The sequence below is a fragment of the Bradyrhizobium sp. AUGA SZCCT0222 genome (genome assembly GCF_018130205.1).
GTDB lineage: Bacteria > Pseudomonadota > Alphaproteobacteria > Rhizobiales > Xanthobacteraceae > Bradyrhizobium.
Genome location: NZ_JAFCLX010000050.1, coordinates 1 through 51,477, shown reverse-complemented (window position 1 = coordinate 51,477; position 51,477 = coordinate 1). Strand labels below are relative to the sequence as shown.

General features: G+C 59.2%; 40 protein-coding genes and 1 tRNA gene. 21 read left to right on the top strand and 20 right to left on the bottom strand.

Annotation, left to right across the window (positions count from 1 at the left end; all coding sequences use genetic code 11):
• Positions 1-368 precede the first annotated feature (368 nt).
• Both JQ629_RS30465 and JQ629_RS30460 read right to left on the bottom strand, forming a co-directional pair.
• Positions 369-1,730, bottom strand: coding sequence for an HlyD family type I secretion periplasmic adaptor subunit (locus JQ629_RS30465; RefSeq protein ID WP_212415750.1), 1,362 nt, complete (start codon positions 1,728-1,730; stop codon positions 369-371).
• A gap of 10 nt (positions 1,731-1,740) precedes the next feature.
• A complete protein-coding gene (locus tag JQ629_RS30460) occupies positions 1,741-3,456 on the bottom strand; it encodes a type I secretion system permease/ATPase (protein ID WP_283815967.1) in 1,716 nt (571 codons plus the stop codon).
• 414 nt (positions 3,457-3,870) lie between these two features.
• On the opposite strand from JQ629_RS30460, the gene JQ629_RS30455 reads away from it, so the two are divergent.
• The 9 genes from JQ629_RS30455 to JQ629_RS30415 all read left to right on the top strand — a co-directional run bounded on the left by JQ629_RS30455 (position 3,871) and on the right by JQ629_RS30415 (position 15,881).
• Positions 3,871-4,959, top strand: a complete 1,089-nt coding sequence (locus JQ629_RS30455; protein ID WP_212415748.1) for a glycosyltransferase family 4 protein — start codon at positions 3,871-3,873, stop codon at positions 4,957-4,959.
• Between the two features lie 142 nt (positions 4,960-5,101).
• Complete coding sequence (locus JQ629_RS30450; protein ID WP_212415747.1) at positions 5,102-6,250, top strand: glycosyltransferase; 1,149 nt, start codon at positions 5,102-5,104, stop codon at positions 6,248-6,250.
• A gap of 533 nt (positions 6,251-6,783) precedes the next feature.
• Positions 6,784-7,062 carry a hypothetical protein gene (locus JQ629_RS30445; protein ID WP_212415746.1) on the top strand — a complete coding sequence of 93 codons (279 nt, stop codon included), beginning with the start codon at positions 6,784-6,786 and terminating at the stop codon, positions 7,060-7,062.
• A 501-nt stretch (positions 7,063-7,563) separates the two neighbouring features.
• A complete protein-coding gene (locus JQ629_RS30440; RefSeq protein WP_249135385.1) occupies positions 7,564-8,814 on the top strand; it encodes a polysaccharide biosynthesis/export family protein in 1,251 nt (416 codons plus the stop codon).
• Positions 8,815-9,171: 357 nt separating this feature from the next.
• On the top strand, positions 9,172-10,359 hold the full coding sequence (locus tag JQ629_RS30435) for a glycosyltransferase family 4 protein (protein WP_212415745.1): 1,188 nt from the start codon (positions 9,172-9,174) through the stop codon (positions 10,357-10,359).
• A gap of 74 nt (positions 10,360-10,433) precedes the next feature.
• On the top strand, positions 10,434-11,633 hold the full coding sequence (locus JQ629_RS30430; RefSeq protein ID WP_212415744.1) for a glycosyltransferase family 4 protein: 1,200 nt from the start codon (positions 10,434-10,436) through the stop codon (positions 11,631-11,633).
• A gap of 275 nt (positions 11,634-11,908) precedes the next feature.
• A complete protein-coding gene (locus JQ629_RS30425) occupies positions 11,909-13,105 on the top strand; it encodes a glycosyltransferase family 4 protein (protein ID WP_212415743.1) in 1,197 nt (398 codons plus the stop codon).
• Between the two features lie 57 nt (positions 13,106-13,162).
• Entirely contained in the window at positions 13,163-14,374 is a 1,212-nt protein-coding gene (locus JQ629_RS30420; RefSeq protein WP_212415742.1) for a glycosyltransferase family 4 protein, read from the top strand.
• Positions 14,375-14,450: 76 nt separating this feature from the next.
• Positions 14,451-15,881 carry a hypothetical protein gene (locus tag JQ629_RS30415; RefSeq protein WP_212415741.1) on the top strand — a complete coding sequence of 477 codons (1,431 nt, stop codon included), beginning with the start codon at positions 14,451-14,453 and terminating at the stop codon, positions 15,879-15,881.
• A 30-nt stretch (positions 15,882-15,911) separates the two neighbouring features.
• Here JQ629_RS30415 and JQ629_RS30410 read toward each other — a convergent pair whose 3' ends face one another.
• Together JQ629_RS30410 and JQ629_RS30405 are read right to left on the bottom strand one after the other, a co-directional pair.
• Positions 15,912-17,117 (bottom strand): glycosyltransferase family 4 protein, encoded by a 1,206-nt coding sequence (locus JQ629_RS30410; RefSeq protein ID WP_212415740.1) that lies wholly within the window; start codon positions 17,115-17,117, stop codon positions 15,912-15,914.
• A 204-nt stretch (positions 17,118-17,321) separates the two neighbouring features.
• On the bottom strand, positions 17,322-18,689 hold the full coding sequence (locus JQ629_RS30405; protein WP_249135384.1) for a glycoside hydrolase family protein: 1,368 nt from the start codon (positions 18,687-18,689) through the stop codon (positions 17,322-17,324).
• A 391-nt stretch (positions 18,690-19,080) separates the two neighbouring features.
• Between JQ629_RS30405 and JQ629_RS30400 the strand changes: the two genes are divergently transcribed.
• Positions 19,081-23,454, top strand: coding sequence for a toxin-antitoxin system YwqK family antitoxin (locus tag JQ629_RS30400; protein WP_212415739.1), 4,374 nt, complete (start codon positions 19,081-19,083; stop codon positions 23,452-23,454).
• 105 nt (positions 23,455-23,559) lie between these two features.
• Here JQ629_RS30400 and JQ629_RS30395 read toward each other — a convergent pair whose 3' ends face one another.
• The 6 genes from JQ629_RS30395 to JQ629_RS30370 all read right to left on the bottom strand — a co-directional run bounded on the left by JQ629_RS30395 (position 23,560) and on the right by JQ629_RS30370 (position 30,315).
• Positions 23,560-24,294, bottom strand: a complete 735-nt coding sequence (locus JQ629_RS30395; protein ID WP_212267238.1) for a methyltransferase domain-containing protein — start codon at positions 24,292-24,294, stop codon at positions 23,560-23,562.
• 168 nt (positions 24,295-24,462) lie between these two features.
• Positions 24,463-25,032, bottom strand: coding sequence for a serine O-acetyltransferase (locus JQ629_RS30390; protein WP_249135383.1), 570 nt, complete (start codon positions 25,030-25,032; stop codon positions 24,463-24,465).
• Positions 25,033-25,044: 12 nt separating this feature from the next.
• Positions 25,045-26,499, bottom strand: a complete 1,455-nt coding sequence (locus JQ629_RS30385) for a lipopolysaccharide biosynthesis protein (RefSeq protein WP_212415738.1) — start codon at positions 26,497-26,499, stop codon at positions 25,045-25,047.
• 123 nt (positions 26,500-26,622) lie between these two features.
• Positions 26,623-27,765 (bottom strand): acyltransferase family protein, encoded by a 1,143-nt coding sequence (locus JQ629_RS30380; protein ID WP_502753483.1) that lies wholly within the window; start codon positions 27,763-27,765, stop codon positions 26,623-26,625.
• Between the two features lie 10 nt (positions 27,766-27,775).
• A complete protein-coding gene (locus JQ629_RS30375) occupies positions 27,776-29,128 on the bottom strand; it encodes a hypothetical protein (protein ID WP_212415737.1) in 1,353 nt (450 codons plus the stop codon).
• Positions 29,125-30,315, bottom strand: a complete 1,191-nt coding sequence (locus JQ629_RS30370) for an acyltransferase family protein (protein WP_212415736.1) — start codon at positions 30,313-30,315, stop codon at positions 29,125-29,127. Before JQ629_RS30370 ends, JQ629_RS30375 begins: the two co-directional genes overlap by 4 nt.
• 555 nt (positions 30,316-30,870) lie before the next feature.
• On the opposite strand from JQ629_RS30370, the gene JQ629_RS30365 reads away from it, so the two are divergent.
• From JQ629_RS30365 to JQ629_RS30340, 6 genes are all read left to right on the top strand, one after another.
• Positions 30,871-32,154, top strand: coding sequence for an O-antigen ligase family protein (locus JQ629_RS30365; protein ID WP_249135382.1), 1,284 nt, complete (start codon positions 30,871-30,873; stop codon positions 32,152-32,154).
• 75 nt (positions 32,155-32,229) lie between these two features.
• Positions 32,230-32,835 carry a hypothetical protein gene (locus JQ629_RS30360; protein WP_249135381.1) on the top strand — a complete coding sequence of 202 codons (606 nt, stop codon included), beginning with the start codon at positions 32,230-32,232 and terminating at the stop codon, positions 32,833-32,835.
• Positions 32,836-32,995: 160 nt separating this feature from the next.
• Complete coding sequence (locus JQ629_RS30355) at positions 32,996-33,643, top strand: transglutaminase-like cysteine peptidase (protein ID WP_212267226.1); 648 nt, start codon at positions 32,996-32,998, stop codon at positions 33,641-33,643.
• 440 nt (positions 33,644-34,083) lie between these two features.
• Positions 34,084-34,650 (top strand): hypothetical protein, encoded by a 567-nt coding sequence (locus tag JQ629_RS30350; RefSeq protein ID WP_249135380.1) that lies wholly within the window; start codon positions 34,084-34,086, stop codon positions 34,648-34,650.
• 8 nt (positions 34,651-34,658) lie between these two features.
• Positions 34,659-36,914, top strand: coding sequence for a polysaccharide biosynthesis tyrosine autokinase (locus JQ629_RS30345; protein WP_212415734.1), 2,256 nt, complete (start codon positions 34,659-34,661; stop codon positions 36,912-36,914).
• Positions 36,898-37,701, top strand: coding sequence for a hypothetical protein (locus JQ629_RS30340; RefSeq protein ID WP_212415733.1), 804 nt, complete (start codon positions 36,898-36,900; stop codon positions 37,699-37,701). The genes JQ629_RS30345 and JQ629_RS30340 overlap by 17 nt, the downstream gene beginning before the upstream one ends.
• A 7-nt stretch (positions 37,702-37,708) precedes the next feature.
• On the opposite strand, the gene JQ629_RS30335 is transcribed toward JQ629_RS30340, so the two are convergent.
• The 4 genes from JQ629_RS30335 to JQ629_RS30320 form a co-directional block, all read right to left on the bottom strand.
• Positions 37,709-38,098 (bottom strand): hypothetical protein, encoded by a 390-nt coding sequence (locus tag JQ629_RS30335; RefSeq protein ID WP_212415732.1) that lies wholly within the window; start codon positions 38,096-38,098, stop codon positions 37,709-37,711.
• Positions 38,099-38,174: 76 nt separating this feature from the next.
• Entirely contained in the window at positions 38,175-39,608 is a 1,434-nt protein-coding gene (locus JQ629_RS30330; protein ID WP_212415731.1) for an undecaprenyl-phosphate glucose phosphotransferase, read from the bottom strand.
• A 374-nt stretch (positions 39,609-39,982) separates the two neighbouring features.
• Positions 39,983-40,996 carry a UDP-glucose 4-epimerase GalE gene (galE, locus tag JQ629_RS30325; protein WP_212415730.1) on the bottom strand — a complete coding sequence of 338 codons (1,014 nt, stop codon included), beginning with the start codon at positions 40,994-40,996 and terminating at the stop codon, positions 39,983-39,985.
• Between the two features lie 76 nt (positions 40,997-41,072).
• Positions 41,073-42,392 carry a UDP-glucose dehydrogenase family protein gene (locus JQ629_RS30320; RefSeq protein WP_212415729.1) on the bottom strand — a complete coding sequence of 440 codons (1,320 nt, stop codon included), beginning with the start codon at positions 42,390-42,392 and terminating at the stop codon, positions 41,073-41,075.
• Positions 42,393-42,592: 200 nt separating this feature from the next.
• Between JQ629_RS30320 and JQ629_RS37610 the strand changes: the two genes are divergently transcribed.
• The 3 genes from JQ629_RS37610 to JQ629_RS30310 all read left to right on the top strand — a co-directional run bounded on the left by JQ629_RS37610 (position 42,593) and on the right by JQ629_RS30310 (position 44,441).
• On the top strand, positions 42,593-42,727 hold the full coding sequence (locus JQ629_RS37610; protein WP_283814775.1) for a hypothetical protein: 135 nt from the start codon (positions 42,593-42,595) through the stop codon (positions 42,725-42,727).
• 571 nt (positions 42,728-43,298) lie between these two features.
• Complete coding sequence (locus JQ629_RS30315) at positions 43,299-44,039, top strand: metallophosphoesterase family protein (RefSeq protein ID WP_212415728.1); 741 nt, start codon at positions 43,299-43,301, stop codon at positions 44,037-44,039.
• 42 nt (positions 44,040-44,081) lie between these two features.
• Entirely contained in the window at positions 44,082-44,441 is a 360-nt protein-coding gene (locus JQ629_RS30310; protein WP_212415727.1) for a hypothetical protein, read from the top strand.
• 66 nt (positions 44,442-44,507) lie between these two features.
• On the opposite strand, the gene JQ629_RS30305 is transcribed toward JQ629_RS30310, so the two are convergent.
• The 3 genes from JQ629_RS30305 to JQ629_RS30295 form a co-directional block, all read right to left on the bottom strand.
• On the bottom strand, positions 44,508-44,888 hold the full coding sequence (locus JQ629_RS30305) for a hypothetical protein (RefSeq protein ID WP_212415726.1): 381 nt from the start codon (positions 44,886-44,888) through the stop codon (positions 44,508-44,510).
• A gap of 291 nt (positions 44,889-45,179) precedes the next feature.
• A complete protein-coding gene (locus JQ629_RS30300; RefSeq protein WP_212415725.1) occupies positions 45,180-45,596 on the bottom strand; it encodes a hypothetical protein in 417 nt (138 codons plus the stop codon).
• Between the two features lie 115 nt (positions 45,597-45,711).
• The gene (locus JQ629_RS30295; protein WP_212415724.1) at positions 45,712-45,999 is read right to left on the bottom strand and encodes a hypothetical protein; all 288 of its coding nucleotides are present in this window, start codon (positions 45,997-45,999) and stop codon (positions 45,712-45,714) included.
• Positions 46,000-46,585: 586 nt separating this feature from the next.
• On the opposite strand from JQ629_RS30295, the gene JQ629_RS30290 reads away from it, so the two are divergent.
• Positions 46,586-46,738, top strand: coding sequence for a hypothetical protein (locus tag JQ629_RS30290; protein ID WP_212267189.1), 153 nt, complete (start codon positions 46,586-46,588; stop codon positions 46,736-46,738).
• A 165-nt stretch (positions 46,739-46,903) separates the two neighbouring features.
• Here the strand turns inward: JQ629_RS30290 and JQ629_RS30285 are convergent, their stop codons facing one another.
• From JQ629_RS30285 to JQ629_RS30275, 3 genes are all read right to left on the bottom strand, one after another.
• Positions 46,904-47,275 (bottom strand): H-NS histone family protein, encoded by a 372-nt coding sequence (locus JQ629_RS30285; protein WP_212267186.1) that lies wholly within the window; start codon positions 47,273-47,275, stop codon positions 46,904-46,906.
• Between the two features lie 442 nt (positions 47,276-47,717).
• Positions 47,718-48,059: a hypothetical protein gene (locus JQ629_RS30280; RefSeq protein ID WP_212415723.1), complete on the bottom strand. Its 342-nt coding sequence runs from the start codon at positions 48,057-48,059 to the stop codon at positions 47,718-47,720.
• 825 nt (positions 48,060-48,884) lie between these two features.
• Positions 48,885-48,961, bottom strand: a tRNA-Met gene (locus JQ629_RS30275).
• Between the two features lie 302 nt (positions 48,962-49,263).
• On the opposite strand from JQ629_RS30275, the gene JQ629_RS30270 reads away from it, so the two are divergent.
• Complete coding sequence (locus JQ629_RS30270; RefSeq protein WP_212415722.1) at positions 49,264-50,871, top strand: GMC family oxidoreductase; 1,608 nt, start codon at positions 49,264-49,266, stop codon at positions 50,869-50,871.
• The last annotated feature ends 606 nt before the right edge of the window (positions 50,872-51,477 follow it).

Sequence of the window (51,477 nt, the reverse complement as noted above, 5' to 3'; positions counted from 1 at the left end):
TGCGGCGCTCCGAGGTTCCAGCGAACCTCTTTGAGTTTCTTTAAACCGAATTTATCGGCGCCAAAGGCACCGTTACGCACGCCTGTTTCTTGCACGAAGGATCTCCCGTCAATCACCGCACGACCTAGCCGTCGATCACGAAATGCGAATGACAATGAAACGCAAGAATAGTGCCACGATCTGGGGCTTACCTATTCAAGACGACGGGCAGGCATGCGACAGCATCATGCCGGACAGATTGCCCAAATTGCAACCGCTGGAGGTGTGAGTTCGCCGGTCAATTGAGCTCGGCCGCTGTTTTCTCATCTGGGTGAGTGGCGCCAGTTACCCGCCACGCCATGGCAAGATTTAAATCGCTGTTTGCGCGCTCAATCCCTGAAAGACGTATGCAGGGCGTCCGTCAGCGGCGACACGATATATTCCAGCGCCGTGCGCTCGCCGGTCGCGACCACGACGTCGGCCTGCATGCCCGCGATCAGCTTGTCGCGGTAGCGTGCATCGAGCTTGGCATCGGAGAGATCGATGAGGCCGAGAAAATAGGGCTGCTTAGTAACGTCGTCCACCAGCCTGTCATGCGAAATGGATGCCAGCTTTCCGGTCATCATTTGAATGCCGCGCGCGCGGAGCCCCGGGAAACGAATTTCGGCAGTCTGCCCCACGCTGAGATGCTCGATCGAATTGACGGGAAGCTGGGCGTGGACGACGAGCTTTTGGTTACTGGGAACGATTTCCATCAGCGACTCGCCGGCACGAACGACCTGTCCGACCGTGAACACCTTCAAATTCTGTACGGTGCCTGCCCGTGGCGCACGAATATCGAGGCGGGTGAACAAGTCCCGCGCCACGATCAGCTTTTCCTTCGCGGTGTTGATCTTCTGGCGCGTTTCCAGCAGCTGGGCCGAGACCTCCTCCTGGAATTTCTGCTCCAGCTGCATGACCTGCAGGCGAGCTTCGCTGATTCCGTTGGTCGCTTTCGCCGTATCCGCGATGGCACGGCCGATGATGCCTTCGAGGCGCGTGCGCTCCCTTTCCATGGCAAGCACGCGCGTGATCGGGATCAATCCCCGCTCTTTCAGCGAGCGCAGGCCCGTCAACTCCTCGTCGAGGAAACCGATCTGCTTCTCGGTCGATGACTTCTCGACGGCGATGCCTTCCATTTCCGACCTCAGCTGCTGAATCTTGGATTCGATCAGCGTGATCTGGGTCGCGCGCGAGCGCTTGCGCTCTTCGAATTGCAGCGTTTGGTCCTGGACGATCCTGGCCAGGACCGGGGACGCGGCCTGCCGCTCGAGCAGTTCCGGAGGAAAGGTGATGCGATCGCGGCGATCGATTTCGGCAACCAGCGACGCTTCGAACGCGAGCGCGCCGTCGAGTTGGCTACGCACCGTATCGAGCCCCGAGCTCGCCTGCAGCGGCGACAGGTTGACCAGCAATTGACCCTCGACGACGGACTGGCCTTCTCTGACCGAAATCTCGCTCACCATGCCGCCTTCGAGGTGCTGCACCACCTTGCGGCTGTCCTCGATCATGACGACGCCCTGCGCAACGACGCCGCGGTCGAGCGGTGCGACAGCCGCCCATCCCCCCATGACGCCGAAGGTGAAAATGATGAGCGTGTATCCGGCGATCGCCGTTTTGCCTTGCGCATGCACGAATGGCAGCGAATTGGGGACGCGGCGGGGAATACCGGCCTTGAAGCGCGCAGGAATTGAAAAGGGAAGCTTGAACATGATGACGTCCTCAGCCTGCCGCAGCCCGAACGGGCGCGGGAGGAGCGATCAAATGCTTGAGCACGTCGTGGCGGGGCCCAAACACCTGCGCCATGCCGCCCTCCAGCACGAGGATCTTGTCGGCGACGGTCAGTACGCTGATCTTGTGGGTAATCAGAATGATTGTGGTGCCGAACGAGCGAAATCGCCTGACAGCCTGGACCAGCGCTTCCTCGCCGCCCTGGTCAAGACTTGCATTGGGTTCATCGAGCACGACCAGGGCCGGACGATCAAAGAACGCCCGCGCAAGCCCGATGCGTTGGCGCTGACCGCCCGACAGCGTCGCGCCCCCCTCGCCGACCGCCGTGTTGTAGCCGTCCGGCAAGAGCTGGATCATCTCGTGACATCCGCAAAGTCGGGCGGTTTCGATCACCGCTTCGCTGTCGACCTCTTGAAAGCGCGCGATGTTCTGCGCGACGGTTCCGGAAAACAGCTCGATGTCCTGCGGCAGATAACCGATGTAGCGACCGCGTTCGCGCGGATTCCAGTGCGAAAAATCGAAGCCGTCGAGACGCACATTGCCTGACGACGGTCGCCACACGCCCGTAATCACCCGAGCCAGGCTGGATTTTCCGGCGGCGCTCGGGCCGACAATGCCCACGACTTCGCCCGGTCGTGCTTCGAACGAGATATTCCGCAAGGTGCTGCGAGACTGTTCCGGAGGCCCTGCGGTGACCGCCTCGAGCGTCAGATGGCCGACCGGTCGTGGCAGGCTCACCCGCTTCGGCTCCGCGCCGGCGACGGCGAACAGTTTGACAAGTCTGCTCCAGCTGTTGCGCGCGTTGGTCAGTCCCTTCCAGTTTCCGACGACGCCTTCGACGGGAGCAAGAGCCCGCCCGACAAAGATCGAGGCGGCGATGATCATGCCCGCGGAAATCTGATTGTGGATTGCAAGATAGGCGCCAAGCCCCAGTACCATCGTTTGCAGGAACATGCGGACGAACTTGGACGCGGCCGCCATCAACCCTGACCGCGTGCCTGCGATTGCCTGAAGATTGAGCACATGGGCGTGTTGCGCAATCCAGGTCTCGCGCAGGACATCGAGCATGCCCATGGCGTGAATGACTTCGGCGTTGCGCAGCGCAGATACGGCCTTCTGGTTGGCCGCGATCGACGACTTGGACGCCAGGCTCATCGGGCCCGTGGTGGCGAGCTCACTGGCAAGCGTCAACAGGAAGATAAGGGCTGAACCGACCAGCGCGATAGCCCCGAACCAGGGGTGAAGAAAGAAGCAGGTCACGATGAAGATCGGCATCCACAGCAAGTCGCACAGCGCAATCAGCGCGGGACCGGCGATGAACTCGCGAACAGAATCGAGGTCCCGCAGCGTTTGTCCCTGGGCAAGACGGGGGAAATGCAGGCCGGCGGAATGCGTTGCATCAAAGACCGAGCCGGCCAGCTTGCTGTCGACGGCGAGGCTGGCCTGAACCATCAGGCGCGAGCGCAGCATCTCAAGCAGCGCATTGATGATCAGGAGATAACCGACCAGCAGCGTGATGCCGAGCAGCGTGGTCTCGTTGCGGCTGCCGATCACCCGGTCATAGATCTGCAGCATATAAAGCGGGCTGGTGAATGCGAGCAGATTAATGAAGAAGCTGAAAACCACCGTCGTCATGACTGCCGGAACGCACGACCTCACGCCGTTGACGAGAACGGCGCTTGCCTTAATTGGACCAGACCCAGCCATTGCGAAAATCCCGCTCCACCATTTCGCGCTGATCCAACAAGGAAACATGCCCGCACACGTCCCATGCGCGCAGAATGTGTGCTTTTTGTTGCGCGGTGAGTTCCATCCCACCAATTAAATCCAGCCGAGCGCGCGCCTGATCACATCAAACCAAATTCGTTCCTAAACAATTAGCACGCTGCAAGATTCATGAGGCCGACATGCTCGTTTGGTTTGCTTTTGATTGAGCCTCTCTTGCCAGCACGGCATGTGCTGATTTAACGGAGGCAGCATGCGTGCGGAACGGTTCCCACGGATGGTTCGCCATGCCAGACTTCGCCATGCCAGACTTGGCACAACTCGAACTCACTCCCTCGTGCCCACTAACAAGGCAGCAGCCAACACTGCGTGCGTGAAAGCTGAAGAAGATCGTCTTTGAAAATTTGCATCAACGGTAGATTCCTGTCGCAATCGCTCACGGGCGTTCAGCGCTATGCCGCCGAAATGGTTAAGGCCATGGATCGCTTGCTGGCGTCCGGGCAAGCCGCGCAGCCCCTGCTCGCGGCGGAATGGCAGCTCCTCACCCCGCCCAACGCGAAGGCCGAGCTCGACCTCGCTGTCATCAGGACCAGACAGGTAGGCCGGCGGACCGGGCATGCCTGGGATCAGATCGACCTTGCGCGGGCGTCGGCGGATGGCCGGCTGATCAGCCTCGCCAACTCCGGGCCGGTTCTTCACCGTAATCACCTCGTCGTCCTGCATGACGCACAGGTGTTTCGCCGGCCGGATTTCTTCAGCCGGAGCTATCTGATGCTGCACCGGACGCTGGGCCATCTGCTGGCCCGAACCGCGACAATTGCCACGGTTTCCGAGTTCTCGCGGCGCGAACTCGCCGCCGCCTTGCGGTTGGCACCGTCGGCCATTCCGGTGTTTTCCAACAGCGCGGAGCATTTTGCGGCAACAGTGCCGGATTTTCGCGTAATCGACCGGTTGGGCCTCGTGCCCAACAGGTATTTTCTCTTCGTCGGGTCGATGACGAAGAACAAGAACGTTTCGCTGGCCATTCAGGCGTCGGAGCGGCTGGGCCGCGCGGATATTCCGCTCGTCGTGGTCGGCGGCGACAACAGCAAGGTGTTTTCGGACGGCCCCACCGCCGCAAAGGCCGGGGTTGTGATGGCGGGCCGGCTCAGCGACGAAGAGATCGCGGCGCTGTTTTCGCGTGCAAATGCATTTATTTTCCCCAGCCTTTATGAAGGCTTCGGTGTGCCCCCGCTGGAGGCAATGTTCTTCGCCTGTCCGGTGATAGCGAGTACGGCAGACGCGGTACGCGAAACCTGCGGCGACGCCGCTGCCTATTTCGACCCGCTCAACGTGGACGAGCTGCATCAACGCATGCTCGAAAGAATTGCAGCAGGAGGCATATCCGGCCCCGAGCGGCAGAAACAGGAAGCGCGCCTGGCAGCCTATTCGTGGGCTAAATCCGCTACCGCGATGTTGCGTTTTCTCGAAAAATCCCCAGTTTAAAATTTAAATAAACGTATTAAACCTGAACAAAGGCAGGAGCCCACCACATCGCGGCCCAATTATTGCTGCGTATGGGAATTAATTATCGTATCAGCGTGAAGAAAATGAAGGATTAAGGGTGCCCAGCAGTCAGGTTAGAACCATGAGAGTTCTGCATGTCGCCGAAACGATCCGGGGCGGCATCGCGACTTATCTCAACGAGCTGCACCCCCACCAGCGGACCAGCCTCGGCGCCGGCAACGTGCACTACGTGATACCATCCGGTCATCGGGCCGATTTGGTTGGGATCGAAGACGCGGAAATCACGGAATTCGGCCGTTCGGACCGGGGTATTTCGGGCCTGTTCCGGATGCTGGTGGCGACCCTGCGCGCTGTTCACCGCCAGCAACCGGATGTCGTTCACCTGCACTCCTCGTTTGCCGGACTGGTTCTCCGCCCGTTCCTGTTGCTGAGGCGCAAGCGGCCGCGGGTCGTCTACTGTCCGCACGGCTGGGCTTTCTCTCGCGAGACGGGCCGGCTGAGCCATCAGGTCACCAAAATCACGGAAGGTATCCTGGCCAGGATCACGGATCGGATCATCTGCATTTCGAGGGATGAGTACAAAGAGGGGGTTCAGGCCGGAATTGAAGCCGATCGCCTGGTTCTTGTGCACAACGGTATTTCGAAGCACCGTCCGCTGCTCGATACCGTCTCGGCGATATGGCCTTCGGAAAAGACCAGGGTTCTGTTCATCGGCCGCCTCGACCGCCAGAAGGGGTACGATCTCCTGACCGAAGCCGCCCGCGCGCTCGAGGGCCAGGTGGACGTCCGGATCGTCGGGGCTTCGGTGATCGGCAAATACAAGGATGAGGGGCGTGCGCTTCCCTCCAACGTCTCGTTGCTGGGCTGGCAGGATCGACACCAGATCGAGGCCCAGCTCGAAAAGGCCGATCTCGTCGTCATCCCCTCACGCTGGGAGGCCTTCGGCCTCGTCGCCCTCGAGGCGATGCGGGCGGCCAAACCGATCATTGCCTTTCGCATCGGCGCGTTGCCGGAAATCGTCGAAGATGGCGTGACGGGTGTGCTTTGTGAGCCGGCTTCCGCCGCCCAACTCGTTGAAGGGTTTCGGCGCGCGCTGAAGCTCGATCTGCCTGCGGTCGGTCTGCGAGGCTACGAGCGCTTCAGACAGCTTTATGACATCGAGAAGACGCATCGCGTCCTCAGCCAGGTCTATGCCGACCTCGGTCGAGGCGATCACATCCGATCCCGGCAACAGGCCGAACTGCAATCGGATTTGCCGAACAATTTCTGATCGTCGCCGCCGCCTTGCTGCGCCGACCTAATTTTTCAAAGACATTAAATTTTCAAAGGCATTAATTTTCAAACGCCTGGACGCCTCGTCGAACGACTGGCGGCCGGGCTTCGTCAAATCACCTGCCCAGCCACAGAAAGTCGACTGCGCCCGGCGGCTTATGGTCATTGCTCGCGGCGGGCTCGTTCCCGCGCTCGCGCCTGTCGGAGAACGACCACCGTATCAGGGCAGCGACGAGCAACGCGCAGGTCAAAAATCCCGCGGTGAACGCCAACAATGCCATCGGTAGGGCATCCATTTCGCCTGCCTCCCTTTTTCTCGTTTGGAGCGAGTATAGCTAGGGGGCCCGGATTAGTAAGTAGTTACGTCAATCCAGGAGACTCGTGCTTAACGGCTGAAATCCCTAACAAATATTGGACAACCGGCTATCGGTGCGCCGCGCGAAATATTGTTGCGCTGCAGGATCGATTTGCGGGGAGTTCCCCATGCCAACTCATGTATAAGTGGCGGACGCCCCTTAAGGAGGCTTCCATTTGGAAACGCTGCTGTACGTTCTGGCAGGCTGGTTCGTGTTTAATATCCTTTTCGCCCTGGCAATGTACTTCCGACCGATCCGGCCAAATCCTGCCTCAGCCGATAACCCGGCCAAATCTCACGCTGCGGATCCATCCGATGCCGCGAGCGGGCGTCCATCGCTGTTTAAATCGCCCGGTGGACCTGGCCATTCCATCGTCACCAGGGTTCTGTTCTTTGGCCACTGGCTAAGCGACCGCGTTCGTTCATCGATCGCCGCGAAGCAAGAACCCACCTAGCCGTTCAAATCCTGCGTCCGCCCGCCGTAGCCGATCCGGGACGGCTGTCCTGGGCGCCTGTACCACCCCGGGGCGGGCGCTCGGCAGTGCGCCGAGCGGCGTTCCGCGCCTGGTATTTCCGCAGTTTTAAGCTCGGCGTCCCAGGGATCGTTCGGCTGATCCCCCGGCCGGCCGCTCGACCTTGCATGTCGACCTTGATCCACCCGGCACCGCAGTCACCCGCCGCAGCGCATGCGCGCCGTCGCCCTTATATTAAATAGCGACGAATAATACGATATTTAATTCTCCCGCCGGGTATGAAGGCGAGATAGTGACGATAAAATGGCGTATTTACTGACAATACACGCCATGCTCAAACTTTAGCCAGGTTTTGCTCAGAACCCTCTCAGTGCAAGTTGCAAGAAGGTCACATGGCCGAGGCTTTACCTCGGAAGGCGGCCGCTCGGGAGTGACTTCGGATCCGGATGATTGCTACGGTTAAATGGGACGAAGAGTTTTAAATTGGACCAAGCGTATCACGAGGGTGCTGCAGTGATTAAAGGAAGAACAAAAGCAAGAGGGTTGATTTGTTCTTCTGCTCTTTTTGCGGCACTGGCGTTCGGCCTTGGCGGCTGCGCGGGCTTTATTCCGACGGATGCGCCGGATGGATCAGCGACGCATTCGAACGCGGCGATCGTTACGCAGCCGTCGGCACCGCTTCCCTACATACTGATGCCGATTAATCCGGTGGTGCTGCAGGCCACCAATTCCTTTACCGACGGGGCGGGGTTGGTGTTTTCCCGGTTGCCTGGCGGGAATTACCGCGATGTGACCATTGGTGTCGGCGATATCGTTACCGTCACCGTTTACGAGGCCCAGGCCGGCGGTCTGTTCATCCCGCGCGAAGCGGGCGTGAGGCCGGGTAATTTCGTCGACATTCCACGTCAGCAGGTCGACCAGTCGGGCAATATCAACATCCCGTATGCCGGTGCGATCAAGGTATCCGGCCTGACCCCGCGCGCGGTGGGCAATATCATTCGCGAACGTCTCAAGGATCGCGCCATCGATCCACAAGCCGTCGTCAGCGTTGCTGAGCAGCGCGGCAATCAGGTTAGCGTGCTTGGCGAGGTCAACACGCCGCTGCGCTTCCCGGTCGACCCCGGCGGCATTCGGCTGATGGGCGCCATCGCGCGCGCGGGCGGTCCCAAATACCCCTCTTACGAATCCACCATCACGATCAAACGAGGCGGTCGTACCTACAACGAGTCGATGTCGAGCGTGGTCCGTCATCCCGGCGAAGACATCTTGCTCGCTCCCGGCGACGTCGTCTTCCTGACACGAATTCCGAGGGTGTTCATGGTCTTCGGCTCGACACCGTCGCCCGGCTCGATCGGCGGCACCAACAACCGCCGTTTCACCTTCGAAAACGACAGCATGACGTTGGCTGAAGCGCTGGCGAAAGCCGGCGGTCTGGACGGCATCCGCGCCGATGCCAAATCGATCTTCGTCTATCGCTTCGAACCAAAGCCGCTGCTGGAGAAGATCGGACTGGAAGTGTCTCAGTTCCCGACCCAGCTGGCGCCCGCCATCTACAAGTTCGACATGAGCAAGCCCGACGGCTGGTTCCACGCGGACTCATTCCGTATGCGCGATCACGACGTGATTTCGGTAGCGGAGTCGCCGTCGACCGAGTTCATCAAGCTGATGAATCCGCTGAACGCGGCAACCACGAACGCGGCAAATATCAGTGCCACCATTGCGAACTCGAGATAGGCTAGGGAGCATCGCCCAACTCGAGTCGCAACAAGCGAGGATGGACGCGTCCGGGCAATCGATTGGCTCGCAATCGCGCCATGGACGAGATCCCTTGCCTTGATCAGGAGCCGGAACACATCGGGCGCGCGCCAGGACCCGCACGCTGTTCCGACATGCCCTGTAACTGAAAAGGCATGGCAGCCGATCGCGGGACTACCTATCTCTGCCAATCAAACACCGAAGCCAAATGCCGGAACGGCATGCCGCATCGGAACCCTGCTGCCGGTCGATGCAGATGGCCCGACTTCCGTCGCCTTCAATTTCCCTCGGCGAATGGAACTCTCGCACCGGTAAGCTTCCAACCTGAGGCGATCCTTGAGAATACTCATCGTCAATACGCTTTATCCTCCGGAGATCATCGGGGGCGCTGAAGTTTCCGTGTCGCTGCTCGCGCAAGCCCTTTCCCGCAACCACCATCAGGTTTCCGTCGTCAGCCTGCATGACGCGAAGAATACCGCGGTCAGCGATTTAAGGGGCGTCCGCGTCTACAGGCTTCAGATCGACAATGATTACTGGCCATTCGGCCAGGATCGAAAGCCATCGCGGCTGCAACGCCTGAAATGGCACTTGCGTGACACCTGGAACCGGAAGGCTGCCAAACGGTTCGCGGAAATCCTGGATATTGAAAAGCCTGACGTCGTCCACACCAACAACCTGACGGGATTTTCAGCGGCGCTCTGGTCGGAAGCCAGGCGCCGCAACATCAGGATCGTGCATACGTTGCGCGACTACTCGCTGATCTGCAAAAGGTCGACGCTTTTCAAGAATGGCGCTACCTGCGAGCGCCGATGCACGTCCTGCGCAGCCATGACCGCTTCGTCGCGGCTCGCCTCGCGCATGGTCGATGCCGTCGCCTCCAACAGCCAGTACGTGCTCGATCGACATCAACGTCTCGGATATTTTTCGGGGATTCCTGATCGCGTGATCTTCAACATTGCCGACACGAGCGCGCTTGCCCCCGCGGCGGCGCCCTCCGATGAGAATGACCTGACGTTTGGATTCATCGGGCGGATCGAAGCCGAGAAAGGCATCGATGTCGTGCTCAAGGCCACAGAATTGCTGCCCGACACCGGTTGGCAGCTCAAGATTGCCGGTAGCGGGCTCGAGTCCGATGTCCGGGAATTCAAGGCCCGTCACCCGAGCGACCGGGTGAAGTGGCTGGGCTTTGCCAGATCTCAGGATTTTTATGCCGGTATCGACGTCTGCCTGATCAGCTCGGTCTGGCCGGAGCCGCTGCCGCGCACCCTGATCGAGGGAATTAGCGCCGGCCGCGCCACAATTTGTTCCACTGCGGGTGGGATACCGGAGATATCGGGGTTTTCCAACCTTATCGGTATGTACCAACCAAGCGATCACCGCGAGCTGGCCGGACTAATGTTGAAGGGGATCGACGAGGCAGCTCGATGGAAAAAAAGCCGGCCTCCGCGACCAGACTTTGCGGAGAAGTTCACGCCTGAGACCATTACGCGCGAATATTTGGAGATGTATTCGGCCGACAGCTAGGGGGACAGTTCTGTATCAATGAGAGCAATTGCAACCAATCGCTATACGATCTCCGCCGGGACGGCTCATTTTTGATGAGGGTCCTTGTTACAACATCCCTCTATCCGACGCCGCTGGCCCCAAAGGTCATCGGCGGCGCGGAAATATTCGTACGCAAACTGGTCGAGGGCTTCGTCGCCAGCGGGGACAGTGTGGAAGTGATCCGCGCCGCGTCAACCCCCAACCAGCAAACGGAATCATGCGACGATGTCGATATCTATTCCGAGCCGGTCAGTAACATCTATCTGCCGTTCACCGAACAGCACAGCGCACCAATGCGGGGACTCTGGCACGCGGTCGAGGATTGGCGACGATCGACAAAATTGGTCGCCGACCGGATCAAGGCGTTCAGGCCTGACGTGCTGCATTCCAATAATCTGTCGGGCCTGACGACGGCGGTCTGGAAGGCCGCATCCGACCACGGCGTCCCCATCGTCCACACCTTGCACGATTATTACCTGACATGCCCGCGATGTTCGCGCTTCTCCCACGGCAGCACCTGCACGCACACCTGCTTCAGCTGCAAGATACTAACCGTAAGCCGCCGCACCGCGACCAGGCAGCTCAGCGCGATCGTTGGCGTGAGCCAGCGCATTCTGGATATTCACACGGAGTTGGGCCTCTTCGCAGACACCCCGCTTCGCCAGGTCATCAGACACGCTTCGGCACTTCCCCCGGTCGCGCCCGAGCCCAGACGCCCGGCCGACCTCCTGACGCTGGGTTTCATCGGGCGCCTCACGGAGGAGAAAGGCATTTACAATCTCGTCAAGGCTGTCGGCTCGTTGCCGCCAAACGCCGTCAAGCTGGTGATCGCAGGCTCTGCCAGCACCGAGATGAAGGAGCGGTTGCGTGCCTTGGCACCTGAAGCCCAGATCGAATTCCTGGGATTTGTCGCCCCCGAAACGTTCTATCGTCAAATCGACGTCGTGGTGATTCCACCGATCTGGGAGGAGCCCGGCCCCATCGTGGTCGCTGATGCCCAGGCCGCCGGCAAGCCCTTCCTCGGCACCCGCTTCGGAGGCATACCGGAGGCCGTCGCACGGGGCGCGGTCGGATGGCTTACGGCGCCCGATCCCGACTCGCTGGCCGAAAGCATCAGGAAGATGTTGTCGAATCCTGACGAAGTAACAGCAATGACCCGGAAGTTCGCCGACAAGAACAGTCAACGTACATTCTCGGAAGTCGTCGCCGAATATCGCGCGGTCTTCGAGCAGCTGCGCCGCCGTGAGGACTAGCCGTGTGGTGGGGAACGATGCGGCTCCGATTTCTCCTGTATCCTGCCGTCAGCTGAGCAGCCAACCCTCCCGCCGGCGCCTGTTAACAGGGATTTAATTTCCTGACGTCCTTCGGCAAGGGGACATTTAATACTGCACACGTTGTTGCGCGCAGTGCCGCGCGTTTCGGCTGGCAGCACCGCTTGGTGGAAGGTAAGGTCGAACGAGTCGATCGTTCAGGACCTGCTTCGCAACAAGGCACCGGCGGCAATCGATCGACACCGATGAGGCGATAGTTGAAGATACTTCTCGTAAACAGCCTTTACCCTCCGGAAATCATGGGAGGCGCTGAAGTTTCCGTTTCTCTGCTGGCGGAAGCACTGGCCCTCAGGGGTCACCAGGTTTCCGTGATTTGCCTTCACAAGGCGGCGGAAACCTCGATCAGCGAGATCAGGGGTGTTCGCGTATACAGGTTGCAGATCGACAACGACTATTGGCCATTCGACCAGGATCGAAAGCCGTCGCGGCTGCGACGACTTAAATGGCATTTGCGTGACACCTGGAATCGCGAGGCGGCCAAACGCTTCGGCGCGGTTCTCGATGCTGAGGCGCCCGACGTTTTGCACACCAACAATCTCACGGGATTTTCGGTATCGTTGTGGTCGGAAGCCCGGCGCCGCAAGCTGCGGGTCGTCCACACGCTGCGCGACTATTCCCTGATCTGCAAAAGGTCGACCCTGTTCCGCAACGGACAGACATGTGCCCGCCGGTGCCCGGCCTGCGCGACCATGACCGCCCCTTCCCTGATTGCTTCGCGTATGGTCGACGCCGTCGTTTCGAACAGCCAGTTTGTGCTGGATCAGCACCAGAAACTTGGCTATTTCGCCAACATCCCGGGCAAGGTCATCTTCAATATTGCCGACGTCAGCGAGGCGGCTCCGGTTTCACCGCCCGCCACCGCCGATCTGGTGTTCGGCTTCATTGGGCGGATCGAAGCCGAAAAGGGTATCGAGGTCGTACTGAAGGCGGCCGAACTGCTGCCTGACGCAGGTTGGAGGCTGAAGATTGCCGGAAAGGGGCTCGAGCAGTACGTAGGCGGCCTGAAGGCCGGCCGGAAGAACGATCGCATCGAATGGCTTGGCTTTACGAAAGCGGCGAATTTCTACGCCAGCATCGACGTCTGCCTCGTCAGCTCGGTCTGGCCGGAACCGCTGCCGCGGACGCTGATCGAAAGCATCAATGCCGGCCGCGCAACCATTTGCTCGACGGCAGGAGGGATTCCGGAGATTTCGGGATTTTCAAATATGGTGGGCTCCTACGAGCCGAACAATTTTCGTCAGTTGGCCGAACTCATGGTGAAGGCGGTCAACGACACAACGAGATGGAAAATGACGCAGCCGCTACAATCGGACTTTGCAGATAAATTTTCGCCGGAGTCGGTCACGCGGCAATACATGGAGGTTTATTCGGCCGGCAATTCGAAAGCTCCCTGACCGGGAATAGTTTCAAGCATCCATTTTTTTATTGTTCTTGGGGACGAGACTCCTTCAATGAGAGTTCTTATTACGTCATCCATCTATCCAACGCCGCAGGCTCCAAAAGTCGTGGGCGGCGCGGAAATATTCGTGCGTCGACTTGCCGAAAGCCTGGTGGACAAGGGTGACAGCGTGGAAGTAATCCGCGCCGCGTCCGCTCCCAACCAAACGATGGAAACGTGCAACGGCATCGACGTTTATTCGGCGCCGGTAAAGAATGTGTATTTCCCGTTCAGCAAACATCATAGCGCGCCGGTTCGGGCAGTCTGGCATGCGGTGGAAGACTGGCAGCAGACCTCGCAACTGGTTGCCGAACGTATACGGGCCTTCAAGCCCGATATCCTGCATTCCAATAACCTCTCGGGATTGACGACGGGGGTATGGAAAACTGCTTCGGACCTGGGCATCCCGATCCTTCATACCCTTCACGACTATTACCTGACCTGCCCTCGGTGCTCTCGCTTTTCGAACGGAAGCGCGTGCGCTCACACCTGCGTCAGTTGCAAGATCTTGACGGTCAGCCGACGCAGCACGACAAAGCATCTCGACGCAGTCGTGGGCGTGAGCCAACGTATCCTCGATATCCATACCCAGTTCGGGCTGTTTGCCGATACGCCACTGCGCACCGTCATTCGCAATGCTTCGACTGCCGATGTCGGTGACAAGGCCACGGAAAGTCCCGACGGAGTGGTTACCTTTGGATTTATCGGAAGGTTGACGCAGGAGAAGGGCATCTACAACCTCGTCCAGGCGGCTGCGGCAATTCCATCTCACCTGATGCGGCTTGTCGTCGCCGGCCATGCGACGGAAAGCCAGCGCGCGCATATCAAATCGCTGGCGCCCAACGCCCGAATTGATTTCCTGGGCTTTGTCGCACCCAGGGAATTCTATGAACAGGTCGATGTCGTGGTGGTTCCGTCAGTTTGGGAAGACCCAAGCCCGCTGGTGGTGGCCGACGCGCAGGCGGCCGGAAAACCGCTGCTCGGGACCCGCTTCGGGGGAATACAGGAAGTGATCGAACAGGATGTTACGGGATGGCTGACGGCGCCTGACCCCGGGTCTCTGACCAAGAGCCTGTTGCAGATCATTGAGTCCCCCCGGCAGATTTCCGATATCAGCCAACGGTTAAGAGCCGGGCTCAACAAATGGACCTTCATCGACGTCGTCGCCAGATATCGCGATGCGTTCGAGCACGTCAGGCAATCCCGGGGAGTGGCCAGATCATGATGGTCCCGGCCATAGCGGCTGAGAGCTACGCCCCGGCTCGATACCCGGGCCGGCCGCCAACTCACTTCGGTCTGAAATGATTCGCCTCCTCGCGTTCGGCGGCTATGTTTTCCAGAGTGCGGCCGCCATCGCGCTCATTTTCGCCATCAGCCATCTCCTGCCGCCCGCCAGCTATACTTCGTTTTCGCTCGCTTTGGCGTCAAGCCAGCTGCTGTGCGTATTCATGTTCGAATGGCTGCAACTTGCCGGCGTTCGTTTTCTCGCGGCGGCGGAGGGCGAAGACGCCGCGAGATTGCGGTCCTCGTTGTTCGCCGCGGGATTATTGAGCACCGTGGTGCTGGTTTCAGTCGGGAGTGCCGCCTCACTGATCGGCACTCTCGCACCCCGCGTCGTCGCGCTTGGGCTGGCAATCGCGGTTCTGCAGGGACTCACCGACATGTATTTCATGGCGATCCGCGTATCGGATCGACTTGGTACGGCGGCCTTCCTCCTGATCCTGCGAGCCAGCCTCCTGCTTGTTGGTGCCGTTGCCGGCGCGAGCATCTATGGTACGGCCGAAGCCACTCTCCTTGGCATCGTCGCCGGCCATACGACCTCCCTGGTTGCCGGCCTGTTCGCGCATCGCACGCCGCTGCGATGGGTACCCTATCGTATCATGTTGACGGACTGGATGGATTTCTCCCGCTACGGAATGCTGGCCGCCGGAGCATCGGTGATCCATCTCTCCGTTCCGGTGATGATCCGCTTCATCGTTGTCAGCAGTTTGGGAGCCGCAGCCCCCACAGCGACCGCCGCCTTTCTGATGGCGATCGATTTGCTGCAGCGGCCATTCTCGGTTCTCGTGGCCGCGATACACACGGTGAGTTATCCTGACGTGGTCATCCAGTTCGAGCGCGGCACCGACGAGCAGGCGCGGCGGGCGACATCCCGGTTGCTTGACTTCATTCTATGCGCGACAACAGTCATGTTGGGCGGCCTGATCGGCTTTCTGCCGGATGCGAGCCGTCTTTTCGTTCCGGCCGATCTCCTGACGAGCTTCATGGCGGTGGCGCCGGCAGCCGCCGTGTTTTACTTTCTTCATACCCATCTCCAGGCCACGCTTGCGGTGATCCCGCACTTGAGAAAATCCGCAACCAGGCTCGTGGTGGTCGCTGCCTGCCAGCTGGCGCTGGTGTCGGTTGCATCGATGATTGCAGCCCTGCTGGGCCTGTCCATAGCCGCTCAGGTCGCGAGCGCCTCCGTTGCAACGGCAATCGTCATACTGTGCGGCAGTGGCCCGATCATTCGTTTCGGAGTGGTCCCGAGATGGCTCCTGCTGGGCGCATCGCTTGTTGCAGCCATCCTGATTGGAGCTTTCGCGGCAGCTCCCTCCGAACCCATGCTCTGGCTGGCCGGCAAAATTGTCGTCGCAGCCGTGGCCGTCGCGCTTGTCGCCTGGCAGGGCGAGTTTCTGTCGGCCAGACGGGCGGAACAGGGCGCCCGGACAGGGATTGATCCACCACGTTAGGGCGTGATCTTCCCGGCCTCTCCCGAATGGTTACGACTGCGCCGGAGCCAATCCGTAGATCTGCAGTGTTTGATCGACCATCGGACCGACACCGAAATACTGCTGGGCTCGTGCGATGCAATTTCGCGCCATCACCTGCCGCCGGGCGGGATCGGCCAGCTTTTCGATCGCCTGGGCCAGGGCATCCACGTCCTCGAACGGAACGACAAAGCCGGTTTGTCCGTTGATGATCTGATCCGAGGCGCCGCCGGCAGGCGTCCGGACCGGCACCAGTCCTGTCGCCATCGCTTCGGCAACGCCCAATGGAAACCCCTCGAAGCGGCTGGGAAGCACAAACACGTCGGCGGCCCATAGCGCCTCGCGGACGTCGCCCATGAAACCCAGAAATTTAAACGTCTGATTATCCTTTTCATCGCCCGCATAGGCGAACGATTTGATCTCCTTTTCGCGGTCGGCGCCGCCGCTCCCGACAAAGAAGCACTTCAAATCGAGCGAAGGGGGATCGCCGCGGTCGCGCAGCTTTCGCGCCGCCTTGATCAGCAGGTCGTGTCCCTTGACCCATGCGAGACGGGCCGCGAGCAGACACATGAAGTCGCCTTCTGCCAGGCCGAATCTTTTCCGCGCTTGCTGCCGGTCAGCTGCCGAAGGCGGACAAAAATGATCGGTGTCAACGCCGCCATAGACTTTTGCAATTCCATCCTTCCGAAGCAAAAGATATCGGCTCAGGTGCTCGCGCGATTCTTCGGACATCAGGATCAGCTTGTGGGGAAAGAAAGCGTTGAAGAACAGGATCTGCTTCAGGCTGAACTTTGACTTCGGCGCGTTCTGGGCATTTTCGATATTGCCCAGAACGGACGGGTGATAGGTGGCAACGCAACGGGCTCCCGTCAGGAGAGACAGCAACCTGCCCCACAACAGCATGCCGAGACCGTGGACGTTGATGACCGTAATCTTGCGTTCCCGGATCAGCTTCAGCAGCCGAAAGAATATCGCCGGCGACGGCAGTTTTCCCAGTCCGGGAATTTCATGCCACTCCCTAACGGCCGCGGTCAGTTTCTTGCGCTTGTATTCGGACTTCTCGTCCGAGCGCACTTCGCCGGAAACCAGATAGATCTGCACGCCACGACCTTGCAGGCCGGTCGCAAGCGTCTCGCAATACGAAGCAATGCCGTCGTTGCAATTCACCACTTCAACCAGAAACAGGACATTGGCGCTGCCGGAAGCGACCTCGGTCATCGATTTATCTCTCTACTCGATCTCGTGAAACATAAGGCAGGGTTTAGCTCGGAAATCCGTCCCGATCGATGACGGATCTCCGTCGCACGCCCGGTTTTTCTCCGATTTTCAGATTTTTCTCTGATTAGCAAGGTGCAAGATGCGGGCCGAGCGCATCGCCGATTGGGACCCTGGGGTCGGCGGCAGACGTCGGCCGGCTACCCCTCAAAGCCCTCTCTTTTCCAGTTCGGCCGCCTCTTCAGGAGCGAGAGGAGCCCCTGCAAACCGGGAAACCAGGTACATCGCGATCTTCGGCGTCTTGAGATCGTACATCAGGCCGAACCGGTTTTCAGGCGGGACTTTGGCAGGTTCATCGAGCAGTTCATAGATGCTGATGCTCTCGACAACGACATCCTTTTGGTCTCGGAGCGCGGTGAGCGTGTCGTTCAGGCTCTTCAGGCAACGCTCCGTCATATGGTCGCCGGGCTTGTTGCCATAGTCCGGTTTGTAGATCTCGCCGCAATTGATCTCATTGAATATGACCGGCCTCTGATAGGTGGCCAGTTTCTTGAACAGGTTGAAGCGCGGATTGCGGCCATTCCAGGCTCTGTTCGGATTCTCTCCCAGCACTTCGTAATAGTGGTAGGAAATCACATCAAACCCGACCCCGCGCGCGGCCATGAAGTCCAGGAAGCCGAACATCGTCGATGTCGTATTCAGGACCTTGCGCAAATGAAGTCCGTTTTCCTTGTTGATCTTGTCGATCGCGTCTGAAGCCCCGCGCAAGACGGCCGCCCAATCTTCCATGATGGGCTTTTCGAACTCTTCCGCCGTGCCGCCGCTCCCAAACAATCTCTTGCCATCCGGACCGAGCGCGAGGAGGTTCAACTCGTTCTCCAGTTCCCAGTCCTTGATATCGTGCTTGAACTGGTTGACGAAATCGTAGGTCCGGTTGAAGCCCTGGCGATACAGCGCGTCACGGTCGCCCTTCGGATAGTTGCCCGCATCCGTGCGATCTCCCCACCGGAAGGCGAAGCCGAACACGGGATGCAGCGTTATCCCGTGGGCCTTGCCCTGTGCGATCGCCCGCCTCAACATCGGGGCTTCGGTCGGTTCGGTGTCCTTGGTCAGATTCACACCTATCCTGAATTGCGTCAGGCCACGCTCTTTCATGACCTTGAAGGCGGGCCCCAAATTCGCCCTGATGGCGGATGGCCCGTTGGTGCCCCACTCCAGGGCGTCCGCGCGAAACGAATTGATTGTGGCCGCAACCAGGACAAGGAGCGAAAGGCACAATTTCCACGTGATGGTCGATGCGGCCGTCCGCTCAATCCCAGTTGCCCTTACAACGCTCATATAATCACCTTCTGTGACGCCTTGGCTTTTCGAAACAAAGCAAGGAGCATGCGAAACCCGACCCACGCATGCCGTTGCTGCGATTTGCCGCGGTAAGGCTTTTTGCTTTAGCGCGCCGCAAAAGTCGGGTCCAGCCCGGGAACCGAATGCAGATGCGGCCGGCATTTGGCATTTAATAGCTGATTTAATCTGATCGTTTGGTCGTAACGCGCCCAAACTATGCCCATTCAGCGCCATCAGGGCATCAGCTCCAGCTTTCAATATCTGCCGAATGCAGGGCGTTACACCAACCTCCGATTAACCGCTCCAGTTAAACCCGTATTATTTCGATCTGTACCGTTCCCGAAGTGCATGATTGCCTGCTTGGCAAGCAGCCGAGCATTCCAAGTAGGCAACGCAAGGCAGCCGCCGCCTTCAGTCCGTCATCATGAGAACAGACCAAGCTGCCACCATCGAAGCTTGCCGATTCTGGTTCCCATTCCAGACGTCGCGCAAACAAAACGCCGGGAAATCCTTAGCAATGAAAAATCCCCTTGTTGCTTCGACTTTTATCCAAATCAAATACTCAAAAGAGAAAACTGGCAGCTAAATCTCGCACAACTCTCCCCTTCCAACAGCCGGGCAATAGATGACCACATCCGCTGACCAGACCATCCTCTCCGCAAGTTCCTTCGTAGGTTCCATCGGCGTCAACACGCATGTGGGGTACTCCTGGGGCTCGTACGACAATCTCGCCTTGCTGCAGGACAGCCTCGAATATCTCGGTGTCACAAAACTGCGCGACGGGCTTACCAACATTCCGGCGGCGCAACCTGTTCTGAATGGCCTGGCTGCGGACGGCTACAAATTCGATCTGGTTGTTCCTTCCGGCGTACCCGCCGGCGGCAGCGCCGCGCTGCAGAAGTACCTGGCCTCGGTGGAGCAGTTCGGCGCCGATCATCCGGGAAGCATCATTGCATTGGAGGGCCTGAACGAAGCCAACCTTCAGGCATTCAGCTACAACGGCAGTTCCACGATCGAAGCCGCGGCCCAGTTCCAGGCGGCCTATTTTGCCGCCGTGAACGGCAATGCCGCCCTGGCCAATATCGCCGTCTACAATCTCTCGCTGGGTTACAATGACACGACCGACTACGCCAAGCTGGGCGACCTGTCGGGCGCTTCCGACTACGCGAACTCGCACGCCTATGTCAGCACGAGCACGACGCCTCAGGCCACTCTGGCGTTGATGCTGGCGAACGCCAAGTCCGTATCATCAGGCAACCCGGCCGTCATCACCGAGACCGGCTATACGACCCAGAGCGATACCCCCTACATCGGCGCCAGCGAAAACGTGCAGGCCAAGTCAATCCTCAACACCCTGGCCGATGCCTTCAAGGGCGGAGTTGGCACGACATATCTCTACCAGCTGCTTGACGCCGGTGCGAGCGGCGTCAGCAACGATCCGGAGATGCATTTCGGTCTGTTCAACAGCGATGGGACACCGAAGCTGGCCGCCACCGCAGTCCACAATCTCACGACCATCCTGAGCGACGACGGCACCGGTGGCCATCAACCAACCGCGCAGCTGGGCTACTCGCTCAGCAACATGCCCGATACGGGCAACAGCATGGTCCTCGGCAAGAGCAACGGCGCCTACGAACTTGTGATCTGGGCCGAGCCGAAGATCTGGAACGACGCCACCGACACCGAAATCTCCAACCCTTCTCAACCTGTCACCGTCAATCTCGGAAGCGTGCACCATACGGTCAGCGTCTATGATCCGTTGAGCGGCACAACCCCGATCGCGACCTATACCGACGTCAGCCAGATAACTGTCCCGCTCAGCGACCATCCTCTGATCATCGAGATCGACGCCCCGCTGTCGCCTGCGCCCGAAGAGCCGCTGCCGACCGATGTCAGCGGGACGGCTGCGGAAATTGCGTTGCAATTGTCGTCATTGAACACCAACGAATCGCTCGCGACGATTACCCTGACCGATACCCACGTGCTTCCGGTCGCGTCCGAATCGACGATGAACTATATGATCTCGCATTATGGGAATGCGCTTTCAGCCATCCAGGGCGGCTATTCGTTTTCGGTTACGACCTCCACCAGCGCCTGGAGCGTAACCAAGGCCTTCGATTCCTCCGCAAACCTGCAATCGACCACCACTTCCAACTTCCTCGGCGGGTTCATTACCAGCAAATCGACGGTATTTGCGGACGGATCAACCGATAGCACCCTCTATACCGCGGGCGTGGCCACGCAGCAGGTCACCGTCGATGCGGCGACCGGTTCCAGGGAAACCAAGTCGTTCGATCCGGTCAACGGCAAGCTCACCGCCGACCTGGTGCAGAACACGGATGGCTCATCCTCGAACACGCTGTATTCGGCCGGCGTCAAGACCAAGATGTACGTCACCAATGCCGACCACAGCCATGACAACAGCTATTACAATATCACCGGCCAGACCTACACCACCCAGACCCAGCACTACAGCCCGACCGGACAATTGACCTCGGATAGCCGCTGGCACGCCGACGGCTCGCTCGCCTACACCCAGACAATCACGGGCGACGGCGCTAGCAAATTGACGACGCTGTATGACGCCACCGGGCACAAGACCACGGTCATCGCCTGGAACTCCTCAGTCACCACGACCGGCAAGTACGACTTGTCCGGCAACCTGGTGCAGGAAATCGTGCACACGGTCACCGGCGATGTGACGACATCCAACTACAAGGGGTCCGTGCTGTCTTCGGTCTATATCGCCAGCTCCAATGGCACGAAAGAAGCCAAGATCTACGACAGCGCCGGCCGCCTCGCCAGCGATCTGATTCAGAAAACCGACGGCTCGTCCTCGAACACGCTGTATTCGGCCAACGTCAAGACCAAAATGTACGTCACCAACGCCGACGGCAGCCATGACAACACCTACTACAACATCACCGGCCAGTCCTATACGACCCAGAAACAGCACTATGACTCGAAAGGCGTATTAACCGCGGATACCCGCTGGCACGCCGACGGAACGCTCGCCTACACCAAGGTGATCAGCAGCGACGGCGGCAGCAAGGTGACGACGCTGTATGACGCGGCCGGCCACAAGACCACCGTGACGAGCTGGAATTCGACCGCCACCACGATCGACAAGTACGATTCATCCGGCAATCTGGTCCAGGAGATCGTGCAGACCGCTACCGGCAACGTAACGACCTCCAACTATAACGGGTCGGTGCTGTCTTCGGTCTATATCGTCAATGCCAACGGCTCGAAGGAAACGAAGCTTTACGACAGCGCGGGTCGCCTCTCCAGCGATCTGGTGCAGAACAAGGACGGCTCGTCCTCGAACACGCTGTTTTCGGCCGGCGTCAAGACCAAGATGTATGTCAGCAACGCCGACGGCAGCGATGACAACACCTACTACAATATCACCGGCCAGAGCTATACCACCCGGAGCCAGCACTACGATTCGAAGGGCGTCATGACCGCGGAAACCCGCTGGCATGCCGATGGCTCGCTCGACTACCACCAGGACGTCAGCAGCGACGCCAGCAGCAAGGTGACAGCGCTGTATGATGCGACCGGTCACAAAACCACCGAGATCCGCTGGAATTCGGCCGCCACCAAGACCGAGAAGTACGACACGTCGGGCAACCTGACCCAGGAGATCGTGAAGACCGCGGCCGGCAACGTAACGACCTCAAATTATAACGGGTCGGTGCTGTCCTCGGTCTATATCGTCAACGCCAACGGTTCGAAGGAAACGAAGATTTACGACAGCGCCGGCCGGCTCGCCAGCGACCTGGTCCAGAACAACGATGGCTCGTCTTCGAACACGCTGTTTTCCGCGGGCATCAAGACCAAGATGTATGTCACCAACGCCGACGGCAGCAACGACAATACCTACTACAACATCACCGGCCAGGCCTATACCACCCGGGCCCAGCACTACGATGCCGCCGGCAAGATGACGGCGGACACCCGCTGGCACGCAGACGGTACGCTCGAATATCGCCAGGTCATCAGCGGCGACGGAACGAAGGTCACGGACCTCTACGACAGCACCGGTCACAAGCTCACCGAGATAACACACCATACTGACGGGTCCACCGTGACCGATAGCTACAACGCATCGACAGGTGCGCTGGTTCAGGACGTCGTCAAGACGGCCGGGGGTGACGTGACCACCACGAATTATTCCGGCGGCGTCATCGCCTCGATCTACGTCGCCAATGCGGACGGCTTCAAGGAAAGCAAGCTGTTCGACTCGGCAGGAAACCTGGCCAGCGACTACGTTCAGAACACGGATGGCTCGTCCTCGAACACGCTGTACTCCTCCGGCGTCAAGATGAAGATGTATGTCAGCAACGCCGACGGCAGCGATGACAACTATTATTACAACATCACCGGCCAGACCTACACGACCCAGATCCAGCACGTCGACGCCGCGGGCAAGATCACCTCTGACACCCGCCTGCACGCCGACGGCTCGCTGGACTACAAGCAGGTCATCAATTCAGACGGCAGCAAGGTGACGGATCTGTACGACAGCACCGGATCCAAAACCCAGGAGATCGTCAACAACGCCGACGGCACCAAGGACGTCTACAAGTATGTCGTCAGCGGCAACCCGGGCGCGACCCAGCACGAAAGCTATACCGCCGGCGGCACGCTCCTGCAGATCGACGTTCAAAACAGCAACGGCACCCACACCGTCACGGCCGTCAGCACCGGTCAGTCGATTCAGGGTGGAAACGGAAACGACCTGTTTTCAGCCGCCCCGGGATCGACGACGATCGTCTTCGACCATGGCAATGACCAGATCAACAGCTTCCAGGCCGGCGCCGCCGCCAACCATGACATGATCAAGATCGCAGCGTCGCTGGTGGCCGACTACAGCCACCTTCAGTTTACGCAATCAGGAGCCGACACGCTGATCCACCTGTCAGCCACGGATTCGATCACGCTGAAGAATGTTTACGCGACCAACCTCGATCACAGCAACTTCCTGTTCGTCTGAGGCAGGCGATGCGCTCTCACGTGAGCGCATCGGCTTTCTCAAGGCAGGGATCGCGGCGGATCCCGGTCGACGGGACAAGTCTGCATCGCTAGAAGCCGGACCGGGTTACGCCCGGCCGGGCGCCACCGAGCCGGTGAAGATGATGTCTTCGGCCAGCAGGGGCAAACGCCGCAGCAGCATCGTCTTCATCATGCCGGCCCGCTTGAACGTCGCCATCTGGATTTCCTCCGGAGAAAATCCGGCATCCAGGGCAACCTTTGCGATCGTATAAGGCGTAAAGAAGAAGCGATGGTCGGAGTTGATCGTTTCGGTGTTGTTCAAGATTCCCTTGATGTTTCCGCCCCTGAACGCATTCGGCACGGTAATCACGATTTTCTCGACGGCGTCACCATAGTTCTCTCGAAATCGCCCGAGAAAGGACACCGGATTCGGGATGTGCTCGACCACTTCACCGAACAGGGCAATATCGAACTTCCGGCCGGAGATCTGGTCAATCTTCTGGCCGGACGTCACATCGCCGGACACCATGTTGTCCAGTCCGGAGATTCGGCTCGCCTCCCGCACCGCGTCCGCATCGATATCGACACCGACCGTATACTCGGAGCACTCCGTGATCAGGCCGTGGAGCCAATCCCGGTGATCGATCTTCTTCTTGATGAGAGGAACGTGATCGCAGCATCCGACATGAAGAACCCGCTTGCCGCGGCACATGTCGATCAACACGTCACTTCGGTACCTGACACCCGTCTTGCCGCCGTAAGTCACGGCCATGTTCTCGTTGAACTTCGTACCTGCAAGATATGGAAAAATGCCCGTAAAGTCGGTCATGATTGACGACATGCTGATCCCCTCGTCGACTGGTTCCAGTGAACGATCGTCGATCAACGCTCAAAACTGCGATTTAGACCGGGCTGTCACGCCAGGACGGGCCTGACGATCTTCGACGAAAACGAAAGTGATCTCATTGGCCGGAGCGACGGCGTATCCTTGCTAGCCGCCGCATTACCTCTAAGAAGACGACGATGCGGAACGCATCGACTTGGCTGGAATCCCCGCGACCACCGCTTTCGGCAATACATCCCGATTGACCACCGAGTTTGCTGCTACCGTTGCACCTTCACCAATCTTGATGGGCCCAATGATGACAGCGCCGGCGTAGATGACGACACCGTCTCCAACGCGCGGACAGCCCGGTTGGTTCCAGGCATGTCGACCCAGTGTCACGTTATGATAGAGCGTAACCCCACTCCCGACATGCGAGCCCTCCCCGATCACAAGCCCGGTCGGGTGCGGAAGTTTGAGTCCCGGGCCGATTTCCGCAAGCACCGAGATAAAGCAGCCGCGCCGCGCCAGTGAGCGCACGATCAGCCAGGTAATGCCGTGCCCCCAACGTGTGTTGAAGCGCAGCCACTTGGCAGCACGCCACCAGGCAATCACCGTAAAGCCGGGATCGGTGATCAAGGCAACCGCGGCAGCAACGACGCCGGAGTTCCCGGTGTTCGCCAGCAAATCCGCCCGCCACGCAGCCTCGGGAGGCTCGCGCCTTACCATCTTATCTGGTTCGACATGCGCGTTCATATCAAGGATCTCTCACGTCGCCGACGGAACGTCTAACGGTTGCGCTTCAATTGATCGGCCGAGCAACGATCGCACGCTACCGCGAATCTGATGCCTGAATGCGACGTAACAGGACAGCACGACCACCAGATATAGACTGGTTGCAAGCAGCCAATGCTTCATGCTTGTCACATCGGCTGACGTCGCCGCGAGAGCCACGACGGTCCCGGCCAGGGTCGCGATGGTCGCTGGAAGCAGGGATTTGACGATCGACATGAAAGGCAGCCCGGTGTTTCGGCTGCCAACCACCAGCATAAAGGTGCACACGATAATCGCGGTGACAAGATACACGATAGCAACGGCCTTGAGACCGAACGGCAGCGCCACCACGAACGACAGGATCATGGCGATGCTGTTGGCGCTGCTGATCCAGAACTGCAGACGGGCTTTCCCGCGCGCGAGCAGAATCGGACCGGCATAGGCAGCAATGGATTGCGCGGCCCCCGCCGGCGCAAGCGCGCTAACCAGCGGCAATACGTCCTGCCAATGCGGCGAAAGGAATGTCGTCACCGGGTAGTAGAGTCCAAACGTCAGATAGATCATCGCGGGGAAGGTAATCATCGCCGTGACACTCAGCATCGCGCAGATCGCCGCGTTCTGCTCCGCGTGCCGCCCGTTACCGGACATGCGGCTCAGCGTCGCCATCAAGACACCGCCGCCTGGCCACGAAAGGATCATCAACGGAAAGATCATGAACTGAAAGGCGAGGCCAAAGAGCCCTACCGCGGCCGCGCCCAGCTTCGCACCGATCAGCAGATTGCCGATGTTGCGCGCGGCGAAATTGAGAATGTTCGAGGCCAGTATCCAGCTCCCGAAGGAGAGCATCGAACCAACACCACGCCATCGGAAGTTGAGGCTGATCTGATGCCGCGTAATCGCGTAGAAAGCGATCGCGCGAATAATCTGCATTAGGACGTAATATGAAATCAGCGCCCAGATCCCCCAGCCCAGAACGGCTCCGACGACGCCCACGGACGCGGCGGTGATTGACGCGCCCGCCTCCACCTTCGCCACGGTCTGGTAGCGCAACGCGCGCTCGAGTACCGCACGCGGCCCGAGCGCCGCTATGGAAAGGACGACGGAGACGGACAGCGCCGTCAGCACACCCGACAGGCCATCCATCCTCACGGCCCCGGCCAGCGGCCCCGCTACAACCGCCAGCACCACAGCACAGCCGATGCCGATCGCCAGCATCATGGTCACGGCTGCTCCGGTCTCCTCACGTGAGAGCGAGCCTCGCTGTATCATCGCGCTCGACAGTCCAAGATCGGTGAGAAGGGCGATGAAGGCGACAAACGGCAGCGAGAAGGCGACCAGACCGAACTCGGCCGGGGTGACGAAATAGGTCATCAACAGCGTCATCAGAAACTGGACGACCGATTTCACGATGTTCACGCCGGACATCGAGAGCAGATTTTTCAGGATCATGAAGTCATCCGTATTTGTTTTTCCAGCCCCGCATCCGCTCAACAGCTGGCTGCGCAATATTCGAAAGCGCCAACCGGCGGGTTGATCGTAACGTGTCCAGACCACGTCCTGAGGCCAACTTCGTCATGCGAGGTGCCCCTGCCCTGCTCCATCGGGCGCCCGAAACAGCCGGGGGCGAAACGCGGCATCCAGAAAGCGCCGAAAACGCACCTCGCAAAGCTCGTAACTTATCGCTCCAGCGACAATCGACAGGACGAAGCCCAGAACCGCAAAGGTCCCGGAAAGAAGCCAAAGATCCACGCCGCGTCCGGCAAGCTTCGCCCCGATCATCTGCAATGGAAAAAGGGCGAAGGGATGGACCAGATAGAGGCTGTAGCTGATCTTGCCGAGATACTGCAGCGATGGTGCACTCAACGCCGTCGCTATACCGGAGTTTTGCGTCAGGGCCATGCCGAACAGCAGAACACCGGGCACGAGACCGATAAATGGGTGCAGGTATTCGATCGATACATACATCGCGGCGCCGCAAACCACGCCGGCCAGCAACCCGGTCCACCCTCCGAGCCGGATCGGCAGATCCACGGCACGGAACAGCAGCCCAACCAGGAAATACGCGGCAATCGGCCGAAACCATATGCCTGCGACGGCCAACGCGATCAGCGGCAGCGCCAGCATCCAGTTTTTCTGCTGAACGATGGCCACAAAGGTCGCGGCGAACAGAATGTAGAATGCCCACTCATAGCTCAGTGTCCATGCATTCTGCTGGCCAATCGGAAGCCCCAGAGCGTCGGGCAGGAACGCAAGGTTGACGAGGAACAACTGGACGTAAGTTCCAACATCAATTCCCTTGAAGAACTTGTAGCCGACGATCGGGCCGATCGTGAATAGCGTCAGATGGAGCAGGACAAAGACGGGAAGGATGCGAAGGCAGCGATCATAGAAGAACTTGGCAACGCTGCGGTGGCGCACCAGGCTGGCCGGAATCAGGAAGCCGCTGATCATGAAAAACAGCTCGACACCGTGTCCACCCATATTGATGGTCGATCCCAGCCACGGCCAAATCGGCGCCATGAATCCCGCCAGCAGCGGCATGTCGTAAAGATGCACGATCAGGACACTGAGCGCAGCGATGCCGCGCAGCCCCTGGATGGCCGGGAGAAAATCCTGTTTTGGAGCGTTCATCACCGCTCCCCCCTCTGAGAGGGCGCCATGGCAGGGACGCGGGGCGCGCGCGTGAAAGGCACTATCAGCGCCGTTGAGTGCCACGAGACTTTCATCATGCCGGCCGCGATGCCAGACCATCGATGCCAGGCGCGATCGGTGCAGAACTCACCAGATCCCGATTCGGCGCGCCTCGCTTGGCGAACATGTCGCTAAAGGCGGCACCGATCATGATCAACCCGCTGGCCGGGCCATAGGCCAGTACCGTGATGGTAAAGAGGTTCATCGCGATCGTGGCGGACAGCTTGTAGACATCCCTGGTCCTCATGACCGCGGCGATGGCGAAAATCATGAATACGACGAAGATCGGGCCAAACATCAGATACGTGCCGATATAGAAATTATCGACTGGCACATAGTAGCTGAGCTTGTTCGAGAATAGCTGCTGCGGATAATTGAAACAGCCGAGGCCGCAACCGGTCACGAATCCCACGGGCATGAGCTCTTGCATATACACAAACGGGAGCTGCCAGCTGTTATTGACGCGATCCTGAAGGCTGAAGAATCCCCGAGAGATGCTGGTGAGGCCGTCGCCGGCGAAGAACATCATCAGCACGAAGGGAACCAGGATCGATGCGAAGGAGAGCCCCGCCATCCGGCGCAGCATAGGAAACTTCTCGCGTTCCGGGAGCATTCGAATGACAACAAGGCACAACAGATACATTATCATCACGCCCAGCGTGGTCTTGCTGGTCGTGAGCTTGATGGCGTAAAGGCCGACCGGCGCCCAGATGGCGATCCACAGCAGACTTCTGCGAGCCGACGTCAACACGAAGGTAATAAACACGAAAAACGCAGCCATGGTGCTGTCGGCGGCAAACCCCGCCAGTCGCGTTTCCGACGCCGCCCACCAAAGTCTGGTGGCCTGCCGCGTGGCTCCCAGCGTTTCGAAAGCAAAGCCAACCCATGGCATCTGCACGCGTGATGAAAGGAAGATGCCGAAAATGGTAATGAAGAAGATGGGATGGATCAGGACAAGAAGCTGCTTGTACTGACTAAAGTCGCGCCGACAAAAACAAAAACCCACAAACACGGGCGCTATCATCTTGAACGACGACGCCATGCCGGCGAAGTAGCCCAGAAAAACAAATCCGACGTATAAGGCGAACGCGATGTATAGCAGCGTGAGGACAGCGATCAGGCTCTTGCCGGTGATGATGTAGCGCTGGATAAAAGCCAGAATGCACATCAGCGCAAAGATATCCGGAAGAAACCACAGGACGTCCAGTTTAGCGATGCTCAGGTAGTAGCGTAGGGCGCCGGCGAACGCGTCGCGATAGAAATAGAGAAGCAGCGCAATCGCCTCGACGTTCCAGATGCCGATTTCCGGCAATTGGTTGTTTAGAGGCAACGGCTCCGGAGCTTTGAAATCCGGTGCTGCGAGAGATGACGACGACCGGCTCGTCATTGCCCCCCTCCTTCGGCCGTCGCGACAACGCGAGGCCTGCGGGCCAAAAGTCCGACGATGGCTTTCGAACCGGGGATCTCGATATTCGCATAGGTCAGGTTCGACAGCGCAAGGACGGCCACGACGTAACCCGACAGCAGTAACGTTGCAGCTATTCCCGAACCGAACTGATCAATCATCTGGAAGGTTCGCATACCAACGCCGCGCGAGAAGTACTCGATCAATACGAGCACGAGCGCGTGCACCATGTAGATCGAATAGGATCGCTTGCCGAGCCACACCAGCGGCTTGACCGACAGCAGGTTCGGCAGGCCACGTCCGGGGAACGCCATCAGCGATCCGAGCAGGACGGCGAAAATGACCGGGGCGAGAAAGCTCAACATCGGCCACATTCCGACCACGCAGACAATGGCGATGGCCGCAATCGCGGCGCCGATCTGCCAGATCGACTGCAGAGCCGGGCGCACGGCAGGAGGCACCGACGCCACCGCTCTGAGCGTCAGCACGCCGAGGAAAAAACTCAGTATGCAGCGCGCGATGCCAAAGGTGTGAAAGTCCAGGGCATATTGTCGAAGAACAAGCAGGATAAAAGCCCAGCTGGCCAACGACAGAAACAGCGACAGCACATAGACAATGCGAACGTCCCGGAATTTTTGAGCCAGAACCACGACGCCGCCGAACACGAGATAGGTATAGAATTCGGCGCTGATGCTCCAGCTTGGGCCGTTCCAGCTCAAATAATCAACGAATCCGATCGCGTGCAGCAGAAGCACATTCAAGAAAAACGAATAGCCGTTGTTGACCGCCATCTCGGGCGGCGCGAAATGAATCAGGCCGGTGCCCACAAGGCCGAGCTTCATCATTCGAAACGAGAGGAATGCGAGTAACGTGACGATGTGGAGCGGATAGATGCGAGCGAGCCGGCGCACGATGTACTCCCGAAACTCGAAAGTACCGAAGCCGCCTCGCACGTAACTCATCGAAATCACGATGCCACTCAGAACGAAGAACAGATCAACGAACAGCCAGGCGTTATGGAAAAACGCAAAGTCGACCCAGGCCTTGTTCGGCAGGACCGCGGCAAGCGGTTGAGAAATGACAAAATGATGGACCACGACGCAAAGCGCGGCTATGCCGCGAACGCTGTCGAGCGGGACATAGTGTTCTTTTGAGCGATGGCCCGTCACGATCGAATTATGTCCGAATTGTTGCGATGCAACATAGTGCCTCTCTTCCGTTTTCCGTTCAACCCGAACCTTAAAATCCCCCCGAGAAAAACCGACCGCGCATGGCAGCTCCGCAAATAAATGCCCTCGCAGAAGCGCGGCCGCATTTTTAATCGCCCTGCACGTTTAATCGTCCCGTGTGGCAGGCTCCAGAATAAATACACCGGCGAAAACCAACGTATTTGCCGTCGTCTGCGCCGGCAGATCCGCAAATGGATGCGGCCACGAAGACGACGCATTTTAAAGCGGGCGTGAAACAATCCCTTTGCATCGCTGGCTCTTTGGAAGGCAGATCGATAAATTCTGGAACCTGGGACCAGCCCGGTCGGCCGCCGCCGTTTACCGCGCCCAAGTTCCAGTCAGTTCAGGAATGGGGTTTGGCACCTGCCGTCGCATAAGGGATCAATCAGGAAAATTCTGGGCGGAGCGTCCAATCTCGTCGCGATAGCTGTTTTCGTCCTGGCGCCATTTCCGCTTGGATCGGCGGATTTCGTCTGGATCTGGATCTGGATCGTCTTGCTCGCGCTCAGTCTATTGACGGCGGATCTGGAAGCCGTCGGCCGCGAGGATTTTCGCCTGTTGCTGCCGCTGTTCATGACGATGGTGCTGATCAGCGCGATCGTCATGCTGCAGACATGGCCCGGTCCGTTGGTGGGACGAACAAATCCCGTCTGGAAGCTTCCGCTCGATCTCCTCGGCGCCGATGTCCCTGCTCGCATTTCGATGACCGCGGCCGGCCCTTGGCTCGCTTTTGGCTCCCCTCTGCTGGTGTCGCTTGCGTTCGTGCGCGCCTTTCTTCTTGCAGCCGATGCGCCAGCGGCCCAACGGCTTCTCCGGATATTGGCGTGGGCGGGTTTTCTTTACGCTTGTTACGGAATCCTGGCGCAGCTTGCCGACCCGAATACGCTGTTATTCAGGCAGAAGGAGGCGTATCTCGGCTTCGCCACCGGCACATTCGTCAATCGCAACACCGCCGCGACATTCTGGGGCAGTTGCGCCTTGCTCTTCCTGGTGCCTCTGTTGCGCTCGCTACATCGCGGAGACCGGCGCGCCGCCCCGCCGTCAGATCGGCCGCTCGCGTTGCTCGGGCACTATTTCGCCGCACCAGCGGCTCTCGCTGTCGGATTTACCGTCTGCACGCTGGCGACCGCGATGACGGGATCACGCGCAGGGCTGCTGCTGTCGATCTGCGCGTTTCTGCTGGCCGGCACACTCTATCTGTGGCCGCTTGAGCTCGGTACTTTTCGAAGATGGGCGCTGCTGGCGGGAGCCGCGGTCGTTTCCGTCCTGGTTCTTCAGCTGATCGGCGGCGCGGTGGCGGGGCGGATTCTCACCTATGGCCTGATCGACGATCAGCGGCTGGCGGCCTACCGCGCCGCGATCGCAATCGTCAGCGACCATCCGCTGCTCGGCGTCGGATTGGGCAATTTCGAGGCGGCTTTTGCCGCCTACCGGCCCGCCGAATTAGGCAGCCTCGGGATTTGGGACCGCGCCCACAGCACGCCGCTGCAACTCGCGGTCGAAATTGGCCTGCCCGCGACCATCCCGATCGTTGCGACCGTGCTTTGGTATGTTTACCAATTGTTCCGGGGCAGCTTGCTGCGGCGGCGCGATCGCTACATCCCCGTCACCGGAGCCAGCGTCGCCGTGCTGGGGTTGCTTCACAGCAGCATCGATTTTTCGCTGCAGATAGCCGGTTACGGGGTTTTTTTCGCCGCGATCACCGGTGCCGGGCTGGCGCAGTGCCTTCCGTCGTCATTGCGAAAAAACGGTGGCGGAGCTGTGGCGACTGAATTATGATTTAATTTAAATCGGCTGTTTTTAATTGCGATTGATTGGGCAATGACAATGCGTTTGGTGGGTTTTTGTCTCGTGATGCTCGTGGCCGGCGGAACGGCCCCGGTTGCCGCGGCACCCGCCAGCGGCGGATGCGTCCCGAACTCCTCGCTGGTGTCGGCAGAGCGCGCGACATCCTTTCTGGAGAACCCTGAAGCGCTCCTGAGCCAGTTCAAGGACGGTCAGGGCGGCCTCGCGTCGCAAATCCGCGACATGCTGATGACCCGGCCCGAGACGCTTGAAGGCATCGCATCGCTTTCCAAGGCCAGTTCCGCCGATCAAAGCCGTGCGATCGGTGCCGGTCTCGGCACCGCCGCCGCCGTGTGCGTGCTGACGCAGCCGGCCTTTGCCCAGCAAATCCAGGAAGTGGTCCTGAAGGCTGAGAATCCGCCGCTGATTCAAGCCTTCGTGAGCATCACGGGGGATATTCCGACCGAGGCGATCACCGGAGCAGATCCGAACGGCGACACCACCGCCGGCGGTGGACAGGGCACCACATCGACGCCGTCGCCGGGCGCCGTTTCGAGCAACAGCAGCACAACTTTCGGCGGCGGCGCTGGCGCCAGTACCAGTACAACGACGCTTTTCACGACAGCCGCGGCCGGAACGCCATCCGTTCTGACGCCGGTCAGTCCGACCAACTGAGCGCCGTGCAACGCCTGGATTGATTGCGAATTAACCAATATCCATCAGGCAGATAACGTCATCTGCGGTTAGATTCAATTTTAACTATCGGCGGAACTTAAACCCAACAACTCCGTGCGACACCGTACCTGCGTCAAGAAAATGAATGACGGGGGACGACATGAAACTGCTATTTGCACCGATGCTGGCGACCGCAATCGCATTTGCCGGTGGCGCCGCCAGGGCCGAAACCGACGCCTCGACCGACGTGTCGCGGACCAACCGGACGGCCTTCATCGAGGAGTTCGACAACACGCTCGCGCCGCTCCAGTTCGTGAAGTTTTGCATGAACTACCGCGCTGAATGCGACGCGGAAACCGGCGTGCAGGCATTGCCGACCGCCGACCGCGCGATGGAAATGCTGCGAGACGTCAACGCCTCGGTTAACGAAGCGATATCGCCGCTGCGCAAGTCCACGGATCCGATAACCGCGCGCTGGACGGTCTCGCCGGCCGCAGGCGACTGCAACGATTACGCAGTCACCAAGCGGCACCAATTGATTGCAAGGGGTTGGCCCCAGAGCGCGCTGCGCCTGGCGGTGGTCCTGACCAGCAGCGGTCAGGGGCACCTTGTGCTGGTCGCCCGGCTTCCCGACGGCGACGTTGTTCTCGACAACCTGTCGCGCGATGTCCGTCCCTGGAATGCCATGGGCTATACGTGGATATCGATGCAATCGAGCGACAATCCGCGCTTTTGGGTTGCCGTCGGCAGCCACGGCCAGCGCCTCCAGGCGAACCGGCTTGCATCCGTCAGGCCGCAGCTTCAGTGAACATTTATTGATAACTCACGGCATGGTTGCCCTCCCGTGAGCCTGCACCCGCCATCGATGGCTCCAGGCCACGGGCGGGTTGCAGTTCGTCTCACCGTCGGGTGAGAACGCGCGCTTTATTGATTATATTCTTATTAATACCTCAAAAATCTTGCCACCCGCAGGCATCGGCGGCCGCCCAGGCCCGCTTCTGGATGAAGGCCGTCGGGGGGCGCCGGACGGACGGGACATTTCACTGGTCCGGAATTTGCTAGTTCCTCAAAGTCATGGGGACACTCTTTTGCACTGCACAAAAAGATGACACAGTTCTTTGCCATCATTGCCTTGAACAGGTGATTAAATGCCTGCAGATGTGATTAAACGCCTGACCCGGCGATTAAACACTGAACCTTCGATTAAACCGTATTTCCCCACCAGCCAGCGGTACACGAATGAATGGTATGTCCTTGATTCGACGACAGACTCTTGTGGCTGGGTTCAGGCTTCTGGCAGGCATAGCGCTGCTCCTGGTGATCGCGGCACCATGCCATGCGCAATGCGTCGCGCTGGCTGAGCGCGTCCCCCCGCTTGCCCTGGAGGCCTTCAGCACCTCACCCGGATCGCTGTTGCAACAGCTGCGTAACGACAAGGAAAAACTGGCGGGACGGCTCAGCGGATACCTGGTCACCGATCCGTCACTGCTGCCTGCCGTGGAAAAGCTGGTGAACCAATCATCGGACAAGGATCGCGTGGCAATCGGCTCAGGTCTTTACAGAGCGGAGTCACGCTGTCTCACGACCAAGCCTGAAGCGTCTCGGAAGATAAATGATTTCGTGCGCAAACTGGGAGACCGCGCGGTCTTGATCGGCTATGCGGCCGAGTCCGAACAGTCGGGCGCGGCGGCACCTGCTCAGGCTGCGAAGCCAGCCAATACCGGTTCCGGTCTGCTGACGGGTGAATGGAACACCGAGATATCAGATCCGTTTGCCAAGATACCGGTCCCGCTCAGCCAATCCCGCTACAATTGAGCTTGCAGATGTATCAACCCAGAGACCAGTTCCAGGCGCTCAAGAAGTACGGCATCGAGATTGGCACCACGACGCTGAGCGTCGAGCGTGCCATCGATATCGTGCGCCGGCAGTGGCCACTCATCGCCTCGGTCGTCGCCGGTACGTTGGCGCTTGTCGTCATCTATCTGCTGGTATCGACGCCGATGTATACGGCGAATGCCCGTATTCTGATGGATACGCGCCAGACCCAGGTCCTCGACAAGGAAACCGCTATCAACAGCAACCTTATCGACACAGGATTTGTAGACAGCCAGGTCGAGATCATCGGCTCGGAGGACCTGATCCAGTCGATCGTGCGACGGTTGCGCTTGACGGAGGACCCTGAATTCAACGGATCCGATCCCGGAATAGTGGCGATCATTATCGGTAAGACGCTTTCCCTGTTCGGGTCCGACGGGCCGCCCTCGAAGGAGAGGATCGAGCGCGCGGCCGTCGAGGCGGTACAAAAAAACCTCAAGGTCGAACGCGTACTCACGACCTATGTTCTTTCCCTCAACTACCGTTCCAAGGATGCGGACAAGGCCGCGCGAATCGCGAATGCGATCGCCGACGCCTACATCGTTGGCGCGCTCGAGGCGAAATACCAGTCAACCAAGCGGGCCGGCGAGTGGCTGCAACAGCGCAGCGCCGAACTGCGCGAACAGGCGACCGCGAGCGACCGCGCCGTCCAGACCTTCAAGACAGAGAACAACATCGTTGGCACCAGCCGCGGCTTGATGACCGAGCAGCAGCTATCGGACGTCAATACCCAGCTCATTCAGGCCCGCGCCGCCACTGCCGAAGCCAAGGCTCGTCTCGACAGGATCGAGGCGATTTCGGACAAGGATCTGGCTCAGCCGACCGTCACCGACGCCCTCAACAATTCGGTCATCACCAGACTTCGCGCCCAATATCTCGATCTGGCGGGCCAGTATGCCGATTGGTCGGCGCGCTACGGCAAGACCCATCAGGCATCGATCAATCTCAACAACCGCATGGAAGAGCTGCGCAAGGCGATCGCCGATGAGGTCCGCCGTATCGCCGACGCCTACCGAAGCGATTACGCCATCGCCAAGAGCCGTGAAGCCTCACTTGAGGAAAACATGAAAGGACTGGTCGCCCAGGCCGGCAACACCGGTCAGGCGCAGGTAAGGCTGCGTGATCTCGAAAGTGCCGCCGATACCTATCGCAACCTGTACAACAACTTCCTCGAGAAGCTTCAGCACGCGACGCAAAACCAGAGCTTCCCGATCAGCGAAGCGCGCATCATCGGCACGGCGGTCAAGCCCGACAAGAAGAGTTCGCCCAAAACCCTGCTGGCGCTGGTCGGCGGCCTGGTCGGCGGGCTCTGCTTCGGATTCGGCGCGGCCTTCTCGAAAGAGCTGATGAGTGACGTGCTGCGGTCTCCCGGCGAGGTCGAGGACGAGCTCGGCGTGAAATGCCTCGGCGTGCTTCCCGATTTACATCCGCAGAAGCCGGCCGGGAAGAAGGCGCGCCTGCTGCTGCCGATCGATAGTTCGGCAGCGAAGGGCAAGGACGATTCTTCCCTCTCCCATTATGTCGTCGACCACCCGTTTTCGCGCTACGCCGAAACCCTGCGGAACATCAAGGTTTCCATCGACGTCGCCCGGCTGACCCGCGACGTCCGCGTGATCGGCATCGTCTCTTCGTTGCCGAAGGAGGGAAAGACCACGGTTGCCGCCAATTTTGGCCACCTGATCGCCTTGACCGGTCACCGAACCCTGCTGATCGATGGCGACCTGCACACCCGCTCGCTGACGCGCGAACTGGCACCGAACGCCAAGACCGGCTTGCTTGAAGCGCTCAGGGATCCCCAGTCGCTGGGTCAGCACATCAAGCGCAGCAAGGAAACCGGGTTGGATTTCCTACCGTCCTTCGTCGTCTCGCGCATGGTCAATTCGGCTGACGTGATGGCCTCCAAGGCGATGACGGATATGCTGGCGACGGTGCGCGACAGTTACGACTACATCATCATCGATCTCGCTCCGGTGATGCCGGTGACCGACGCAAAGGCGATCAGCCACCTCCTTGATGCGATGGTCTATGTCATCGAGTGGGGCCGGACGACGCGCAGCGCGTTGCAGGAATCGCTGGCCAGCTCGGAAGCCATCCAAAAGAAACTTCTCGGGGCAGTTCTAAACCGGGCAAACCCCAAGATGCTCAAGCGTATCGAGGCCTATAAGGGCTCACACTACAATAGCTACTATGTCGAAGGCGCCTGAGGCGGCGCTGCCGTATCGGCCATCCCGCCGCCTCCATCGCCGGCTCATGCTGGGCGCCAATATCATTCTCGCCGCCGGCGCACTGGTTTGGGCTGCGCGGGTATCTTCCGACATTGGCGATCCCGCGGTTCCGCTCGTTGCCAGCCGCCTCGCACGCGGCGAGAAGTACGACCCTGCCCTCTTGCGGGGAATGATTGCCTCAAACCTCCCGGCCGCCGAGCGGCAATGCAATTCGAAGACGCTGCGCGAGTTGCTGCTCCTGCAGATCGGACTGGCCGATGAAACGGTGCGTAGCGCCAATCTGCAGCAGGCCGACACCGACACCGCCGGCGTCAACTCCCAGAGCAAGGCGCTGCTTGCGTGCGCCCCCACCGAATCGCTTGGCTGGCTCGGGACGTACTGGTCCAGTATCCGCCAGGAGGGTTTCGGACCGCGCGCGGTAACGCTTCTTGACCAGTCCTATCGCCAGGCGCCCCACGAGGCCTGGCTTCAGCTCATACGCGCGCCATTGGCGCTGCGGAGCTTCAACGCCCTGCCACCCGCCCTGCAGGACGCGGTCGCACAGGACTTCGAAGACATTTTTCAAGCCCGGCTATATCCAAGCGCAGCCATACTCTATCAAGGGGCAACCGCCACTGCCCAAGTGAAACTGCTCGACCGAACCTGTGCCGCTGCGGAAACCGAGCGACTGGTATTTCTTCATTTCGTGTCCGAGAGCGGATTGCAGATCCGCCACCGTTGCTATCCAGCAGGTCCCGCGCCAGCCGTCGATGTACGGCGACCGTGAAAAGACGTTACGGGCTACGGCTTTGCGGCCCCCATGCGACGGGCGCGAAATCGTTCAGGCTTCGCTCATTGGACGACTGGCCCTTGAACATCAGCAGGCCGCGGCTTGTGGCGACGATGTCGCCAGCGCGTAAACTGTCATCCTCCAGAAGTCTTTGGAATGATTCGCGGGCGACGTCCGCATCGGATGGCGTGGGCTGGGCAAAACTCCGCCCTTCACGCCTTCTCTCTTCGATGCGCCGGCGGGCGGCCTCAATATCGGCAAGCCACTGCTCGCGAGACATTCTGGGCTCGCCGGGCTGTTCCGACTCCGACTCGACCTGCGCCATGACTTCAGGCGGAAAAACGCCACCAAAGACAAGTGCCGCAATCAGGACCCTGCATGATGCCAACAGCATCGGAAAATCCTAGACTAGGAGCCCCGAAAGGCAAAGTCCCGGGATCAGCCGCGCGCGGGACGCAACCCGTCCCGGCTCAATAGGCATCCTGATACATCATGACCATCGCGGTCCGGATGATGATCCGCATATCCAGCCATATGCTCCAGTTGCTGACGTACCAGACGTCATACTCGACGCGCTTTTCCATCAGGTCGATGGTCGGCGTTTCGCCGCGGAAGCCGTTGACCTGCGCCCAGCCCGTCAAGCCGGGCTTCATATGATGGCGATACACATAGTTGCTGATCACCTGGTCGTAATAATTGTCATGGGCCAGCGCATGCGGTCGCGGACCGACCAGCGACATTTCCCCGCGCAGCACGTTCCAGAGCTGCGGCAATTCATCGATGCTGGTCTTCCGGAGGAAGCGGCCAACCCGGGTCACCCGCCTGTCCTGCTTGGTCGCTTGGGTAACGGTGTGGCCGTTCTCCGCAACGCTCATGCTGCGAAATTTCCAGATCTCGAAAGGCTTTCCGTTGAAGCCTCGACGGGACTGCCGGAAGATGATGCTGCCCTCTGAATCGAGCTTGATCAAAACCGCTGAGATGATCAACAGAGGCGCCAACATCAAAAGGGCAATCGAGGCGAGGCCGATATCCAGACACCGCTTCTGCGCGCGTTCGAATATCGAAAGCGGAGGCCGCTGAATTTCGATCGCCATCGTTCCGCTGACGGGCATGAACGGCCGCGAAACCAGATCTGCGATCGGGAAATCAGGCAACAACCGAATCGGCTGCGGAACCTGGCGCAGTCGCTGACTCAGCTTCTGAAGCATCGGCAGTTCGTTCCAGTCGATTGCCAGTAGAAACTCCTCGGCGTTCGTCGTGCGCGACTGCCGAATGATGTTCAAAATCTCGGCGTCGAGAGCCGCGTCATCCTGCGTCGCGTTCAACACGAAATGACGCACGACGTCGAAGCCGTTCTTTCGCAAGTCCTTGAAGCGGTTCGAAGTAAAATCGAGCGATTTCAGGCTAAGCAGCACGACCCTGCGGTCAATCAGGTGACCCTTTGCCAGCGAAGACGCCAGGCCAATGCGCCAGGCCGCCCGGTGCGCGCCCAGGCTGACAAGCCCGGTAATCGCGAACACGATGGTCGTACCGCGCGAAAGGCTCGTCGTCGATTTCAGAAGAAAGGCGATGAGAGCCAGAATCGCCAACGACATCATCCAGACGAATACAACCTTCCGCGCCTGCCACATTCCGTTGAACAGACGATGGCTGTCGTAGACGCGCTGGAAAAACGCGATTGCGACGAACGCAACACCGACGATCAGGCCCGCACCAATCGGAACTTCCTGATCGGCTGGCGTTCCCATGAACTGGCGATAAACGACGCCCGCCACCAGATAACTCACCAGGATCAGCAGAAAATCGCCACTGATGAGAAAAATCTGGAACGGGCGCTGCAGGGATGCGCCACGGCTCGCGATCGTCGCCGAGACGTCTTCGGAACCATATGTTGTTGCAGACATCTCAGGCCCTCGTCACTTCCATCACTGCAACCGCCGAAATCGCTGCGACCACCGAACGTTCTGATTTAAATAACCGGGGGCAACGAGCGATGCCGAATAAATCTCGTGGAGGGATTTCCGACAACGCTTTGAGAGAGTGCTAACCAATCGAAGCGAGAGTGTGGCACCGCACCAAAAAAATCAAATGTATTTTTGCATTGCGTCAATGCGGCAATTAAATGATCAGCCTGTGCTATTTAAATATTCAATATGCGCGCCACATGCGCAATGGACCATCAAAAACAGGGCAATTTTTTCCCACCGCGCCATAATTCCAATGCCGCGTCATAATCCTGATAATTATGTGGCGCCGGCGCAGCACGCACTTCGTGCGCTTATCGAGATCGCGCTTCAGAATCAATGCGGGGATGGGCCGATTGATGCCAGGCCCACGAGGACCTCACAACCGTTGCCAGATCCGAGCAAGCAGGACGAAAATCGAGATCCGCGCGAGCTGCCGACGGATCGGCGACCAGAATCGGCGGATCACCAGGCCGACGCGGCTTTGTCACCAGTGGAAGGTTGAGGCCTGTTTCGCGCTCGATGGCCGCCAGCACCTGACGCACCGAGAATCCAGACCCCGTGCCGAGATTGTAGCGGCCGCCCGGAGAGCCGTTCAGCAGGGCATCGAGGGCACGAACATGCGCTGCAGCCAGATCCACCACGTGAATGTAGTCGCGTATCGCCGTACCATCCGGGGTCTCATAATCATCCCCGAAAATCGCAAAGTCGCTGACATGACCTTGCAGGGTCATCATCGCGCGCGGAATGAGATGGGTTTCCGGATCACGAAGTTCGCCGATTGATCCCGACAATTCCGCGCCACAGGCGTTGAAATAGCGCAGACAGAACGAATGCATGCCATAGGCGGAGCGATAATCCGCCAGGATTTGCTCGATCATCCATTTCGAGACGCCGTAAGGGTTCACGGCAACGCCGGCGGCGCCCTCACTGATCGGATCGCGACCCGCATTGCCGTAGACCGCTCCGGTACTCGAAAAGACCAGGCGGCGGCATTTCTGCTCAAGCATCGCTTTCAATAGCGACAATGTTCCGCAAACATTGTTCAGATAATATTTCTGGGGCGCGGAGACGGATTCACCCACCTGGCTGAATGCAGCAAAATGCATCACGGCGACGACGTCGTGGGACGCGATCGCTTCGGCCACTCGCGCCGTGTCACTGACGTCGCCCTCGACAAAAGGACCCCACTTCACGAAGCTGCGGTGACCGGTCGACAGGTTATCGAAGCATACCGGGACGTAGCCGGCCTCCGACAAAGCCTTGCAGCAGTGCGCGCCGATATAACCGGCTCCTCCGGTCACGAGAATGGCAGGGCCTTGGGACACAGGTTTCTCCACGAAAGCAGTACTTGGATTGAGAAGCGGTAGTTGCCTTCAGGCGGACGTTGGCATCGCGTTCACGCTAGCCCGCTGCTTTCGTTTGGCGCCCGACGCTTTGGTACAGGAATCCCCTGCCGGTCAGATCATCCGGATTGTATACGTTTCGCAGATCGATCACGACCGGAGCCGCCATCTCCTGCTTTAGCCGATCAAGATCGAGGGCTCGAAATTGCTCCCACTCGGTCACGATGACCAATGCGTCGGCGCCCTCGGCGCAGCTGTAGGCGTTTTCGTGATACTCGATGTCAGGCATCTCCAATCGGGCCTGTTCCATGCCCACCGGATCGAACGCCCGAACCGTCGCGCCCAAGTCGCGGAGCGCCGTAATCAGCGGTATCGAGGGGGCCTCTCTCATGTCGTCGGTATTGGGCTTGAAGGTCAAGCCGAGGACAGCAACTGTTTTTCCGCGAAGGTTGCCACCGAATGGCGCGGCCACTTTGCGGGCCATGGCGCGTTTGCGGGTGTCGTTGACCGAATTCACCGCTTCCAGAATCCTTAGCGGAACGTCGTAGTCCTGCGCAGTCTTGATCAGCGCACGGGTGTCCTTGGGAAAACACGAGCCACCGTAACCAGGACCGGCATGAAGGAATTTCGATCCGATGCGATTGTCCAAGCCTATGCCGCGGGCAATCTCCTGAACGTCCGCGCCGACCTTTTCCGCCAGATCGGCGATCTCGTTGATGAAGGTGATCTTGGTAGCCAGAAATGCATTGGCCGCATACTTGATGAGTTCGGCGGTACGACGCCCGGTGTACATGATCGGCGCCTGATTCAAATAAAGCGGCCGGTATATCTCGCCGATCACCTTGCGCGCGCGCGGATCTTCAGTGCCCACGACGATGCGGTCCGGATGCTTGAAGTCGCGCACGGCCGCGCCTTCGCGCAGAAACTCCGGATTCGATGCGACGGCGACATCGGCCGAAGGATTCACCTGCTCGATGATTCGCTCGACCTCATCGCCTGTGCCCACCGGGACGGTCGATTTCGTGATGATGACGGTAAAACCCTGGACGGATTTCGCAATTTCTCGCGACGCCGCATAAACATAGCTGAGATCCGCGTGACCATCGCCGCGCCGCGACGGCGTGCCGACTGCGATAAAGACAACGTCGGCTTCGCCTACCGGTCCCGCAAGGTCGGTCGTGAAGACGAGTCGGCCTTCGCGCGCGTTGGTTTGGACAACGCGGTCAAGATCGGGCTCGAATATCGGAATTTCGCCGCGCTGTAGCGATGCGATCTTGGCCTCGTCCTTGTCCACGCAAGTGACGTGGTGTCCAAAGTCGGCGAAACAGGCACCCGAAACCAATCCAACGTATCCCGTTCCCACAACAACAACGCGCATGAGCTGAGCACTTTCTTTTTCCGGTATTTAATTCCCGACAGCGAAGGCTTTAAATTAACCATGGAAGCGGGTCAAACCTACCCCTTCGATTGAAGAGGCAGCCCGATTTCCCAGCGCTCGGCGCAAAATCCGGGATTGTCCTGCAAACGCAGCACTGACACGAAACAAAAGGTCTGGAAGCAAGGGACGACGGAAATTAAATGCGCAACGTTGATCGGTTCAACGCGATCCAGAAAATTTACCGCGCTGAGCGCCCGTCGGCGAGCATCTCCCCGGCAACCGGCTTGGCATCAGAATTTCAAGCAATTTCAATGGCTAAATTAAGCCAATTTTAGGGAGGCCAGCGTTAGGAAACACAGTAGTTTGTATGGAGTAGGTGGTGTGACCACACTGGCCATTTGCAGTACCTTGATTGGATTGGTTCTTGGAATTCGCTTCCGGTTTCTGATTCTGGTGCCCATTCTTTTCGTTGGATCGGTTTCACTGGCGACGATTTCGATGACACAGGGCCAGACCCTGCTCCAGGCAATTTCAGCGATAGTGGTTTTCGCAGCGCTTCTCCAGGTTGGATACGCATGCACAGCGCTGTTGAAGTCCTTCGCAAGGGCTCCCCGTGCCGACAGGACGGTGCCCCATGCCGGCGTCGTCGTTGTCCGGAAGTCCTGATCCTCGATAAGGGGCGATTGCAAGCCCACCACAGGACGCACGTCAGCCAGGCTGTCCCTGCGGCCTGATCCGGCCGCGTCAGTGAGGCAACGCCGTTGCGCGGCTTGCGTCGAACACGGGACTCGCCCGGCGTCCTGCCAAACCTGTATCAGGATGATATATTCATCCCAGGCGATTAATGCCAAGGTGAGGATTCGCGTGGCCTCGAGCCCGGGACGCCTTTGAGAGTATATTATCCCGATGTTGTCAGCACTGCGCCATGCGAAGCCGATGGCGAAGCCAAGGTTGCCGGACGGGGTTCGCATCTACGCCATCAGCGATATTCACGGCTGCGCGCATCTACTTGATCAAATGCTCCGGGTCATCGACGCCGACGTTGCACACAGCAGGCCACGTCACGCGATAGAAGTCTTCATGGGCGATTACATCGACCGCGGGCCGGATTCGCGCTCAACGCTCGACCTCCTGATTGAACGTTCCCAACGCGGAAACGCGGTCTTCCTGAAGGGCAATCACGAAGCCTTTCTTGACGACGTCTTTCGCGATCCCGGCCGCATGGGGAATTGGTTTCAGGTCGGTGGACTGGAAACATTGATGTCCTACGGACTTTCCCCGTCGGTCAATCCGGACGCCGACGAGCAGCATGCATTAATGAGAGAGCTATCCGAGGTAATGCCGGCGCGCCATCGCGACTTTCTGGGGCGCTTGCGTCTCAACTTCTCTTGCGGCGATTTCTTTTTTGTTCATGCAGGTGTTCGACCGGGCATCCGGCTGGCTGAGCAGCGGGAGGAAGACCTGCTTTGGATCCGAGAGGATTTTCTTCAGCATAAGAAGCGGTTCAGCAAATATATTGTTCATGGTCATACACCGGTTCGCAGTGCAGAGATTTTGGCAAACCGCGCCAACATAGATACGGGCGCCTACGCCACCGGCAATTTGACGCTGCTCTCAATCCAGGGTTCCAGCCTGCTGGCAATCTGAGCATCGCTTGCCCCGGGGCACTGGCGTCCCAGGCAATTGCGGATGGCCAGCCGTCGCGCCGTCCGGGTCGCCAGCCTTGGGGCTCGCTGGGTGCGGCCATGGCTGATCCAGGCAATGGGCTGCGATTGGCGCCGGATTCATGCCGACCGAGACGGCATCCCCGTTAGGGAACTGCGGATTGCTCAGAAGTCAGGCTGGGAAGCTGACCGTTCTTCAATTACGATTAAAATAATCACGCGCGAAGCAACGGCTATCGGGCGGCAAAAAAAGGGGAGGATGTCCTATGCGAGTTGGGCTCGAGATCAACTTCGCCTTATGGGGAATGATTATCTGCGTGGTGATCGCGGCGCTTCAAACCTTCGCGTTCCTGTGAACGCCTTGGCGTTGCGGCGCCTTGCCTGAAGACCCGTTCCGGAATGAGCCCGGCGCGAATTTGTTCGCAGCCAGCTTTTCAGTGCTGCCGTCGGACTATGGGCTGACGACGACCAGGTAAACGGTGAGCATTCCCACGCTGACCATGCCGATGGCGAGCGCCGATCGCAGCGCCTGGATGCGCGGAGACATTCCAGCCATCCGCCGGGCTCGGCGAGGACCGTTTGAGCTGACGTCGCGTGGCCGGCGCGCGTGGAGCGACTCGCTGCTGCCTGCGTCGATGATCCGGCGCCTGTCGGTGAAGGTCGCATGATGTCTTAGATATAGTTCGAGGAGCCGCAATTCGCGCGTCAAATCCCTCGCAACGTCCTGCCACCGAAGCAGCGCTTCGAGTTCCAGGGTTTCCTCCAGAGTGAGGCCGGCAATGGCAATCCGTCCATCGTCCGCAACCCGATATCGGAAATCCTCTGGATCCATGCAATCAACCCTCAGGCAATGCCTTTCCAGTTTAAAATCGGGATTCGTAAAGCGCGGATCGTAGCGTCCTCCGGCGCACGGCGAGAGTCCAAATGATCGCCAAGGCGATGGTCGATTGCTGCGCAGCCTGGGAGTTTCGAAGGCAAGTCGGTCGCGGACCGAGACCCGATCCGGGAGATCAACGGCGTTTGGCAAGGCGTACAGCGCGATCCGACGCCTGTTGTCTTGAGGGACCGGTACTGACTGGGCAGAATCTGGTCCCCGGAAAATGGCGCTGCGGCCGCGCAAGACTTACGCGGCGGGTGCAGGAGGCTTGAAGTCCGGAAAGCGGCTAAGCAAAGCAGCCTTCAAAAACTTGAAGTGGGCTATCGTTGTCGCAAGTTCCTGAAGCCGGCGCTGTCCGTTGGAGATCTCGTTGCCGAACAAGGTCTGGTGATGGCTGTCGAGTGCGTCGCGCTCAAGGTACTCGTCGGTGCCATTTCCGAATGTCACCGCAGCGCGCGCCAGGACGTCTTCGACGCGCCGGCTGAGGCCCGATTGCTCCTGCTCCGCCTCACGAATGGAAGCATCCAGCGCGCCCAGAATGGAGCTGACCCGTAACCGGTCGGTGTCGAGATCACGTCCGGCCGACCGAACCCTGAAATCCCGGTCCCCCGATCGATCGCCAGCTTGCTTTTGCGCGCGAGTCCGTGAGAGCAGCTGAAACATCGTAATGCCCGTCCCGTTGGCGCCGCCACGGCAGCATAATGCCCTAGGTCACTCGATCCTGGTTAATAATTATTTAATGCCGAGGACAGCTCCGTGGGCATCCGGCATCTTCCCTTCAAATGTCGTTGATCCGGTTCGTACCATCGCGGCAAGCATCGATGCCACTCAATGCGTCCGTCGATTCACTGCTCGGTCTGCGCAAGCCGGGATCTGCCGGTCCATGCCGTCCATGCCCATGCTCGCGATGATGGACGCGATCCTGCTGCTCGGGGAGCTCTCGCCATACGTCCCGCGAAATTTTTCGTTCATGGCCTTCGACGCGGACGATCAAGTGTTCACCGTCTGAGCGAACAAAGGACGCGACCGCACCGTCCCACAGCTTAGCCAGGAAAATGTCTGCCATTCGCGCTCCCATAACTCGGATCGGCCGCGCAGCCAATCCTGCACAATTTGATAGTTGATTGCCCGCTGCTCGCGCGCATGACGCCCATGGAAAGCGATTCGATCGAATCCGAATTCACCGGGCCCTGCATCCTGCCCGTCGGTCAGGAAAGAAACCAGGTCACCAGGTTCAAAAAGATGGAGCCGAGAAAGTACATCCACACCGCCATTACCAGCAGTATCAGCCCTAGGAATCCTCCCGTGAAAAACTTCTCTTTGGCCCTGACAACAAACGGGATTCTTTCCGGCCGCTGCAGCATTTTGGCGCGCTCTGCTTGTTTGGAGAAATGAGAACGAGGTGCTGAACTTGATCAGCTCGTGGCACACCCTCTAGTGGCGCACTGTGTTCAGTAAATGTCGATCAGCTCGGTGATCAAATAAAATCTGATTCCTAATCCAAATGTGGCTTGGGCAGTTGAATTTTAAAATTTGATCGGAGTAATATCTATTTAAATGCCGGGAGCAAGACAGCTCTCGCGAGATGGCATCTCAGTCCGTTTTAGCCTTCTCCTCGACGGACAAAACTTCCTGATATTCGCGGATCGATCATGCAGCAGGCTTCTCTGAGCGACAGATATGTGGATTTTGCCAATCACTGCCTGCAGCTGGCCGCCACGACGACCGATGAACAATCGCGCCGGATGCTGCGCGAGATGGCAACCAAATGGCTCGAACTGGCCGAGGTGGCACTGGCCGGCTAGGCCGTCGACCGGCGAAGCGGGAAGATGATTTCCAGCGCGCCCACCCGCCGCGCGCTCGAGGCAGTCACCCTTGCGCGGCAGGCCCAGCGGATGGCCCGGCCGATTTGCGGCGCGCTGAATGACGTCCGCGGCAGCGAACGTGCGTTGGGGCCGAACTTCTGCGGTCTACCGGGTGCTCGCGCGCTTGCGCTTGACGCGATCAATCAGAAAATCATTCATCTTCTTGCCGGCCTTGAGCTGCAATACCATCCAGCGCGGCTGCTTGCCTCGACCGGCCCACGTTTCGGACGGGTCAGATGGATTCTGGAATTTGGGAAGCACCGGAGGATATTTTCGGCGAGCGGCTCGGCGTTCCGCCACTTGCCGATCCGGCCGTTTGATTTTCGCCATCATGCCGCTGTTCAGCTTCGCAAGGCGTTGCTCCAGCTCACGTTTTTCACTCGTTATTTTTTCGGCCAGGATATTGCCGACCTGCTCATGGAGGGCCCACAACTCATCCATGGAAAATGACGAGAGATTGAATTTGCGAAACTTCATTTCTTCTCCCTGCAATATTTTTTCTGGCGACTTATTTGTTCGCTCAGTTGTATTCCCATTCAATACTTCGCAAAATTACCACATTTGATTAGGGGAAATACGGGTTCGCATCAAAAAAATTTCTCGTAGGAGGCAATTTGGAGGACAAATTTGCCCGCCACAACATCCAATGGTTGCCTCCTATTAATGATACAATCTTTTGAAGTTGGCCGGAGCCGGTGCAAATCGGAATCCGGCTCGGCATCTTCCCGATCGGGGCCTTTTGAATACCAGTGAGCCCGGCACCGGCATTTCGGCGTGCGCGACCGATCTGCGCCCCCCGAAAAGAAGCGCTGCAAAGAAGGGCGCCCATGTGATGGGACCTGTCGGCATGCACCTCGCAATCGGGCGCGGAAACGCGCATTCCCGAGTTTTCAAGCGACAGCGACGATCGAACGATGCCCTAACGCATCCGCCCGTTTGCGCGAACCCTGCTGGGCTCCAGGGGCGCCAGTGACTGCCGTTGCCGAAGCGTGATCGCGCGGCGCAAGGCCAGATTCTCCTCAAGCTGCTGGGCGAGTTGCAAACGCGTCTCGTAGATATTGCGGAGGGAGGAATCCTGCAGCTGAATTTCACGTCCAAGGTGTTCACCGGCGGAAAAATCCTGATCGTCATCACATCGCATTGGTGAACTCATCTTCCATTCCACTTTGTTTGGCGGGCTGTATTGGCGCAGAGTTGCGACAATAAAGCGACAAGCGCGCGGTTCCAGCGCACAGAAAATAAAAAGCACAAGGCGTGCCACCCGGCGAGCTTCTGCAACAACGCAACCGACCCATGCAATCAATGAATAACAGACATACTCAAATAGGAGCCCGACGAATCGCCCCAAGCGCGGGGACACCAATCCAAATCGGAATGCTAGAGCGCCGAGCGATCTCGAACGGGAAATGCCGCTGTCGACCCACCTTCGGCTGCGAGCCAGGCACTCCAGCCGATTTCGTGTTTGCGATAAAGCTCGAACCATCGCCTCTCTTCGGGCGTCGTTGGCTCGCCATCCGGAGTCCAGGTGGCGTTGCCTGAATCGCCTTCGACAGAAAGATGGTCCAGCCGTTCGAACTCACGTGTCTCCTCTACCGTCAACCCGATGAGGGTGTAAGGCTGCGCGATGTTTGCCTGATATCGCCTTGGAAAGATTCTTCGTTCACAACTCACGTGCACCACTCCCACCAAGCGGCCCCGCGTGATGCTAACCTTTTCACGCTTCGCTTTCGTGGTGAAAGAATTGTCTGTCGTCGGAAGATTTAGGCAGCGCATTGCTTAGTGAGTACTCATAGCGATGGGATTTGCAGTACAGCTGTCGGGTGCAGCACGACAACGTATATGCGCGAAGATCGGCCGGCGCTATTCGTTCGCTCGTTGAGAGTCGGAACGCCGCGGTGGCACGCGGCACACATCAGGCAGGCGTTGAGACCTTCCGCCAATCGCCTGCGCATCCAAGCCACCGATTTGACGCCGCGCGATTCGCCCGCACGGGATTGGCCCGATGGCCGGGATCGGCGAGCCGGCCCTCGGGATCGGCGACCCCAAAGAAAAACCCTTCCAGGTCGATGACCTGGAAGGGCTAATTTGGTTGCGGGGATAGGATTTGAACCTATGACCTTCAGGTTATGAGCCTGACGAGCTACCGGGCTGCTCCACCCCGCGTTAAACCGTTGCGCGCCTTCCCATAAACCGAACCCGAAGCGAAAGCGGCCAACGCTTTTGGGCGTCGATCGTTCCCGTCCAGAGGCTTCCTGAGAAGGCAACCCGGGCAATGCCCCTGGGTGCGAGGGGTATGTATCAACGCAAGCCTGCTTTGGAAAGGCCCATGGTGCAGTTTTTGAGGTTTTTGTGACGCCAAAAACGGCACGAAACGGCCTCGGGAAGCCGCCCTTGCCATCAAAGGCGCAAAAGCGGAACTTTGACGCAACAAAAGTCCACAAAAACATCATTATCGGGGGCGGCGCGTGACGGACATATTCGATTTCGTGGTGGTGGGGGGCGGCTCCGGCGGCTGCACGGTGGCGGGACGGCTTTCGGAGGACCCAAAGACGTCGGTGGCGTTGCTGGATGCCGGCGGCAAGAACGACAATTGGGTGGTCACCACGCCGTTCGCGCTGGCGCTGATGGTGACCGGCACCATCAACAATTGGGCCTTCAACACCGTGCCGCAGGCCGGCCTCAACGGCCGCATCGGCTATCAGCCGCGCGGCAAGGGGCTCGGCGGCTCGTCCGCGATCAACGCCATGGTCTATATCCGCGGCCACCGCAGCGACTACGACCAATGGGCCTCGCTCGGCAATGCCGGCTGGTCGTTCTCCGACGTGCTGCCTTTTTTCAAGCGCGCGGAAAACAACGCCGATTTCGACGGCGAATATCACGGCAAGGGCGGCCCGCTCGCCGTCAACAAACTGCGCACCGAAAATCCGGTGCAGCAGATCTTCCTGCAGGCGGCGCAGGAAGGCCAATTCCGGATCCGCGAGGATTTCAACGCCGAGGACCATGAAGGCCTCGGCATCTACCAGGTGACGCAGAAGAACGGCGAACGCTGGAGCGCGGCGCGCGCCTATATCCATCCGCATATGAATAGCCGCGCCAATCTGCGCGTCGAGACCGGCGCGCAAGCCACGCGCATCCTGTTCGAGGGCAAACGCGCGGTCGGCGTCGAATACCGCCAGGGCAAGGAGTTGAAGCAGCTCCGCGCCCGGCGCGAGGTGATCGTCGCCTCCGGCGCGTTCCAGACCCCGCAGCTGCTGATGCTGTCCGGCGTCGGCGACAGCGCGGCGCTGGGCAAGCACGGCATCGCAAGCGTGCATCATTTGCCCGGCGTCGGACAGAACTTGCAGGACCATCCTGACTTCGTGTTCGGCTACCTGTCCGACAATCCGAATTTTAACGGCCTTTCGCTCAAGGCCCTGCCGCGGCTGCTCCGGGGTATCAGCCAGTACCGGCGCGAGCGCCGCGGGCCGATGACGTCGAATTTCGCCGAATGCGGCGGTTTCCTGAAAACCCGGCCCGACCTCGACGTGCCCGACGTGCAATTGCATTTCGGCATGGCGCTGACCGACGATCACGGCCGCAAGCGCCACAAGGGCACGGGCTTCTCGCTCCATGTCTGTCAGCTGCGGCCGAAGAGCCGCGGCCATGTCGCGCTCGGCAGCGCCGATCCTCTTGCGCCGCCGCTGATCGATCCGAATTTCCTCGGCCATCCCGACGATCTCGAAACCATGGTCGGCGGTTACAAAATCACAAAGCGGTTGCTGGACACGCCGGCGCTGCGCGCGCTGCAGAAAAAGGAAATGTTCACCGAGGGCGTGCGCACGGACGACGACATCCGCAAGCTTCTGCGCGCCCGTGTCGATACCGTCTATCACCCGGTCGGCACGGCCAAGATGGGCGTTGGCGACCCGATGGCGGTGGTCGATCCCAAGCTGAAAGTGTACGGCCTGGAAGGCCTGCGTATCGTCGACGCCTCCGTGATGCCGACCTTGATCGGCGGCAACACCAACGCGCCGACCATCATGATCGGCGAGAAGGCGGCCGACATGATCAAGGCCGAGATGCGGGCGGGGTGATCTATCAGTTGTCATCACCACAGGCGCTCCAGTATGCCAATCACTATCCGTCGTCCCGGCGAAGGCCGGGACCCATAACCACAGGCGGTAATTGCTTTTGCACGCTGGTCGTCATCTTCCTTTTTCAATAACAGGGGCCGCGGCGTATGGGTCCCGGCCTTCGCCGGGACGACAAAAATTATTCTCGCGGCGCATTACGCCCGAGCTTTGCCAGAAACTTCCCGCCCTCTCATCAAGAGGGCGCAGGGAAGACCGGGTGCGCGCTGCACCCGCGGTCTCGCGTGCGGTTTGCACAAAACAAAGTGCACACGAGCATACAGGGCAGCGGAGAACACCCGGCCTTCCCTGCGCAATGGCTTTACGGCTTATGCCGTGCTCTCCCCGGAGACGAGTTCTTGGTTGACTCCGTCGCTGCCGTTCCCGCTTGCGCTTCTCCGACAGCTTGACGCCTGCAACGGGCGCCAGGACCACACGGTTTTGCCGTACGCTTATCCACGCCGTCGTCGAGGCGTAAACCAGCGTCCACCGCAACCCGCCCAACGTCCGTGACGACGGCCGACGCCCTTCTGAGTAGGACGGGATGGGCGAATATATGCACCTGATTTG

Bases quoted from the DNA above. Each gene is read 5' to 3' on its own strand.
- JQ629_RS30465 (WP_212415750.1), bottom strand. From the start codon at position 1,730: ATGTTCAAGCTTCCCTTTTCAATTCCTGCGCGCTTCAAGGCCGGTATT.
- JQ629_RS30460 (WP_283815967.1), bottom strand. From the start codon at position 3,456: ATGGCTGGGTCTGGTCCAATTAAGGCAAGCGCCGTTCTCGTCAACGGC.
- JQ629_RS30450 (WP_212415747.1), top strand. From the start codon at position 5,102: ATGAGAGTTCTGCATGTCGCCGAAACGATCCGGGGCGGCATCGCGACT.
- JQ629_RS30430 (WP_212415744.1), top strand. From the start codon at position 10,434: ATGAGGGTCCTTGTTACAACATCCCTCTATCCGACGCCGCTGGCCCCA.
- JQ629_RS30420 (WP_212415742.1), top strand. From the start codon at position 13,163: ATGAGAGTTCTTATTACGTCATCCATCTATCCAACGCCGCAGGCTCCA.
- JQ629_RS30415 (WP_212415741.1), top strand. From the start codon at position 14,451: ATGATTCGCCTCCTCGCGTTCGGCGGCTATGTTTTCCAGAGTGCGGCC.
- JQ629_RS30410 (WP_212415740.1), bottom strand. From the start codon at position 17,117: ATGACCGAGGTCGCTTCCGGCAGCGCCAATGTCCTGTTTCTGGTTGAA.
- JQ629_RS30405 (WP_249135384.1), bottom strand. From the start codon at position 18,689: ATGGCGCTGAATGGGCATAGTTTGGGCGCGTTACGACCAAACGATCAG.
- JQ629_RS30400 (WP_212415739.1), top strand. From the start codon at position 19,081: ATGACCACATCCGCTGACCAGACCATCCTCTCCGCAAGTTCCTTCGTA.
- JQ629_RS30395 (WP_212267238.1), bottom strand. From the start codon at position 24,294: ATGTCGTCAATCATGACCGACTTTACGGGCATTTTTCCATATCTTGCA.
- JQ629_RS30390 (WP_249135383.1), bottom strand. From the start codon at position 25,032: ATGAACGCGCATGTCGAACCAGATAAGATGGTAAGGCGCGAGCCTCCC.
- JQ629_RS30385 (WP_212415738.1), bottom strand. From the start codon at position 26,499: ATGATCCTGAAAAATCTGCTCTCGATGTCCGGCGTGAACATCGTGAAA.
- JQ629_RS30375 (WP_212415737.1), bottom strand. From the start codon at position 29,128: ATGACGAGCCGGTCGTCGTCATCTCTCGCAGCACCGGATTTCAAAGCT.
- JQ629_RS30360 (WP_249135381.1), top strand. From the start codon at position 32,230: ATGCTCGTGGCCGGCGGAACGGCCCCGGTTGCCGCGGCACCCGCCAGC.
- JQ629_RS30355 (WP_212267226.1), top strand. From the start codon at position 32,996: ATGAAACTGCTATTTGCACCGATGCTGGCGACCGCAATCGCATTTGCC.
- JQ629_RS30350 (WP_249135380.1), top strand. From the start codon at position 34,084: ATGTCCTTGATTCGACGACAGACTCTTGTGGCTGGGTTCAGGCTTCTG.
- JQ629_RS30345 (WP_212415734.1), top strand. From the start codon at position 34,659: ATGTATCAACCCAGAGACCAGTTCCAGGCGCTCAAGAAGTACGGCATC.
- JQ629_RS30340 (WP_212415733.1), top strand. From the start codon at position 36,898: ATGTCGAAGGCGCCTGAGGCGGCGCTGCCGTATCGGCCATCCCGCCGC.
- JQ629_RS30335 (WP_212415732.1), bottom strand. From the start codon at position 38,098: ATGCTGTTGGCATCATGCAGGGTCCTGATTGCGGCACTTGTCTTTGGT.
- JQ629_RS30330 (WP_212415731.1), bottom strand. From the start codon at position 39,608: ATGTCTGCAACAACATATGGTTCCGAAGACGTCTCGGCGACGATCGCG.
- JQ629_RS30320 (WP_212415729.1), bottom strand. From the start codon at position 42,392: ATGCGCGTTGTTGTTGTGGGAACGGGATACGTTGGATTGGTTTCGGGT.
- JQ629_RS37610 (WP_283814775.1), top strand. From the start codon at position 42,593: ATGCGCAACGTTGATCGGTTCAACGCGATCCAGAAAATTTACCGCGCT.
- JQ629_RS30315 (WP_212415728.1), top strand. From the start codon at position 43,299: ATGTTGTCAGCACTGCGCCATGCGAAGCCGATGGCGAAGCCAAGGTTG.
- JQ629_RS30310 (WP_212415727.1), top strand. From the start codon at position 44,082: ATGGCCAGCCGTCGCGCCGTCCGGGTCGCCAGCCTTGGGGCTCGCTGG.
- JQ629_RS30305 (WP_212415726.1), bottom strand. From the start codon at position 44,888: ATGGATCCAGAGGATTTCCGATATCGGGTTGCGGACGATGGACGGATT.
- JQ629_RS30300 (WP_212415725.1), bottom strand. From the start codon at position 45,596: ATGTTTCAGCTGCTCTCACGGACTCGCGCGCAAAAGCAAGCTGGCGAT.
- JQ629_RS30295 (WP_212415724.1), bottom strand. From the start codon at position 45,999: ATGGCAGACATTTTCCTGGCTAAGCTGTGGGACGGTGCGGTCGCGTCC.
- JQ629_RS30290 (WP_212267189.1), top strand. From the start codon at position 46,586: ATGCAGCAGGCTTCTCTGAGCGACAGATATGTGGATTTTGCCAATCAC.
- JQ629_RS30285 (WP_212267186.1), bottom strand. From the start codon at position 47,275: ATGAAGTTTCGCAAATTCAATCTCTCGTCATTTTCCATGGATGAGTTG.